Source organism: Desulfovibrio sp. (assembly GCF_034006445.1).
GTDB lineage: Bacteria > Desulfobacterota > Desulfovibrionia > Desulfovibrionales > Desulfovibrionaceae > Desulfovibrio.
The window spans coordinates 1-57,671 of record NZ_JAVESS010000009.1 but is presented as its reverse complement, the minus strand read 5'-3'; the positions used below and the strand labels follow the sequence as shown (position 1 = coordinate 57,671).

45 protein-coding genes and 1 tRNA gene (1 of these 46 running past the window's edge) are annotated in these 57,671 nt (G+C 58.0%); 25 read left to right on the top strand and 21 right to left on the bottom strand.

Annotated features, from left to right (window positions below):
• The 6 genes from rpsJ to queF form a co-directional block, all read right to left on the bottom strand.
• On the bottom strand, positions 1-97 hold the 5' end (the start) of the coding sequence (rpsJ, locus tag RBR41_RS09205; RefSeq protein WP_022658146.1) for a 30S ribosomal protein S10. The gene continues 221 nt to the left of window position 1, outside the view; 97 of the gene's 318 nt are visible here — the first part of the coding sequence; its start codon is at positions 95-97; its stop codon lies beyond the left edge, outside the window.
• A gap of 316 nt (positions 98-413) precedes the next feature.
• On the bottom strand, positions 414-626 hold the full coding sequence (locus tag RBR41_RS09200) for a hypothetical protein (protein WP_320352281.1): 213 nt from the start codon (positions 624-626) through the stop codon (positions 414-416).
• Positions 627-942: 316 nt separating this feature from the next.
• The gene (ftsY, locus tag RBR41_RS09195) at positions 943-2,424 is read right to left on the bottom strand and encodes a signal recognition particle-docking protein FtsY (RefSeq protein WP_320352280.1); all 1,482 of its coding nucleotides are present in this window, start codon (positions 2,422-2,424) and stop codon (positions 943-945) included.
• A gap of 151 nt (positions 2,425-2,575) precedes the next feature.
• A complete protein-coding gene (locus tag RBR41_RS09190) occupies positions 2,576-3,688 on the bottom strand; it encodes a hypothetical protein (RefSeq protein WP_320352279.1) in 1,113 nt (370 codons plus the stop codon).
• Between the two features lie 33 nt (positions 3,689-3,721).
• Positions 3,722-5,605: a lipid II flippase MurJ gene (locus RBR41_RS09185; protein ID WP_320352278.1), complete on the bottom strand. Its 1,884-nt coding sequence runs from the start codon at positions 5,603-5,605 to the stop codon at positions 3,722-3,724.
• Positions 5,606-6,069: 464 nt separating this feature from the next.
• A complete protein-coding gene (gene queF, locus RBR41_RS09180) occupies positions 6,070-6,570 on the bottom strand; it encodes a preQ(1) synthase (RefSeq protein WP_320352277.1) in 501 nt (166 codons plus the stop codon).
• A 152-nt stretch (positions 6,571-6,722) separates the two neighbouring features.
• On the opposite strand from queF, the gene RBR41_RS09175 reads away from it, so the two are divergent.
• The 10 genes from RBR41_RS09175 (at position 6,723) to RBR41_RS09130 (ending at position 16,322) form a co-directional block, all read left to right on the top strand.
• Positions 6,723-7,553, top strand: a complete 831-nt coding sequence (locus RBR41_RS09175) for a MogA/MoaB family molybdenum cofactor biosynthesis protein (protein WP_320352276.1) — start codon at positions 6,723-6,725, stop codon at positions 7,551-7,553.
• 285 nt (positions 7,554-7,838) lie between these two features.
• A complete protein-coding gene (locus tag RBR41_RS09170) occupies positions 7,839-8,750 on the top strand; it encodes a UbiA-like polyprenyltransferase (RefSeq protein WP_320352275.1) in 912 nt (303 codons plus the stop codon).
• 8 nt (positions 8,751-8,758) lie between these two features.
• Positions 8,759-9,394, top strand: coding sequence for a ribosome biogenesis factor YjgA (yjgA, locus tag RBR41_RS09165; protein ID WP_320352273.1), 636 nt, complete (start codon positions 8,759-8,761; stop codon positions 9,392-9,394).
• Positions 9,395-9,464: 70 nt separating this feature from the next.
• A tRNA-Thr gene (locus RBR41_RS09160) sits at positions 9,465-9,540 on the top strand.
• Between the two features lie 408 nt (positions 9,541-9,948).
• The gene (locus RBR41_RS09155; RefSeq protein ID WP_320352272.1) at positions 9,949-10,146 is read left to right on the top strand and encodes a hypothetical protein; all 198 of its coding nucleotides are present in this window, start codon (positions 9,949-9,951) and stop codon (positions 10,144-10,146) included.
• Positions 10,147-10,523: 377 nt separating this feature from the next.
• Entirely contained in the window at positions 10,524-12,722 is a 2,199-nt protein-coding gene (locus tag RBR41_RS09150) for a TonB-dependent receptor (protein WP_320352271.1), read from the top strand.
• Positions 12,710-13,468 (top strand): class I SAM-dependent methyltransferase, encoded by a 759-nt coding sequence (locus RBR41_RS09145; RefSeq protein ID WP_320352270.1) that lies wholly within the window; start codon positions 12,710-12,712, stop codon positions 13,466-13,468. Before RBR41_RS09150 ends, RBR41_RS09145 begins: the two co-directional genes overlap by 13 nt.
• On the top strand, positions 13,453-14,538 hold the full coding sequence (locus RBR41_RS09140; protein WP_320352269.1) for an ABC transporter substrate-binding protein: 1,086 nt from the start codon (positions 13,453-13,455) through the stop codon (positions 14,536-14,538). The genes RBR41_RS09145 and RBR41_RS09140 overlap by 16 nt, the downstream gene beginning before the upstream one ends.
• Complete coding sequence (locus RBR41_RS09135) at positions 14,525-15,580, top strand: iron ABC transporter permease (protein ID WP_320352268.1); 1,056 nt, start codon at positions 14,525-14,527, stop codon at positions 15,578-15,580. Before RBR41_RS09140 ends, RBR41_RS09135 begins: the two co-directional genes overlap by 14 nt.
• The gene (locus tag RBR41_RS09130) at positions 15,573-16,322 is read left to right on the top strand and encodes an ABC transporter ATP-binding protein (RefSeq protein ID WP_320352267.1); all 750 of its coding nucleotides are present in this window, start codon (positions 15,573-15,575) and stop codon (positions 16,320-16,322) included. Before RBR41_RS09135 ends, RBR41_RS09130 begins: the two co-directional genes overlap by 8 nt.
• 211 nt (positions 16,323-16,533) lie before the next feature.
• On the opposite strand, the gene RBR41_RS09125 is transcribed toward RBR41_RS09130, so the two are convergent.
• Positions 16,534-17,448: a LysR substrate-binding domain-containing protein gene (locus RBR41_RS09125; RefSeq protein WP_320352266.1), complete on the bottom strand. Its 915-nt coding sequence runs from the start codon at positions 17,446-17,448 to the stop codon at positions 16,534-16,536.
• A gap of 130 nt (positions 17,449-17,578) precedes the next feature.
• Between RBR41_RS09125 and RBR41_RS09120 the strand changes: the two genes are divergently transcribed.
• The 3 genes from RBR41_RS09120 to RBR41_RS09110 all read left to right on the top strand — a co-directional run bounded on the left by RBR41_RS09120 (position 17,579) and on the right by RBR41_RS09110 (position 22,051).
• Positions 17,579-18,919, top strand: coding sequence for a D-serine ammonia-lyase (locus RBR41_RS09120; protein ID WP_320352265.1), 1,341 nt, complete (start codon positions 17,579-17,581; stop codon positions 18,917-18,919).
• 164 nt (positions 18,920-19,083) lie between these two features.
• Positions 19,084-20,670: a D-aminoacylase gene (locus RBR41_RS09115; protein ID WP_320352264.1), complete on the top strand. Its 1,587-nt coding sequence runs from the start codon at positions 19,084-19,086 to the stop codon at positions 20,668-20,670.
• Positions 20,671-20,812: 142 nt separating this feature from the next.
• Positions 20,813-22,051 (top strand): MFS transporter, encoded by a 1,239-nt coding sequence (locus RBR41_RS09110; RefSeq protein ID WP_320352263.1) that lies wholly within the window; start codon positions 20,813-20,815, stop codon positions 22,049-22,051.
• 346 nt (positions 22,052-22,397) lie between these two features.
• Here RBR41_RS09110 and RBR41_RS09105 read toward each other — a convergent pair whose 3' ends face one another.
• Positions 22,398-23,096 (bottom strand): glutamine amidotransferase, encoded by a 699-nt coding sequence (locus tag RBR41_RS09105; RefSeq protein WP_320352262.1) that lies wholly within the window; start codon positions 23,094-23,096, stop codon positions 22,398-22,400.
• Positions 23,097-23,128: 32 nt separating this feature from the next.
• The gene (locus tag RBR41_RS09100) at positions 23,129-23,830 is read right to left on the bottom strand and encodes a Fe-only nitrogenase accessory AnfO family protein (protein WP_320352261.1); all 702 of its coding nucleotides are present in this window, start codon (positions 23,828-23,830) and stop codon (positions 23,129-23,131) included.
• A 605-nt stretch (positions 23,831-24,435) separates the two neighbouring features.
• Between RBR41_RS09100 and nifH the strand changes: the two genes are divergently transcribed.
• From nifH to RBR41_RS09055, 9 genes are all read left to right on the top strand, one after another.
• A complete protein-coding gene (nifH, locus tag RBR41_RS09095; RefSeq protein ID WP_179979775.1) occupies positions 24,436-25,263 on the top strand; it encodes a nitrogenase iron protein in 828 nt (275 codons plus the stop codon).
• Positions 25,264-25,405: 142 nt separating this feature from the next.
• Positions 25,406-25,723: a P-II family nitrogen regulator gene (locus tag RBR41_RS09090; RefSeq protein WP_320352260.1), complete on the top strand. Its 318-nt coding sequence runs from the start codon at positions 25,406-25,408 to the stop codon at positions 25,721-25,723.
• Between the two features lie 8 nt (positions 25,724-25,731).
• Positions 25,732-26,103, top strand: coding sequence for a P-II family nitrogen regulator (locus RBR41_RS09085; protein WP_179979777.1), 372 nt, complete (start codon positions 25,732-25,734; stop codon positions 26,101-26,103).
• Between the two features lie 21 nt (positions 26,104-26,124).
• The gene (anfD, locus tag RBR41_RS09080; RefSeq protein WP_320352259.1) at positions 26,125-27,675 is read left to right on the top strand and encodes a nitrogenase iron-iron protein, alpha chain; all 1,551 of its coding nucleotides are present in this window, start codon (positions 26,125-26,127) and stop codon (positions 27,673-27,675) included.
• Between the two features lie 15 nt (positions 27,676-27,690).
• The gene (anfG, locus tag RBR41_RS09075; RefSeq protein ID WP_320352258.1) at positions 27,691-28,044 is read left to right on the top strand and encodes a Fe-only nitrogenase subunit delta; all 354 of its coding nucleotides are present in this window, start codon (positions 27,691-27,693) and stop codon (positions 28,042-28,044) included.
• 28 nt (positions 28,045-28,072) lie between these two features.
• The gene (gene anfK, locus RBR41_RS09070) at positions 28,073-29,461 is read left to right on the top strand and encodes a Fe-only nitrogenase subunit beta (RefSeq protein ID WP_320352257.1); all 1,389 of its coding nucleotides are present in this window, start codon (positions 28,073-28,075) and stop codon (positions 29,459-29,461) included.
• Between the two features lie 54 nt (positions 29,462-29,515).
• Complete coding sequence (locus RBR41_RS09065; RefSeq protein WP_320352256.1) at positions 29,516-30,094, top strand: gamma-glutamylcyclotransferase family protein; 579 nt, start codon at positions 29,516-29,518, stop codon at positions 30,092-30,094.
• Positions 30,095-30,181: 87 nt separating this feature from the next.
• A complete protein-coding gene (locus tag RBR41_RS09060; protein WP_320352255.1) occupies positions 30,182-30,649 on the top strand; it encodes a pyridoxamine 5'-phosphate oxidase family protein in 468 nt (155 codons plus the stop codon).
• Positions 30,650-30,932: 283 nt separating this feature from the next.
• Positions 30,933-32,507: a sigma 54-interacting transcriptional regulator gene (locus tag RBR41_RS09055; RefSeq protein ID WP_320352254.1), complete on the top strand. Its 1,575-nt coding sequence runs from the start codon at positions 30,933-30,935 to the stop codon at positions 32,505-32,507.
• A gap of 82 nt (positions 32,508-32,589) precedes the next feature.
• Here the strand turns inward: RBR41_RS09055 and RBR41_RS09050 are convergent, their stop codons facing one another.
• Both RBR41_RS09050 and RBR41_RS09045 read right to left on the bottom strand, forming a co-directional pair.
• Complete coding sequence (locus RBR41_RS09050) at positions 32,590-33,489, bottom strand: DMT family transporter (RefSeq protein ID WP_320352253.1); 900 nt, start codon at positions 33,487-33,489, stop codon at positions 32,590-32,592.
• Between the two features lie 334 nt (positions 33,490-33,823).
• Positions 33,824-35,203: an amino acid permease gene (locus RBR41_RS09045; RefSeq protein ID WP_320352252.1), complete on the bottom strand. Its 1,380-nt coding sequence runs from the start codon at positions 35,201-35,203 to the stop codon at positions 33,824-33,826.
• Positions 35,204-35,500: 297 nt separating this feature from the next.
• Here RBR41_RS09045 and RBR41_RS09040 point away from each other — a divergent pair, with 297 nt between their 5' ends.
• The gene (locus tag RBR41_RS09040) at positions 35,501-36,613 is read left to right on the top strand and encodes an alanine--glyoxylate aminotransferase family protein (RefSeq protein WP_320352251.1); all 1,113 of its coding nucleotides are present in this window, start codon (positions 35,501-35,503) and stop codon (positions 36,611-36,613) included.
• Between the two features lie 451 nt (positions 36,614-37,064).
• Here the strand turns inward: RBR41_RS09040 and RBR41_RS09035 are convergent, their stop codons facing one another.
• Positions 37,065-37,382 (bottom strand): helix-turn-helix transcriptional regulator, encoded by a 318-nt coding sequence (locus RBR41_RS09035; RefSeq protein WP_320352250.1) that lies wholly within the window; start codon positions 37,380-37,382, stop codon positions 37,065-37,067.
• A 907-nt stretch (positions 37,383-38,289) separates the two neighbouring features.
• Between RBR41_RS09035 and RBR41_RS09030 the strand changes: the two genes are divergently transcribed.
• Positions 38,290-41,175 (top strand): EAL domain-containing protein, encoded by a 2,886-nt coding sequence (locus RBR41_RS09030; RefSeq protein WP_320352249.1) that lies wholly within the window; start codon positions 38,290-38,292, stop codon positions 41,173-41,175.
• 463 nt (positions 41,176-41,638) lie between these two features.
• On the opposite strand, the gene RBR41_RS09025 is transcribed toward RBR41_RS09030, so the two are convergent.
• The 7 genes from RBR41_RS09025 to RBR41_RS08995 all read right to left on the bottom strand — a co-directional run bounded on the left by RBR41_RS09025 (position 41,639) and on the right by RBR41_RS08995 (position 54,374).
• Positions 41,639-42,823 carry a glycosyltransferase gene (locus RBR41_RS09025; protein ID WP_320352248.1) on the bottom strand — a complete coding sequence of 395 codons (1,185 nt, stop codon included), beginning with the start codon at positions 42,821-42,823 and terminating at the stop codon, positions 41,639-41,641.
• 89 nt (positions 42,824-42,912) lie between these two features.
• Positions 42,913-45,090, bottom strand: coding sequence for an HD domain-containing phosphohydrolase (locus tag RBR41_RS09020; protein WP_320352247.1), 2,178 nt, complete (start codon positions 45,088-45,090; stop codon positions 42,913-42,915).
• Positions 45,091-45,112: 22 nt separating this feature from the next.
• A complete protein-coding gene (locus RBR41_RS09015; RefSeq protein WP_320352246.1) occupies positions 45,113-47,173 on the bottom strand; it encodes an HlyD family type I secretion periplasmic adaptor subunit in 2,061 nt (686 codons plus the stop codon).
• 1 nt (position 47,174) lies between these two features.
• Positions 47,175-49,394: a type I secretion system permease/ATPase gene (locus RBR41_RS09010; RefSeq protein ID WP_413785147.1), complete on the bottom strand. Its 2,220-nt coding sequence runs from the start codon at positions 49,392-49,394 to the stop codon at positions 47,175-47,177.
• A gap of 1,105 nt (positions 49,395-50,499) precedes the next feature.
• Positions 50,500-51,900 (bottom strand): TolC family outer membrane protein, encoded by a 1,401-nt coding sequence (locus tag RBR41_RS09005; protein ID WP_320352244.1) that lies wholly within the window; start codon positions 51,898-51,900, stop codon positions 50,500-50,502.
• 1,258 nt (positions 51,901-53,158) lie between these two features.
• On the bottom strand, positions 53,159-53,734 hold the full coding sequence (gene rbr / locus RBR41_RS09000; protein ID WP_320352243.1) for a rubrerythrin: 576 nt from the start codon (positions 53,732-53,734) through the stop codon (positions 53,159-53,161).
• A 124-nt stretch (positions 53,735-53,858) separates the two neighbouring features.
• A complete protein-coding gene (locus RBR41_RS08995; protein ID WP_320352242.1) occupies positions 53,859-54,374 on the bottom strand; it encodes a FlxA-like family protein in 516 nt (171 codons plus the stop codon).
• Between the two features lie 75 nt (positions 54,375-54,449).
• Here RBR41_RS08995 and RBR41_RS08990 point away from each other — a divergent pair, with 75 nt between their 5' ends.
• Positions 54,450-55,667: a M48 family metallopeptidase gene (locus RBR41_RS08990; protein ID WP_320352241.1), complete on the top strand. Its 1,218-nt coding sequence runs from the start codon at positions 54,450-54,452 to the stop codon at positions 55,665-55,667.
• Between the two features lie 274 nt (positions 55,668-55,941).
• Here the strand turns inward: RBR41_RS08990 and RBR41_RS08985 are convergent, their stop codons facing one another.
• Positions 55,942-56,613 carry a TrkA family potassium uptake protein gene (locus RBR41_RS08985; protein ID WP_320352240.1) on the bottom strand — a complete coding sequence of 224 codons (672 nt, stop codon included), beginning with the start codon at positions 56,611-56,613 and terminating at the stop codon, positions 55,942-55,944.
• Positions 56,603-57,571: an IS30 family transposase gene (locus tag RBR41_RS08980; RefSeq protein WP_320352239.1), complete on the bottom strand. Its 969-nt coding sequence runs from the start codon at positions 57,569-57,571 to the stop codon at positions 56,603-56,605. The genes RBR41_RS08985 and RBR41_RS08980 overlap by 11 nt, the downstream gene beginning before the upstream one ends.
• Between the last annotated feature and the right edge of the window lie 100 nt (positions 57,572-57,671).

Sequence of the window (57,671 nt, the reverse complement as noted above, 5' to 3'; positions counted from 1 at the left end):
GCGCCGTATCCACGATTTCCGCAACGGCTTTATCCAGAATGCGGTAATCGTAGGCTTTGAGCTTGATCCGAATGCGATCGCTGCTAACTGTCGTCATTGTTGCCTACTCCGTTTGCATAAACATCCCGCGCGCCGACCACCGGCGACGCAGGCTTCTTCACAGCATTCGCGGGCCATGAAGCATGGCCCGAAGGCCGACCTCACCCTGGAATGGGACGGAACGGAGCAACGTAAGGGGCTGCGCTAATGCGCGTATCATGCCTGAGATTCAGGATATTCGGAAGATTTTGGACGCCTGAACGCGCCAGCATCATCCGCATGATACTCCCCGGCGTCGCCCAGGCCAGGCCACCAAGAAAGGTGGCAAGGCGGTCCCGCAGGGTCACCAAATGAGGGGAATTCTCCCCCCTACCTTACAGCCCCGGGTCACGCGCGCCTCCGGGGCAGCGGTGGGATCCGTCGATGGGCTGGAACGGCTCGACATTGTCCGGCATCTGGTAACGCCTGCACATGTCAAAACCTGTGGGATTCGCTAGGAACCCTTCCAGGTACAGCAGGGCAGACTCAATCTGCCCTTCCCTGCCGTCCAGGGAATACCCATTGAAGACACCTGTCCCAATGGGCAAGGGATGTTTTAGCCAACCCTGGCCGCCGCGTCAAGGCTTTTTACAGTATTTTTTACAGTGCGCCGTAGAATGTCATTTGACGGCAAGTATATCAGCAGGTAGGGGCGCTCGTGCAAATTTCCCCTGTGACTTTTTTTCGGGCTCAACCATACACGCTCTATCGTCCCTGCTGAAGATCACAAAAAACCTTGCGCCACAGCAGCATACCGTAAGAGTTCCAGGGGTGAAGAGTTTTAGGGGGTGGGGGCGTGGGGGAGGAGACCCTTTTGCAAAAGGGTCCCTCCCCCACAAAGTTTTTCCAAAATTCGCCCCTGGATCAGGCCGCCCCGCCGTCTTTGTGTCCCAGCAGGGCACGCGCGTAATCCTCGCCATTGAAAGGCCGCAGGTCTTCGAGCTTTTCGCCCAATCCCACAAAGGTTATGGGCAGGTGGTGCTGCATGGCCACGGCTATGGCGACGCCGCCCTTGGCCGTGCCGTCCAGCTTTGTAATGATGAGTTCGTCCACACCCGCAGCTTCCTTGAACAGTTTGGTCTGCGACAGGGCGTTCTGGCCCGTGGTCGCGTCAATGACCAAGATGATGCGGTGGGGCGCGCCCGGATGTTTTTTGCCAAGCACCTGACGGATCTTGGTCAGTTCTTCCATAAGATTGACCTTGGTTTGCAGGCGGCCGGCCGTATCCACAAAAAGGACGTCCACGCCTTCTTTCACCGCCCTGTCCATGGCCTCGTAGGCCACGGAGGCCGGGTCCGAACCCGGAGCCTTGGCATGAAAGAGCGCGCCCACGCGCCCGGCCCAGACCTGCAACTGCTCGATGGCGGCGGCGCGGAAGGTGTCGGCAGCGGCAATCATGACCTTTTTGCCCTGCATGCGCGCGCGGTGCGCCAGTTTGGCGATGGTCGTGGTTTTGCCCACGCCGTTGACGCCGATCATGAGCACGACTTCAGGGGGATTGACGGCGGCAATGCGGCGCGGCGCACGAAAAATCTCTTCCACCTCGGCCATGAGCAGGGCGCGCATGCCCGATGCCTGGGTGACTTTTTCCTTGCGGGCACGTTCCTTGAGGCGCTCCACCAGTTCCAGCGACGGTTCATAGCCCAGATCGGCCATGATAAACAGTTCTTCAAGCTCTTCCCAGAAGGCGTCGTCAAGCTCGCCATGGCTTGAAAACAGCGAATCCAGACCGCGCGCCAGCTGATCGCGCGTACGGGCCAGGCCTTCGGTTATCTTGATGAACAGGCGGTTGCGCTCGTCTTCCTCATCTTCCAGGTCAAGGGCCAGAGCCAGGCGGTACTGCAGTTCCGAGCGGAATTCCTCAACCTGGCGATACTCCATGCGCTGCGTCCAGGCGCGAAAATCGTCAACAAAGGCCTGCGCCTCCTGCGGCGGCGCATCCAGCGCGCCAAGCAGAAAAGCAAGGCGCTGCCACAAAAGATCGCCGGTTTCATCGACGCCTTCCAGAACAATGCCAAGCCAGACAGAAAGGCGCGGCTCCGCCTCGCGCAGGCGCAGGGTCAGCGCTTCTTCGGCAGGGCTTGCGGGGGCAGTGAGAGGAGCGGAGACTGAAGGTGCCGCGTCCATCCCTGCTTGGGAAACGGATTCGGCAGCGGCTGCCTCCCCCTGCTGGGGCGCGGCTTCAGGACTTTCAGTTTCAGACGCTTTTTGCGGCGGGGTTTCCGGCTGGCCCGGAGCCTGAACACCCTTCAGGGCAGCGGCGTCCCCCTGCTCCTGCATCGGTGTTTTCTGTTCTTCGGCGGTTTCAGACCCGAACATTTTTTTAATGGCTGAAAAAAATCCCATTCCTTCTCCTTATTGCTCATGCACGCACAAGGCCTTTGCGCAAAACTGCATCCAGATCATGTTGCCTGTGAAAATACGCATCTCAAAATCTCAAGCTCGGCCTTTTGCGCCAGACAGCAACAGAAAAAATCCGTCCGGGCAATTCCAGCCTTCAGCGCAGGGTATCCAGCACGGCATCCAGAGCCAGAACACACTCCTCAACCGCCAGCGTCGCGCGTTCCCTGTCGGGACAGTGCAAGGCCGTCTGCATATCCCTGGCCGCTGCGCCCAGACGCTCGGCTCCAAGGCAGGGGGCGGCCCGTTCCAGCAAATCCCCGAGACGGCACAGCGCAGCGACGTCGCCAGCCGCGTACAGGCGACCCATAAGCTCCGGCCCATGGGCGAAGCTGTGCCGGAACAGTCCGGCAGTGACCTGCCAGGCGTGGTCATGCCGACGCATAAAGGCCAGCCCCAGCGCAGGACTCACAACCTCACCCGCCTCCAGAGGGGCGCTCTGAGGTTCGCTGGACTCCGCGCCGGGCGCATCCACTCCGTCCCCATGGCATGGGCTGACCCGCTCGGCATGAACCTGTCCACAGGGCGCGGCCGTCTCAGACAAAGCCTCTGCCCCGGCGGCAGCCACAGCAGGGGCGTCCACGGGGGAAACGTCTGCGAGGGGGACGTCCTTCGGCTCGTGCCACGGAGTACGCTGCGCACCGCCCTCGCCAGTTGCGTCACCAGTCGCGTCGCGTTGCAAACGCGTCCGCCACAAAAAGGCCAGGGCCGCCGTCCAGCACAAAAAACTCAGCACAAAGCGCCATGTTTCGCGCCGGGCCGTGAGGGCAGCGCCCTCCTGGCTTACTCGCGGCGAAACATAAACCTCCACAGTGCCCACGGGCCGACCTTCCACACGCAGGGGGCTCACGCCCGACACGGCCTCTTCATCAATCTCGTCGTCCCAGGGCACAGGCTCCCACTGGTAGTTGCGGCGCTGGCCTTCCAGCATGCCCTGCGGCGTTTGCACCTTGACGGCGTAAATGCTTTCATCTTCCATGGCGGCCATGACAATGGTGCGCGCCGCCAGTTCGTCCACATCCCATGCGGGGACGGCCAGCAGGGCCGAAAGCTGCACGGCCGTGTTGCGCGCCTCAACGGCAAGACGTTCCCTGGCGGCTTCACGCTCCGCGCGTACCGTCCACAGGGCAGGCAACAACAGAGCCAGCAGACCGGCGCACCACATGGCCAGCACTATGCGGCCAGACGCAATTTTTGCACGCTGTGACATACTTTTTCCACAAAAGGCGGATTGCGCGCCCTCTCAGGCGTTGCCATCAACTATAGGGACGCGCGCCTTCTTGCGCAAGCGGCCTGCCAGAAGGGCCATATCAGGATCGCGCAAAATCCCCAGGCACAGCATCCAGGCCAGTACGCCGCCCGAAATGCCCAGACAGAGCGACGCCCACAGCCCCAGAGGTTCCGCAAAACGCACAAGCGCCCCGGCCGCAAGGCCGGTAAGCCCCCCGGCCAGCACGTGCCGCCACATATCCTTCCAGCCGGGCAGCCAGGGCGGCATGCAAAAACGCTTGGATTCTGCAGGCGGCATCTGGTCGCCGCCATTCGCGTCTGGCCCTTTTGGCCCGTCATTCTCATCTGGCCCGCCTGGCCCACCTGACCCACCTGACCAACCTGGCCCACCTGGCCCACCTGGCCCTTTTGGCCCGCCTGGCCCGTTTGGCCCGTCCGGCAATGCCCTTTGCAGAAGGCGCAGCAGCAGGCCGCACTGCAGCCAGAGGCCAAGGCTCACGGCCAGCGCCGGAGCCATACCGCTGTGCTGTGGCCCAAGAACGCGGGCCAGGACAAGCCCGGCGGCCAGCGTGCCGCCCACAGCCCACAAGGCGCTCATGGCCGTACGGCGCACTAGCCCCAGAGCGTTGCAGGCCGCCAGCAGCGAACGGTTGCAGGCAAAGGCGGGCAGGCCGGGCACATAGGCCAGCAGGGCAAGGCCCGTGTCCCTGGCGGCCTGGCTGTCAAAAGCGCCGTGCCCCAGCAGGCCCGTGACCAGTTGCGGCCCCACTGCCCACAATCCGGCGGCAGCGGGCAAGCTGAGCATGACGGTCAGACGCAGGGCCGTGGAAAGCTGCGACGAAAATTGGGTAAAATCCTTTGCCGCCGCCAGTCGGCTCAGGGTCGGCAAACTGGCCATGCCAAGACAGACGCCCACGAGCCCCAGAGGCAGTTCAAGCAGCCGTTCGGCATAATACAGGGCAGCCACCTGTCCCTGACCCAGTCCCGAAGCCAGCATCATGGCGGCCAGCATGGCAAGCTGCGGCGCGGCTGCTCCAAGAACCCCGCCGGGCAGCAGGGCCAGGCAGCGCCACGCGCCAGCCGTGATTTCACGCTCCGCACGGGCATCCACCGCACTCGTGCCTGGCTGCGCGCCTGTGCGGCCCTCACAGGCAGCCGCAGCATGCGCACGGGGCGCATTTTGTGGCAAAAGGCGGCGCACCGCCAGCCATTGCGCCAGCCACTGGGCCAAGCCGCCGCAAAGCATGCCCACCGCCAGCGCCTCGGCGGGCGGACAAAGCCCCAATGCCGCCGCCACGGCGGCAAGCAGCATGACAAGATTGAACAAAGCCGGAGACAAAGCGGGCAGCCAGAATACGCCCATGCTGTGCAGAAGGGCCATGCCCAGCGCAGCCATGCCCGCCGCCAGCACATAGGGCAGGCAGATGCGCAGCAGCACCACGGTGCGCTCCAGTTCCGGGCCGCTGAAACCGGGCGCCAGCATTCGCGCCAGCCAGGGCGCAGCCGCCAGGCCCAGCAGGGTCAGCAACAAAAGTATAAGGCCAAGGCGCAGCGACATGGCGCGGGCCAAAAGCCGCAGAGCCTCGGTGCCGGATGTTTCCGCCGCGCCATCGGCATCAAGGCACAGGCCGTTGGGGAATCCGTAGCCCTGACGCAAACGCACCAGACTGGCCGTAAGCGTCATGGACAGGGAACCTTCGCCGAGCAGACGTCGCAGCACGTGGGGCAGGCGCATGGCCGCCACCAGGGCGTCGGCAGCAGCGCCCCCGCCCAGAAGCCAGGCCATGCTCATGTCGCGCGCAAGCCCCAGCAAACGGGAAAAAAGCGCAAAACCGCCCAGAAGGGCCGCAGTGCGGGCCAGGCCGGAGTTGGGCGTATTTTCTTGCTGACTGTGCATGGACATGGCCTGCAAACCGGGTTTGGAACCGTCATTTCAAGTGCCGCCGTGGCTACAGCGCGCCTGATATTCCCGCCATCCACTTCCACCACGAATTTTCGCCACGAATTTTCGCCACGAATTTTCGCCAGACATTCCTGCCAGACATTCCCGCCAGAAACGCCCGCCAGGAGCACCGAACAGACACATACGCCAGACACATACGCCAGGCACATCCGCCAGCACGTCCGCCAGGCACATCCGCCAGCACGTCCGCCAGGCACATCCGCCAGCACGTCCAGCAGGCACGTCCGCCAGGGACGTTACCCGGCGGGGGCCGGACGCGGGCCGTCAGACGGTCACCCGATCTGACAGCCCCTGCAGCGCCCTGGCGTGACGACGGTACGCGCACTATATCCCGCGTACCGCGCCAGAACGGACATGACGAACCCTTTGCGACAATATATTCTCAAAGGTAACCGGCTCTAGGGCCGATGCGGGTCCGGCTCGGATTTCCAGGAACGCACGACCTCGCGCACAAGGGCGTTCTGCTCTTCGGGCATATCCTTGAAGGATTCGGCGAACACGTGGATGCGCGTTCCCCCGCGTGGCGCGAACAGGCCCTTGACGCGGCACCAGCAGGGATGCAGCAGTGTGCGCAAATCATCCAGCACATTGTTGGTGATGGTTTCCATAAAGGACTGATGGTTGCGAAAGGCGAACATGTAGAGCTTGAAGCTTTTGGACTCAACGCAAAGCTCGTCGGGGATGTATTCAACGGTGATGGTGCCGCAGTCGGGCTGGCCCGTCACCGGACAGAGCGAGGTGAATTCGGGAAAGCTGATGCTGATGACATAGGGACGCTGTGGAAAACAATTGGGAAAGGCCTCCAGCTGGGCCACGCTCGGGCCCCCTTCCGGGGCGTTCAGACGGCCTGTGCCAAGAACCTTCAGGTCCTGGGTCTGATCCTGGCTACGAGTGGTCATGACTTTGAACTCCTTGAAAAAGATGCCCCGCGCCATCCCAAACCGAGACGGTGCGGGCGCGTATGGGACTTGTAACCCATCGCGCTTGCGGCTACAATATTCTATTATACACTTGAATCCGATACCAGCCATGCGGATTTTCCGGAGCATGCATGAATATTCTAATGCACCTACACGCCTGCCAGAGCGGGCAAGTCCTGCCGCTTCTGCCCGCGGGCGTGCCCCTTGACGGGCACATGGCGGGCCATGGCCTCATGGCCCCGGAGCAGTGGGCCCTGCCCACGCTCACGGTAGGAACCACCCTTTGCGGCGCATGCGGCACAGCCCTGCTCAAAGTGACCAGCAGGGCCTGGCTGGCCATGCCGGTCTGTCAGGGCGGCGCGGCCCAGGTCTGCGTCACTGACTCCATGCACCCTGCCGCACACTGTCTGCTGCTGACGGCGCTTACCGATCTGCCCGAAGGGCCGCTGGAACTGACCCCCCGCAAGGACGGGCACAGCCTGGCCTGGGTAACCCTTTCGGACAAGGGTTCGCGCGGCATGCGCCAGGACTTGAGCGGCCCCGCCATTGCCGAGGCCGTGGCCGCCGCCATGCCCTTGTGCCACAGCCAGGGTTTCGTGCTGCCCGATGAGCCTGTGCAACTGCGCGCCCTGCTCACGGAGCTGGCCCTGAGCCACGGCTATGACATCATCTGCACCACCGGGGGCACGGGCCTGTCGCCGCGCGACATCACGCCCCAGGTCACGGAAGCCCTGCTTGACGCCAGTCTGCCCGGCTTCAGCCAGGCCATGATTGCGGCGAGCATGGCCAAAACGCCGCACGCCATCATATCGCGCGCCGCAGCGGGAATACTTGGGCAAAGCATCATCATCAACCTGCCGGGCAGCCGCAAGGCGGTTGTTGAAAATCTGGCAGCCGTACTGCCCGCCCTGCCCCACGCCCTGAGCAAGCTTCAGGGCGACATGAACGACTGCGGCGGCTAGAGCAGTTTACGAATGAAATGAGTTAAATGCTCTGCAAGGATTTTTCTGAAAATCCTTGCCACGAAATGCGAGTAGGCGGGCTTTTGCCTGCCGTACGCGAGCATTTCAAGTGTTAAATGCTCTAGACGGCCCGACACAGCATATCCATATTTTCCGGGTTGCCGGCCAACCCAGGGACAGTTTTTATCCTGCGGCCGCGCCGCACACAGGCATATGCCAGCAGTCGGGCGGGAACGGACATCAGGAATGCGCGTCCTGCATACGAAATCGCCTCAAGGAGAAACCATGCGCTTCAAAAATCCCCTTGGCGGGGTGTCCCTGTCTGTGGACGCCCTGTCAGCGCCCTTCGGCAAGTTTACCGACATCTGCCGCATGATCAAGATCGAGCATTCCGTCTTTGCCCTGCCCTACGCCTGGGCCGGAGCCGTGCTGGCTGCCCGTGGGCTGCCGCCGCTGTGGAGCCTCTTTTTTCTGACCATCGCCATGGTGGCGGCACGGTCATTCGCCATGGCCTTCAACCGCCTGGTCGACCTGCCCTTTGACCGCGACAACCCGCGCACGCAAAACCGCCCCCTGGTCACCGGAGCCATCACCACCAGACAGACCTGGGGCTTTTGCGCCTTCATGGCCATCATCTTTGTGGTGGCCTGCGGCTGCATCAATCAGGTCTGCCTGTGGCTGTCTGTTCCCGCGCTCATTTTTTCCGCCATCTACAGCATACTCAAACGCTTTTCGCCCATGTGCCATTTCTGGCTGGGCGCGACCCTGGGCCTGGCCCCGCTGGCGGGCTGGCTCTCGGTAAGCCCGAGCAGCCTGACCCTGCCCCCCCTGCTGCTGTTTCTGGCCGTCACCTTCTGGGTGGCCGCCTTTGACATCTACTACGCGTTTCAGGACATGGACTTTGACATGGCCTTTGACCTGCATTCCATCCCCGCCACCTGCGGCGCAGAAACGGCGCTGGCACTGGCGGCCTTTTCCCACGCCATGACGTCCATCTTCCTGCTGCTCGCCGGTTTTGCCGCCGGTCTGCACTGGCCCTGGTATGTCGTCTGGCTTGGCATCACCATCATGCTCTTTGTGGAGCACAGGCTTATGAAGCCGCAGGACCTGCGGCATGTGAACACGGCCTTTTTCACGCTGAACGGCATCATCTCGCCCGTGGTGCTGATCGGCGTTGTCTTGGGCATTTACCTGTAGGACATTTCATGCCACGTAAAAAACAGTACCAATGGCACGCCAAGGACGAAAACGGCGATGCGGATTTTTCACAGCCCAGCCGCTCTGCAAAAAAACGGGAAAGTCTCGCCCTGCAAGCCCTGGGCGAGGAACTGGCCAATCTTGCCCCGCAGGAAGTGCAGGCCCTGAATCTGCCGCCAGACCTTGCCGAGGCCCTGACCTTGTATGCCCGACTTCGCGACCATGAAGGACGCCGCCGCCAGATGCAGTATATCGGCCGCCTCATGCGCGAGGCCGATGCGGAACCCATCCGGGCCGCCCTTGACCAGCGCAAGGAAACCTCGGCGGCAGCCACCGCAGCCCTGCACAGGGCCGAGCAGTGGCGTGAGCGCCTGCTTGCCGTACCCGAAGCCGAGCTGGACGACCTGCTGCAAAGCCTGCCCCGCCCCGCTGTGCCCGAATCCGACCCGGATGGGGACGAAGGGCACGCCCCACGGCCCAAGGGCAAGCAGCCCCTCGGCGTGACCGAATTGCGCAAGCTTGTGCTTCAGGCCCGCAAGGAAATTGACGACAAGGCCGCGCCCCATGCCCGCAGGGCGCTCTTTCGGGCGCTGCACTGCCTGCTGACCGCGCAGGCCGCCGACGTGCGCCCGGAACAGGGATAATTTTGCATCATTCCGGCAAAAATGCTTGACGCTTGCGAAGTCATACGCTAAAAGCTTTCTTCGTTACAACGCCCTTGTAGCTCAGTCGGTAGAGTGCATCCTTGGTAAGGATGAGGTCAGCAGTTCAATCCTGCTCAAGGGCTCCACGAAAGTTACGGGTTACTGCCTTGGCAGTGACCCGTTTTCTTTTGTGCGCATCTTCGCTCTCGGGCAAGCGCCCCACAGCCAAGAGCTTTTCCAAGATATGACATGACTGGATATGACAGGCCGTGTTTTTCCTTTAGAACATGTATCATTTGAAATACGAACAGGCAGGCAAAAGCCTGCCTGTTCGTATTTCGTGGCAAGATTTTCAATAACATCCTTTCCAACAAAAGTTTTCATTACCCCTCATTGCGTGTCCTGTTGCTGTGCTGCGCCCTTTTTTGAATCTTAGTAAAATAGTAGACTTAATCCATTTCAAAACTTGCGTTGACACTAAAGAACAGACTGATTATGAATATCAATAATTTGAATTTCAAATTCATATTCAAATGAACCACATGAACCCAATAATGGCAGAAGGGCTTGCTCTGGCTTTGCCCACGGCGGAAATTTTAGGACTTCTGCCAACCGAAGGCCTTCATGTTCCTTACCATAAACCCGATGCAGCAGTATTCGTGGTCATGAAAAAGCCAGCTTGGGGGGTCTGCCCGCCGGATTCAAGCTTCGGCAAGGTCGTGCCCACAAGTGTTTTTTATGTATACACATAAAATATCTTTATAATTTATTATGGAGACATTTTTTTCTATTAAACAAACGTAGAATAGAAAAAAATTGATGCAAATATTCTGAAAATCCATTCATGACAATTCTAATTCACTATTCACAGACAGGTATTTGCAGAAAAAAATATTGTCTCTTTAATGAAAAAGAATTTCATTTTTATTGACACTCCCCATCCTCTATGCCAAGGTGCCGAAAACACGGCAGTTGCAAAATGTGAAGTGTGAAAACTTGTTTGGTTTCCACTCCTCCTTCTTATTGCATGCAATGATGCGGCTTTCGAGTAACACCTTTTTAATATGTTTGCGACGGTGCTCCCCGGGTCGGCCGCCCGCTGAAAATCACCGCAAGCCAGAGGTAATCAATGAAAAAGACCCTGTGCCTTTCATTCCTTGCCTTTCTCCTTGTGCCTTTGCCCGCCGGGGCGGCCAGCAAGGACAACCTTATGCAGGACGTGTTCGTGCTCGACACCATAACCGTCACTGATGAAAACAAGCGGGAAGAGTTGCATGGATCCTCCGCCGTGGTAGTTGAAAACAACCGCAGCAACACCATTGCCGACTTTCTCGTGCGCGATCCAGAAGTATCCTTCAAGCGCAGATCCGCCTTTGGCGACAGCAACGACATCATTTCCATTCGCGGCATGGACTCCAAACGCATCATGCTCAATCTGGACGGACGCAACATCGGTTCCACCGGCTCCGTGGGCGGCAGCTACATGGACTTCGGGACCATCCCTCTGGACAATATTGAACGCATAGAGATCCTCAAGGGCGGCAGTTCCGTAGAATATGGCAACGCGGCCCTCGGCGGCGTCATCAATGCCTTCAGCCGCCGCCCCAAAGAAGACCCCTATCTGAGTTTTTACGCCACCATGGGCGGCTGGGGCGATGTCTATGATTTCCATAACGTGCGCGGCACATACTCCCAGAAATTCAATGCGGTAGGGGTGAGTCTGGGCCTCAGCCAGCAGCATGCCGATCCCTTCCTGCGCAACAACTACTACAATGCTTTCCACTTCAACCCCAAGGTATACCTTGATCTTCCCTGGCGTGGCGAGCTCATTTTCGGCTACAACTACAGCCAGACCGAGCGCGGCCTCATCCGATCCAACCGGGCCGATGGTGTGCCCAATAACGATGCCAACCCCAACCTGCCCGGCTACAACACCAAGATTGACAGCGATTATCCCCTCGCCAGCGGCGAAACTTTTTCCGGCGGCACGCCCACCCCGGCCATGACGGTCATCGGTGATGACGCGCACTGGACCAAGTACCGTCATATGATGGACATTACCTACCGACAGGAATTTTTGGACACGGGATTCTTTGAAGCCATGGTGTTCAAAAACTATGAAAGCCGCCGCGAAAAGAACTATGCGGACAATGCCGCCCGTGCGCTGCTTCCGGGCGGCCCCAATGGAATGAAATACAACTCGTCCCTCACCCCTGAAGGCTCCCTGGTGCTCGACAGAAACCTCGTCATGGATCAGTCCTACGGCTACAAATTCAAGACCGGCATTGAAGTGCTGGGCAATGCCCTTTTGACCGGCATCGAATACAAGCAGGTCAAACCCGGCGCCATTTCCGTGGAGTACGTGGACCGCAATTACAACAAGGCCGGGCCCAACCAATGGACAGGCAACATGGCCAGCAGCGAGGCCACATCCCCGGCCGACGTTTTTGGCATCTTTTTCGCCGACAAATTCACGGCCTTTGACGTCCTGACCTTTGACTTCGGCCTGCGTTACGACAGCTACTCCCACAGCTCGGATGAAATGGGCAAGCGCTTTTTTGAAGACAAGGTTTCGCCCAAGTTCATGCTGACCTATGACTTTACGGAAAACCAGTCGGCTTCGGTCGCCGTGTACCAGAACTTTCGCACGCCCACAGGCCCGGAACTGCTGCACGCGGCACAAGCTGCCAGCAGCGTTGTGCCCTACCTCAAGGACAAATACATCAAGCCCGAAACCGCACGCGGCATCGACCTGGCCTACAAATACGCCTTTTCCAATTCGGGCTTTGTGAAGCTGACTGGGTTCTACTATAATATTGAAGACTATATCATGCAGAAAAGCGTTCCCATACCCAACAGCACTTCGAGTATTCAGGGCGTTTACAATATGGATGCAGAAATTTATGGCGCTACCCTGAGCGCAGGCTATGCCCCCATCGACTGCCTCATGCTGCGCGCTGCCGTCACCCGGCAGGACAGCAAAAAACACAATGACCCGGCAGACCCCAACAACATTCTGGAAAAACTGGATTACATCCCCGACTGGAAGGCTGTTGCCAGCGCGGAATGGAAGATCAACGACCAGTGGACGCTGGACACCAGCCTTACCTATGTGGGCGAACGCAATTATTACGTCAGCACGGTCACCCCGCAAAAGGACACGCTTCACCCCTACACCACTCTTGGGGCCAGCCTGCGGTATCGGGTTGACGAACATCTGACGCTTGAAGCCTACGCAGACAACATAACCAACACCCAATATGAAGAAAGCTGGGGCTACCCGGCACTGGGATTCAACGCAGGAGTAAGCTTGAAATGGGAGCTGTAAAAAAAGGGGGACGCGAGTACTGGAACAGCCGCGCCCAGGATTACCCCCGCTACAAGGAAGGGGAAGGCGGGCTTGAGGCATGGGTACTGCGTCTGGCGCACGAACACGGCGTGGACTTTAAAGGCAAAAGCGTGCTTGACGTGGGCTGCGGCAGCGGCAAGTTCACCATCCGCATCGCCAGGGAGGCGGCCTCGGTACTGGGCACGGACATTTCCGACGAGATGCTCCGCATCCTCAAGGAAGACGCGGAGGCCCAGGGCCTTGCCAATATTGAATGCGTGTGCGCCGGATGGGACGCATTTGCCTCTGAGCAGAAGTTCGACAGTGTTTTCGCCTCAATGACGCCTGCGGTCGCAAGCGACGAAAACCGCCAGAAACTCATGGACTACGCCCTGGATGAAGTGGTGTATGTGGGTTTTGACGAACACATGTTCACTGACGTGCTCCGCGGGCTTTTTGACCACTACAAGGTGCAGACCAAACGCCACAATGACGTGACCAATATGCGCGCATGGCTGGACGCCCAGGGTTTGTCATACACGACCGTGCCCGTCAGGGGCACGCGCACGGCCCTTACATCCCGCGCGGATATGCAGGCGGCCTGCATCGCCAGCTTGCAGGATCATGGCGTCACGCCAGACGCGGCTTTTCTGGAAACCTATCTGGAGGCTTTTCGCCAGCCTTCAGGTCAGTATGCTGAAAGCACCGATTACAATCTCGAGATACTCATATGGAAAAAAAGCTGAGCATTCTTGCTCTGCTGCTTCTCCTGTGCCTTCCGGCAGCTCCCGCCGGCGCGTCCACCGTTACCGATGCCCTCGGGCGTCGGGTGGACGTGCCGGAACCGGAGCACATCAGCCGGATACTGGCCCTGGGATGCAGTATGGGCTTCATCACGTCGCTGGGGGCACAGGACATGGTGCTCGCTGTGGAAGATATCGACAAGGCCCCCCTGGCCAAGCCCTACATCATTGCCAACAGGGATCGCTTCCGGGATCTGCCCGTGGTGGGCAAGGCCGGTGCGGCGCGAAGATATGATTTTGAGCGCATCATAGGCCTCAAGCCCGACGTGATCTTCATCATCACGAGCGACCCCAGCGAGCCGGAGCTCATGCAGCGTAAACTGCGCGTGCCAGTCCTGGCTCTGAGCCAGGGCCAGCCCCTGTACAATGAGGATGTGTACCTTGAATCCCTCGCCCTTGTGGGCAGGGTTTTGGGCCGGGAGGAACAGGCGGCGCAACTCACGGCGGGCGTACGTAACCTGACGGGCCGCCTGCGCAACCACCCTGTGCCGCAGCAACAGGCCCTGGCCTACGTGGGCGGGCTTTCCTACAAGGGCAATCAGGACATCAAGAGCACCGCCGGGGACTTTCTGCCCCTGAAGCTGGCGGGCATCGCCAATATTGCGGATACGGCTGGGCGCAAGGGCAATTGTTTCATCAACAAGGAATTCCTGCTCACGGCCAACCCGCCCCTCATCTTTATTGATGCCAACGGCCTGCCCCTCATCCAGGAGAACATCAAGGCCGAACCGCACTACTATCAGCGGCTCAAGGCCATGACCTCGGGCAACACATGGCTGCTGCTGCCGCACACGACCATCTTCAATACACCGGAAATTATGTATATCAATGCTTTTTTCATGGCAAAGGCAGCCTATCCTGAAGCCTATGCCGGGCTGGATCTCAAGGCTCTGGCCGATGAAGTATTTGTCCTTTTCAACGGTGTGCCCCTGTACGAGGAGATGGTGCGCATCACCGGGCCTGTGGGCCGCCTGCACCTTACCGACAAAGGACTTGCCCATGCAGCCCCTTGACCAGGCGTCCCCGCCCGCCTCCTGTAGATACATATACGTCGCGCGCTCCCTTTTTCTGTTGGCCCTGGTGGCGGGCATTGCCGTGCTGGGCCTTGTGGGCATGAAGCTTGGGGCGGTATCACGCAGCTGGACGGACATTCTGGCCGCGCTCTTTTCCAGTAGCGGCGATGAAACGCTGCGCTATTTTGTCCTGCATCTGAGGCTGCCCAAAATCATGGCGGCCCTGGCCGTGGGCGCGGCTCTGGCCGTGAGTGGGGCCATCCTGCAAAATGTGCTCAACAATCCCCTGGCCTCGCCCTTCACCCTTGGCCTTTCCCAGGGCGCTGCCTTCGGTGCCAGCTTTGCCATGATAACCCTGGCCTCCACAGCGGGTTTCGGGGGGGTGAGTCTTGTGGCCCTGGGCGCTTTTGCGGGCTCGTTCTTCGCGGCCCTGCTCATCCTGGCCTTTTCCCTGGTGCGGGGCATGACACCACAGGGGCTTATTCTCACCGGGGTGGCGCTCTCCACCTTTTTCGGCGCAGCCACCATGGCCTTGCAGTATTTCGCTTCGGACAGTCAGGTAGCCGCCACCGTGTACTGGACATTCGGCGATCTCAGCAAGGGCAGCTGGCGCGAAGCCATCATGGTGGGCTGCGCAATGCTGGCAGGCCTTTTGTACGCCCTGCGCCGCAGCCTTGATTACGACACGCTGCGCTGGGGCGACACACAGGCCCAGGCCCTTGGCGTTTCCGTGTTGCAACTGCGCTTTGCCTCCCTGCTCATGGCCTCGGTCATGGCGGCCTTTGCCACAGCCTTTTATGGCGTCATCGGCTTTGTGGGCCTGGTGGCCCCGCATATGATACGCCTGGTTTTTCCCCATGCCGGACATTTTTTTCTGCTGGGGGCGGCGGCGCTTTTTGGCGCACTTTTTCTGCTGGGAGCGGATCTTGTGGCCCAAAGCCTGCTCTATCCTACCCTGCTGCCCATAGGCATCATCTGCGCTTTTACCGGCGTACCCGTCTTTCTCTTTCTTCTCTTCAGGGGGGCTGCGAGCAATGCTTGACGCGCATGGCATCACGGTAACGGCCCGCAATGGGCGCACTATTCTCGATCAGGTGTCCCTGCAACTGAACAAGGGAGAAATGCTGGCAGTCATCGGGCCCAACGGCGCGGGCAAGAGTACGCTGGTCAAGTCCATCACCGGGCTTGTGCCCTCGCGATGCCAGGCCCTCACCTTTAACGGGGCTTCCCTGACAAACATGAGCCGAACCCTGCGCGCCCGGCACATAGCGTACATGCCGCAGGCCACCCATCCTGTGCCGTGCAGTGTTTTTGACGCCGTGTTGCTGGGACGCAAACCCCACATGAACTGGCTGCCTTCAAAAGATGACCAGGAAAAGACCCGCAGCGTACTGGCGGAACTCAACCTGGATGGCATGCGCCACACCTGCGTAACCCGCCTGAGCGGCGGTGAACTGCAAAAGGTGCTCATAGCGCGGGCCCTGGTGCAGGAAGCTCCTGTTCTCATTCTGGACGAGCCTGTAAACCATCTTGACATACGCAACCAGGTGGAGATTCTCGACTGCATCATGAGCGTAACCCAAAAGCGTCGCATGTGTACGCTCATCGTACTGCATCACCTGAATTACGCCATGCGCTATGCGGAAAAGGTTCTGCTGCTGGACAAGGGCCGCACAATTTTTTCCGGGCCTTCTTCGGCGCTTTCCGCAAGCTCCCTCTCGAAAGTTTACGGCATTGCCATCACCCTGCGCCATATTGATGGCGTGCCGTATGCCCTGTTCTGACAGTTCGCAAGGGCTCCACAAGAACCAGACGGGCCACTGCGAAAGCAGTGGCCCGTCTGGTTCTTGTGCGCGGGAATCTGTGCGCGGGAATCTGTGCGCGGGAATCTGTGCGCATGGAACTGTGTACATGAATCTGTGTACAGCTCAAGTTTCAGGCAACCACGGCCCGACCATGCGGCAGCGAAAATGGCGCCAGCGAATGAACGTGGCACTACGCGCCGGTCATGCTTTGCAGCCAGTTTACAAAACCGACAATGCGCGGACGGTGTACGTCTTCATGGCGCAAGGCCAATTGATAGCTTTGCGTGGCCAGCAGTTCTTCCCCGAACGGGGCTATCAGCCTGCCCGCCGCCAGTGCCGCGCTGACAAGCTGCTTGCGCCCAAGGGCGACGCCCAGGCCGTTTTCCGCAGCCATGGCCGCCAGTTCCGACCTGTCAAAGCTGTAGCCGCTCTGAACGTTCAGCCCCGTAACGCCGCACTTCTCGGCCCAGCGCTGCCATTCGTCATAATACTGGCTGTTGGGCCAGGGGGTGTTGTCGTGCAGCAGCAGGCACTCCTTGAGGCCGTCCTTGCCTTTATCGGGCAACTGCATGGCCCTGGCATATTCCGGCGAGCACACGGGCAGCACAAATTCCTGCATCAAGGGAATGACATGCAGACGCGAATCAGGCACCTCGCCATAAAAAATGGCGATATCCACCGAATCCGTCTCAAAGTCCACCAGATCATTACGGCAGCGTAAATGCACTTCCACACCAGGGTGCTGCGCCCTGAAGTCGTAAAGCCTCGGCACAAGCCATGTTCCGGCCAGAGACGGAGGGCAGTGCACCATAAGCGTGCCCGTAAGGCCCAGATGGCGTATCCGCCGGATTTCATTCTCAAGATCCCACACAGGCCTCTGCAAAATATCGTACAGGCGCTCGCCCTCGCCGGTCAGCGCGAGCCTGCGCGGGAAACGGTGGAAGAGCGGAAAGCCAAGCGCTTCTTCAAGCTGGCGGATGCGGTGGCTCACAGCGCCCTGGGTGACGCACAGATCCGCCGCGGCCCTGGTAAAGCTCAGATGCCGCGCCGCCGACAGAAAAAAGGGCACGGCTGGCATGACGTCCAGCAGTACGGACATGTCCATGGATTAGTTTTCCTAATGCGTACGTGAAAGATTTTCGTTTGTCGTCATCACAGAAATACACCAAGGTGCATAAACAGGTAGAATCATACCAGCATGTATCACATGCAAAACCTTTTTGGAGCATCCCCCCATGAGCTCATATAACACATTAGAAAATTTGATACAAGAACACCCCCTGCTGCGCCTGATGGCTGCAGGCGAACCGGTGTGCTGGACAAACCCCGGGCTGCGTCCCTTTGTCGAAGCCGCGACCAATAATCCCTTCGGGCTTGAAGACGCGCTGGACGCCATGACCAGGCTTGAGCGCTTTGCGCCCTACATTGCCCAGGTTTTTCCTGAAACTGCCGAACGTGGCGGCATCATTGAATCTCCCGTGCGTGAAGTGCCCGCCATGCGGGCGCGGCTGGAAGACCTGTGGAGCCTCCCCTTGCAGGGCAGGCTTTTTCTCAAGCTGGACAGCCAGTTGCCGGTATCCGGATCCATCAAGGCACGCGGCGGGTTTTACGAAGTGATGGCCCTGGCGGAACGCCTTGCCCTCAAAAACGGCATCCTCAAGCCCGGCGACTGTTACAGCAAGCTTGCCACCCCCGAGGCCAGGGAGGCCTTTGGCAAATATTCGCTGGCTGTGGGTTCCACGGGCAACCTTGGCCTTTCGGTGGGCCTTATGGGCGCGGCTCTGGGCTTTAAAACCACCGTGCACATGTCGGGCGACGCCCGCCAGTGGAAAAAGGACCTTTTGCGCCAACGCGGCGTCACCGTGGTGGAATATCCCGAAGACTACAGCAAGGCTGTGGCGGCCGGGCGCGCCCTGGCGGCCACCGATCCCTTCTGCCACTTTGTGGATGATGAAAGCTCGCGCGATCTCTTTCTTGGTTATGCGGTGGCCGGGCTTCGCCTCAAGCAGCAGCTCAAGGACGCAGGCATCCGCCCCGATGCGGAGCATCCCCTGTGCGTCTATCTGCCCTGCGGCGTGGGCGGTGGCCCCGGCGGCGTGACCTTTGGCCTCAAACTGGCCTTCGGGGATGCGGTTTCCTGCTATTTTGCGGAGCCGACCCAAGCCCCTGCCGTGATTCTGGGCCTCATTACCGGGCGCGACGACGCCATTTCCGGTCAGGACCTGGGCCTGCCGGGAAAAACCGCTGCCGACGGCCTTGCGGTTTCGCGCCCTTCTGCCCTGGTGTGCCGCGCCATGCGCTCCCTTGTGAGCGGGCTGTACACCATGCGTGACGAAACCCTGTATCTGCTTTTGCACCATCTGTTCCAGACCGAGGGAATCTTTCTCGAGCCTTCGGCCCTGGCCGGTTTTCCCGGTGTGCGCCACGTGGCGCACGGCGGCTTTGGCCCGCATCCCCATGCGGCGCAAGGCACACATCTTGTCTGGTGCACGGGCGGCAGCCTTGTGCCCGCTCAGGAACGGCAAACATATCTGGCCATGGGAGAAAAATGCGCTGCCGAGGCGACGCCGTACTGAATCTCACCATGCTTTTCTGACACTGGAGCAGAGTACCAATGAAATGAGTCAACTGCTCTGCAAGGATTTCCTTGAAAATCCTTGTCACGAAATGCGAGCAGGCAGGCTTTTGCCTGCCGTAAGCGAGTATTTCAAGTGTTAATTGCTCTAACGTGGAGGTGCGTATGCTGGATATCCTGATAAAAAACGCCCGCATTCTTGATGGAACGGGCAACCCCTGGCAACCGGGCGATGTGGCCGTACAGGACGGGCGCATCGTGGCCATGGGCCGTGTGGAGGGCGAGGCGGCACAAACCATTGACGCCGCCGGGCTGTTCTGCACGCCGGGCTTCATTGATCCTCACGGACATGACGAAGGCTATGCCCTTACCGATGAAGAAACCCACGCCAAACTGTCGCAGGGTGTAACTACCGACGTTTCCGGCAACTGCGGTCTGAGCCTGGCCCCGGTTTCGCCCAACTATGCAACTGAACTGGCCGCCGCCATGGCGCTGCTCACCCCGCCAAAAAATCTCAAAGATTTTTTGACCTTTGATGATTTTCTGCGCGCCATGGAAGCCCGGCCCCACGCCATCAACCTGGCCTATCAGGTAGGACACGGGGCCTTGCGCATTGCCGTTACGGGCATGGAAAACCGCCCCGCCACGGCAAAAGAGCTGGACTCCATGTGCGGCATGCTGTGCGAGGCATTGCAAAGCGGGGCCGTGGGCATGTCTGTGGGCATGCTCTACCCTCCGGGAAACATCGCCTCGCAGGACGAGCTTGTGACACTGTGCCGCGTTTTGCGCGACTACGACCGCATCATGACCATCCACATCCGCGACGAAGCGGACGGGGTTGTGGAATCGGTGAAAGAAGCCATTGACCTGGCGCGGCTTTCGGGCTGTTTTGTCAACATTTCGCACCACAAGGCGCTGGGTCTTTCCAACTGGGGCAAGGTCAATACCACCCTTGGTCTTATTGAAGAAGCCAATGCGCAAGGCGTGGCCGTGGGCTTTGACCAGTACCCCTACAACGCCAACTGCACCGGCCTCAACACCATTCTGCCGCCAAGCTATCTGCTGAGCGACCAGTCCGAGCTTGTCAACAATCTGCGCACGCCTGAATTTCGCGATCAGGTGCGCCACACCATCATGAATCCCACGGAAATCTGGGACAACTACGCCCGCAACGTGGGCATGGACAGAACTCTTGTCATCAAGGCCGACGCGACCCCCGAGGCCGTGGGCATCCGCGTGTCGGAATACGCCGCCGCGCGTGGCCTTGAACCTATGGACGCCGCCTTCCAGTTGCTGGCGGACAATAATCTGGATGTGGTGGCCGTGTACTTCAGCATATCTGATGAGGATATCGCCACGGTCATGCGCAATATCAACGGCATGTTCGGCTCTGACGGCATCTACGTGCCCGGCGGCAAAAAGACGCACCCGCGCATCATGGGCACCATGCCCAGAGTGCTGGGACATTACGTGCGCGAAAAGGGCGTGCTGCGCCTGGACGAAGCCGTGCGCAAGATGACCTCCCTGCCCGCCCGGCGCATGCGTCTGGCCCGCAAAGGCCTGCTGCTGGAAGGCTATGACGCGGACATCGTGCTCTTTGACGCGGCGACGGTCACGGACACGGCCGACTTCATCAAGGACAGCTACGCCCCCAACCAGGGCATACGGCACGTCATCGTCAACGGCCGCATAGCCATGACGGACAATATATATACCGGCGCGGCGTCCGGCAGGGTTTACCGGGCGCGCTGACGGGGGGAGGCGGCGGAGAACGCTTCGCCGCCCTGCCCGCAAATAGCTTTCCGGCTTTTCCGGGGGCGGAAGAGCCGGAAGGCGCGGGGACTGGATAGAGGATGTGAAGGCAACGTCAACAGATACCTATGAGGAGTGCTCCATGCCCAAGAGATGGAAATACCGGTATACCGTACTGGTCATCATGTTCATGACCTATTTGCTCTGCTACATGGACCGTATGGTCATGGCCACGGCCATCCCCTTCATCGCGGATGAATTCGGCCTGACCACCCTTGAAATGGGCGGCGTCATGAGCGCCTTTTTCTTCAGTTACGCCATCCTGCAAATTCCCGGCGGCATTCTGGCCGACCGCTTCGGCTCGCGCCCGGTCATGGCCTTTGGCATTGCCTGGTGGTCCGTCTTCACGGCGCTGACGGCCGTTGCCAAAAGCCTGAACCCGCTGATTCTCATCCGCGTGGCCTTTGGCCTTGGCGAAGGCGTTTTTCCGCCTGCGGCGTTTAAAACCATCGCGGCGTGGTTTCCCAAAAAAGAAGTCGGTCGGGCCAATGGCTTCATGCTCACCACCAACTCGCTTGGACCCGCCCTGGCCCCGCTGTTCGTGGCTGGCGTGGTTGCGGCCTGGGGCTGGCGCAGCGTGTTTTTGAGCCTGCTTGTTCCCGGCATTATCATTGCCTTGCTGGTGTGGGTTTTTGTGTCCAACACGCCGCAGCAAAGCAAGCACATGAGCAAGGAAGAACTGGCTGATTACGCCGAGGACGAAGCCGCCACACCCGCCGTCACGCACAAGCGCGGCATCGGCGATGTGGTCAGGATGCCCATCGTGTGGTGGTGCTTCTTCACACTGTTCTTCTACAACATCGCCTTCTGGGGCATTGCAAGCTGGCTGCCCACATATCTGCTCAAATCGCGCGGATTCAGCCTTTCGCAAATGGGTGTGGGGGCTTCGCTGCCCTTCTTTATGGGAACCATCGGCTTTTACCTCAGCGGCCACATTTCGGACAAGTTCTTCCGTAATGCCAGGCAAATGCCCGTTGTGATCGGGGCCGTCATCGGGGCTGTTTTCGTTTACCTCACGGCCATCGCGCCTTCGGGCAATCTTGCCATTGCCGCGCAAATGGTGGGCTTCTTTTTCATCACCATAGGCCTTTCAGCCATCTTCACCCTGCCTGTGGCCGTCATGCCCAAGGAAATGGTTGGTTCCGCAGCTGGCGTAGTCAATACGGCCGGGCAGATCGCGGGCTTCCTGTCGCCCCTGCTGGTGGGCTACATACTTTCCATAACTGACAACAACTATACCATCGTCTTCAACCTCTTTGTGGGCTGCCTCGTCATAGCCGCGCTGCTCTCAACGCGCATCAGGAAGGCGGCTGATCATTAGAGCATTTTACCTTTGAGAATATGCATCCTCAAAGTTTACGGCGAGTTCGCTTCGGCTCTTAACAGCGCAAGTATTTTGGCAAATCCATCCGCTGAAATCCGGCTGCCTGCTACTGCTCCCATGATGCAGACCAGACCGGAAAAACCAGCACCACTCCTTCGGGAATGGTGCTGGTTTTATTTCGTGCCCATGCGCAAGGCGACAACTTCATTTACCAAGCTGCGAGCGCTGTGAACGAGGCCGGGAACACGCACAAACAGGACACGTATTCCCTGTGACAAACGCCTGCTTCCGCTGCCGCCAGCGCCACGACAACGCAAAAAACCTATCTCCAGGGGTCGCGCCCTCAGGCAACTTCTTCAGCCAGCCAGCGCCGTATGAAGTTCAGCCCCGCCGTGCGGGCGGCCTGTCCCAGCCGCAGCGCGTCCGCCCGTATGGTGCGGGGGTCGTTGCCGGTCTGGGCCAGTTCGCAGCAATGGCCGATAAGCCAGGTATCCATAAGCCTTGCATCCATTTCTGCATGAAATTGCAGGGCAAGCTGGCCGCGACCGCAGGAAAATGCCTGATGCGGCGTCAAAGGTGTTGCGGCCAGCAGTTCGTATCCTGCCGGGACATCGAACGTATCACCGTGCCAGTGGAGCACAGGGGCACTGGCAAGCTCCGCCAGAGGGCCGCGCAGCCCCGCTGCGGTCACGTCCACCGTGCCCCAGCCTATTTCTTTTTTCGGCCCGGCATAGACCTTTGCGCCAAGGGCGGCGGCCATGATCTGCGCGCCAAGGCAAATGCCCAGCAAGGGCTTGCCCGAGGCCAGCCGCTCCGCCACCATGGCCCGCTCGTCAAGCAGGAAGGGATAGATGTCTTCTTCGCCAACGCCAATGGGGCCGCCCAGAACCACGGCCAGATCCGCATCCTTCCACAAATCGCTGGTCATGGGGCTCACCCCGGCCTGCACGTAGGTCACGTCATAGCCGGCCTCTTTCAAAGGCTGCTCAAAAACGCCCAAATGCTCAAAAGCCACATGCTGTACGGCAACACAACGTTTCATATTTCCCTCACAGGCAGTACGTTACAGCCCCGTTATCCACAAGAACAGCCCCCCGCGTCAAACCATTTCTGCCCTGTGAGCGTGGCGTGATCGCGCCCTGTCGGATGGTTTATGGTAAGCAGGGTAAGGCCGGACTCCAGTGTCTCCCTGCTGGTTTCAAGCCCGGTCAGCAGTGCAAAGCTGTCCAGCCAGCGCGGCGGATGATCACAGCGAACCTGCAACTGGATAAAGGGTTTTTTCTCAAAGAAGACCAGAATGGCTTCCCGCGAGGTGAACAGGGGGTCAACCTCCTTGGCCTCCACCATATCGAGAAAAAACCGTCCTGGCGCTATCTCGCGCGGCGTGCTGGCAGCAGGACGCGACGACGGTGCGACGGGGTTGCGCAGGGCATGTAGCACGCTGCCGCGCACGGCCTCCAGGGCAAGAGCGTCAAACCTGTCCATGACGCAGATGTTGAAGCCAAGGGCATCCAGCATGCCGTACAGGGCTCCATTGTCGTCCGTGCCCACCAGTATGCGGCAAGCGCCCAGAGTCTGCACCAGATGATCCAGCTTTTCGCGCAGGCCGCCGATGCTCTCCTGACCAGTCAGGGCGAAACCTATTTCGCTCTCCGGCTGCCATCCGTCTTCACCCCTGGCGTACACTGACACAACACTGGCAGTGGGAGGAGCCGCAAGCTCTCCGGCCCCATCCATAAAGACTGCAATTCTGCCTCCATCGAGCAACGTGGTCATAAAGCCTCCCGCTTTTTGCCTGTCTATGTATGCCTGCGGCCGGGCACTTCTGCACCTTGGCGCTAGTGCCCCGGCCATACGACAATGTCTGGCAGACTGATTTGCAAAAACCGTGCGCTTTCAGACAAGCTTTGCCAAAAACCGCCCCTGGCCTGACTCTCGTGCCATAAAACAGTTTTTTTCACCTCCCGCCTGCCCCCGCCTGCCCCGCCTGTGGGCCGCACACAGAAAATGTGTACCCAGGCGCACAAACAGCCCTGTCCACGTTTGGCCCATGCTGAACCTCCGTTAAAAAATATATTTATATTTTAGCATGTTATAGAATCACCCTGGCGTGGAGATACCGTTTTCATAAAAAAGAGTGAACCCATAACATACCATAATATATTATTTTTTATGAAAAATGTACCACAATGTACGAATTTACGTGATGTGTACCCATCAGTACACACCAATACGAACATTTTTATGAAAAACACATTTAATCAAGCATGTTATACACAACAAACGCAACTGGCACACCCGATGCAATTACGGCTGCAAACAACGACAGGGCCAAGCCTGGCCCCTGCCTCAAACAGCCGGAACCCGGCGGGAGTACGCTTATGCCTCGCAAAATCGCTATCTACGGCAAGGGCGGCATCGGCAAGTCCACCACCACTCAGAACACTGCGGCCGCCATGGCCCATTTTCACAACAAGAAGATCTTCATCCACGGCTGCGACCCCAAGGCCGACTCCACCCGCCTCATTCTCGGCGGCAAGCCGCAGGAAACGCTTATGGACACCCTGCGTGCCCTGGGCGCTGAAAAGGTCACTCTGGACAAGGTCGTGAAGAAGGGCTTCAAGGACATCCTCTGCGTGGAATCCGGCGGCCCCGAACCCGGCGTTGGCTGTGCGGGACGCGGCGTCATCACGGCCATTGACCTTATGGAAAATCAGGGCGCGTACACGGACGATCTGGATTTTGTGTTCTTTGACGTTCTGGGCGACGTGGTGTGCGGCGGCTTCGCCATGCCCATACGCGACGGCAAGGCCCAGGAAGTCTACATCGTGGCTTCTGGTGAAATGATGGCCATTTACGCCGCAAACAACATCTGCAAGGGGCTTCTCAAGTATGCCAAGCAGAGCGGCGTGCGCCTCGGCGGCATCATCTGCAACAGCAGAAACGTGGACAAGGAAAAAGAATTTCTTGAAGAGTTCACCGCATCCATCGGCACGCAGATGATCCACTTCGTCCCGCGCGACAACATTGTGCAGAAGGCGGAATTCAACAAAAAAACCGTCACGGAATTCGACGATTCCGTCAATCAGGCCCAGGAATACAGCATGCTGGGTGAAAAAATCATCAACAACAAGAACTTTGTCATCCCGCAGCCCCTGACCATGGACCAGCTTGAAGCCATGGTCGTGAAGTACGGCATCAGCGACTAACGCCAGAGCAATTTACGAATGAAGTGAGTCAATTGTTCTGCGAGGATTTGCGCACAAATCCTCGCCACGAAAGAGGCGCAGGCGCGCGTTGCTCGCCGTAAAGCGACTGTTTCAAGTGCAAAATTCTATAAAGGAGCGCCACATGAAAATGGTACGAGCTGTCATACGACCAGAGAGCACGGAACTTGTGGTGGATGCCCTCGCCGCTTCGGGCTTTGTGGCCCTGACCAGGATCCAGGCATTCGGCCGCGGCAAGCAGAAAGGCATAGACAGCGGCAATGTACACTATGACGAGTTGCCCAAGAACCTGCTTATGCTCGTGGTAGAGGACGAACACGTTCCCCAGGTGCTGGAGGTGGTGCAGAAACAGGCCAAGACAGGCAATTTTGGCGACGGCAAGGTTTTCGTCTCCCCTGTGGATACCGTCTTCACCATCCGCACCGGCCAGGAAGGCGTCTAGGAGGCCACATGAAGGAAATAATCGCCATCATACGGCCCAACAAGGTCACAGCCACAAAACGGGCACTGGACCGCCTGGGCTTCCCGAGCATGAGCGTCGTGGCCGTTTTCGGGCGCGGCAAGCAAAAGGGGATCGCCAACGAGGTCGCGGTGGAAATCAGCCCCATAGTGCGGGGGCTGGGCAGCTTCAAGGGCATGCCCTATGTGCCCAAACGGCTGCTTTCCATCGTGGTTCCCGCCGAAATGCTCAACAAGGTGCTGAACACCATCATCAAGGTAAACCAGACCGGGGACATCGGCGACGGCAAGGTCATCGTCTGCCCTGTGGAAGACGCTCTGCGGGTTCGCACGGGCGAAACGGGCCAGGCCGCCATCCTGTAAGCTCACAGCAAGGAACATCCCATGCCATACCATCTTTTCAAGTGCAGTGAATGCATACCCGATCGCAAGATGCACGCCGTGGTCAAGGGCGAGAACGAAGATTTGTCCTCCTGCCTGCCGCTGGGCTATCTGAACACCATACCCGGCACCATTTCCGAACGCGGGTGCGCCTTCTGCGGGGCCAAGCACGTTATCGGCACGCCCATGAAGGACGTTATCCATCTCTGCCACGGCCCCGTGGGATGCACCTACGATACATGGCAGACCAAACGGTACATCAGCGACGATGGCAACTTCCAGCTCAAGTACACCTTTGCTTCGGACATGAAGGAAAAGCACGTGGTCTTCGGCGCAGAAGACCAGTTGCGCAACAGCATTGTAGAGGCTTTCAAGGCCTTCCCGCATATCAAGCGCATGACCATCTACCAGACCTGCGCCTCGGCCCTTATCGGCGACGACATCAACGCCCTGGCCCAGGAAATTATGGAAGAAATGCCCGATGTGGACATTTTTGTGTGCAACTCGCCCGGCTTCGCCGGCCCCAGCCAGTCCGGCGGGCACCACAAGATCAACATCGCCTGGATCAACCAGAAAGTCGGCACCTGTGAGCCGGAAATCACCAGCCGCTACGTGATCAACTATGTGGGCGACTACAACATCCAGGGCGATGTGGAAGTCATGTGCGACTACTTCCGCCGCATGGGCATTCAGGTGCTTTCGGTCTTCACGGGCAACGGCCGCTACGACGACCTGCGCGGCATGCACAAAGCCCAGCTCAACGTGCTGGAGTGCGCCCGCTCGGCCGAGTACATCTGCAACGAACTGCGCACCCGCTACGGCATCCCCCGGTTGGATATCGACGGCTTCGGCCATGAAATGGTCAGCGAATCCCTGCTCAAAATCGGACTTTTCTTCGGGCTGGAAAAAGAAGCCCAGGCCATCATTGACGAGGAGACCGCCCGCTGGAAGCCCGAACTGGACTGGTACGCCAAGCGGCTCAAGGGCATCAAGGTCTGCCTGTGGCCCGGCGGCTCCAAGCTGTGGCACTGGGCCCACATCATAGAAAAGGAAATGGGCCTGAACGTGGTTTCCATCTACTCCAAGTTCGGCCACCAGGGCGACTTTGAAAAGGGCATAGCCCGCGTCAAGCCGGGAACCCTCGCCATCGACGATCCCAACGAGCTTGAAGGCCTGGAGGCAATGGAACAGTGGAAGCCGGACATCATCTTCACCGGCGTGCGCCCCGGCGAGGTCGCCAAAAAAATCCGCGTGCCCTATCTGAACGCCCACGCCTACCACAACGGCCCGTGGAAAGGATTTGAAGGCTGGGTGCGTTTTGCCCGTGACATTTACAATGCCGTGTATTCGCCCATCCACCAGTTGTCCGGCATTGATATCAGCAAGGACGACTTCCCGCTGGATCGCGGGTTCATGACCCAGAGGCTGATATCCGGCCCGGATATCAAGGACGAGAATGGCGAACGCCAGTATACGGGCAAGTACGACTGCGTGACCCCGTTGCGCAGCAAGGAATACCCGCCCTACCCCGAACCTCTTTCACAGGCCGTGTAGAGCAGGAGCAGAGACATGGGAGCCCAAACAAACGATCACTATGTGGAAAAAGTCATCGACTACATCATGCGCAAATGCCTGTGGCAGTTCCACTCACGGGCCTGGGACAGGGAGCGGCAGAACACGGGCATCATGACCCAGACCACGCAGATACTCTGCGGCGAGCAGCCCGACGTTCAAACCCCCGAAAACCGCTGCTACTGGGTTGATGCTGTCATGATGGCCCGGGGCCTGATCGGAGAAAACCCCGAACTGGCGGACATGAACAGCGACGACATCCGCCTGTTCATGACTGATGCCAAAAAGCGGCTGGATTTTCTGACTATTCACGGTTCGCTGAACCAGGAACTGACAGATCCCAAGTACTGAGTACCAGTCCAAGCAGAAGAGGTGAGCCATGTCTTGCGAAATAATGGAAAAAGAACGGTCAGGGGTCATCAACCCCATTTTCACCTGTCAGCCCTGCGGCGCGCAGTATGTCAGCATCGGCGTCAAGGACTGCATCGGCATTGTCCACGGCGGTCAGGGCTGCGTCATGTTCGTGCGCCTGCTGTTTGCCCAGCACTTCAAGGACAACTTCGAAGTGGCGTCCTCCTCCGTGCATGAAGACGGCGCGGTCTTCGGGGCCACCAACCGGGTGGAAGAAGCCGTGGACGTGCTGCTCATGCGCTATCCTGACGTGAAGGTGGTGCCCATCATCTCCACCTGTTCCACAGAAATCATCGGCGATGACATCGATGGCGTGGTGACCAAGCTTAACAACGGCCTGCTCAAGGAAAAATATGCAGACCGTGAAGTGCACCTCATCGCGATACATACGCCAAGCTTCGTGGGCAGCATGATCAGCGGCTACGACATCGCGCTGCGTGATTTTGTGACGCACTTCGCCGAAAAGGGCGAACCCAACGGCAAGCTCAACCTCCTTACCGGATGGGTGAACCCCGGTGACGTCAAGGAGCTCAAGCACCTGCTCAGCCTGATGGATGTGGACGCCACCGTACTTCTGGAAACCGAAAGTTTCGACTCTCCCCTGTTGCCCGACGGCACGGGCAAGTCCCACGGCAGCACCACCATTGCGGATCTCAAGGGAACCGCCAACGCCGTGGGCACCATTGCCCTGGCCCGGTACGAAACAGGCAGGGCGGCAAAATACCTTGAAAAAGAGTTCGACCTGCCCACAATTATAGGCCCTACGCCCATAGGCATCCGCAATACGGACGTTTTTTTGAAAAACGTGCAGAAGCTCACGGGCAAGCCCATCACGCAGGCCCTTGTACACGAACGCGGCATAGCCATGGATGCCCTTGCTGACCTCACCCATATGTTCCTGGCGGACAAAAAGGTGGCCATCTACGGCAATCCCGATCTGGTCATCGGCCTTGCCCAGTTCTGCCTTGATCTGGAAATGAAGCCCGTGCTGATCCTGCTTGGCGACGACAACCCGCATTATGCCGAAGATCCACGTCTCAAGGAAATGAAGGACAATGTGGACTTTGACATGCAGATCGTTACCAACGCCGACCTCTGGGATCTGGACGGTCGCCTCAAGCGGGGCGAAGTGGAGCTGGATCTCATACTCGGCCACTCCAAGGGGCGCTGGGCCGCCATAGACAACAACGTGCCCATGCTGCGCGTGGGCTTTCCCACCTATGACCGTGCCGGTCTCTACCGCTATCCCGTCATGGGGTACGCCGGAGCCACATGGCTTGCGGAAAATATGGCCAACACCCTGTTTACCGATATGGAATACAAAAAGAACAAGGAATGGATACTGAACGTCTGGTAGTTGTTCGCAGTGTGCCTGCCTTCAGACAATCACCCTCAACACGGACATGCAGTCATGGATATCACCGCCAGCTTTGAAAGATACGGGCGCAAGGACAGGCAGTACTATTTCGCCTATGGCTCCAATATGCATCCCGCCCAGATCAGCACGCGTTGCGCCGCGCCCCGCGCGGTCTGCACCGCCTGCCTGGCAGATCACAAGCTGGCTTTTCATGGGCGCAACAGGGTTTGGGACGGCGGCATGGCAACCGTCGTTCCGGCCCCTGAGCGCGAGGTTTGGGGAGTTTTGTACGAACTGGGCTTCGGCGACAGCCTCAGCCTTGACCTGTGGTGCAGTGCGCGGCTGGACGGCGGCGGGGCCTATTTTCATTATCCTGTGCTTGTGCGCGATGGCGCTGGCGAAGAGCACGCGGCAGTGCTGTACAAAAAGGACGTGCTCGGCAAGCCTGTGCCCCCCAGCAGCGAGCACATGGCATTCATTCTGGAGGCGGCCCGCATGCGCAGTCTGCCTCCCCGGTATCTGCAAATTCTGGAAACTATGGAAAGCACGCCCGCGCGCTATGACGTCCCACGGGAGGCAAAACAGCTGCACGGCGTGCTCGTGGAAGCTACCTGCCATGAGTGCGCCGGGTAAGACCAGGCGGTCTGGCCCTCTGCCCGGCGCGCCCCTTCAGGCAAAGCCAAAGCAATGACAACCGTTCAGCACTTCAAAGGAGAGCGCATGCAGGCGCGCATGAAGGAACACCAGCTCACGGCGGATCAGATAGTGGCCCTTCTGGACAAGGCCCCTGTGGGGCATCTTGGCACTGTGGATGAAAAGGGCTTTCCCTATGTAACGCCCGTCCACTTTGTCCATCTTGACGACAGCATATATTTTCATGGCCTTGCCAGGGGGCGCAAGCTCTCCAACCTTGCCGCCTGCCCCAAGGTCTGTTTTGAGGTTGCGGGCGAACACAGCTACATCCAGGCAGAGACCCCGTGCGACACCAATACGGCCTATCAGAGCGTCATCATCACGGGCAGGGCCGCAACGGTGGACGCTCCTGACCTGAAAACCCGCGCGCTTGACGCCATTGTCGCCAAGTATACGCCGCAGCACAGCGGCGCGAGCTTTCCCGTAAACATGCTGCAAATGACGGCCGTGGTAGAAATCACCATTATTGAAATTACCGGGAAGTACTATGCCTAGTTTCAGGGCAGGGATACACGGATATAAAGGGAAACGCTGATTTATTCCGTTTGGCGGCGTTGCTTCACTTTTTTTGAAACAGTCGAGGACGGAAGAGTTCACTCCTGCTTCAAAAAAAGATCGCGCCTTGTCAAACGAAAGAACTGCGCGTTTCCAGGAGGCTCTTTGCTTCCAAAGAAGTTCCCCACGGAACCGGCTTGCGGACGGCGCGGGTGTGAACAAGGCCATGTGAGGCCAGAACCGCGCCACCGTTCATGTACCCTGAAAGATGGTTCGGTTTTTCATGTGTGTCGAACTCCATGACGCAGAGCTTCAGTGCGAGGCCGACGAATGCAGGGGCAAAATCATCTCCCTGCTTCTAGGGGTCGGCAAACTGCTTTCCGAGCAGAACGACATCGTGGCGGCTCTGGACAGCCTGTTGTCCTATATGCGGCGGCATATGGGCATGCAGCGCGCCGCCATAAACCTGCTGCACAGGGAATCAGGGCATGTTTTTGCCTACCGCTGCATGGGCATGACCCCCTCGGAACAGGACAGGGGCGTGTACAACGTTGGCGAGGGCATCACCGGCAAGGTTGTGGAAAACGCGACGCCCATCGTGCTGCGGCGCATCGGCAGCGAACCGGATTTTCTCAACCGCACCGGAACCATCATGCTGGCCAGCGACAAGGACATGTCCTTCATCTGCGTGCCCATCCACCTGGGCCCCAAGGTTTTGGGAGCCATCAGCGCCAGCCGTTTGTACCGGAGCGATGCAGCGCTGCGCAAGCATGTGAACGTCCTGAGCGTCATGGCGCAGATGCTGGCTCATGCCGTTGAGCTGTATCTTGTGGAAAACATTGACCGTGTGGAATGGGAAAAGCGCACCCGTCTGCTGCTCAGCCAGTTGAAGGAACGTTTTCACCCCGACAACATGATCGGCATTTCCCGCCCCATGCAGGAGGTGTATGAACTCATCCACAAGGCTTCACCCACCAAGGTGACGGTACTTCTGCTGGGCGAAAGCGGCGTGGGCAAAGAAATGGTGGCCAACGCCCTGCACTATGGCGGGCTGCGGCCCGGCGGCCCCTTTATCAAATGCAACTGCGCCGCCCTGCCCGAAAGCATCGTGGAAAGCGAGCTTTTCGGGCATGAAAAAGGCTCCTTCACCGGGGCCAGCTTTCGCAAGGGACGCTTTGAAGATGCTGACGGGGGCACCATTTTTCTGGACGAAGTGGGCGAACTGTCGCTGGCCGTGCAGGCCAAGCTGCTGCGATTGCTGCAAGAGCGCCAGTTCGAGCGTGTGGGCGGCAACCGCAGCATTGCCGTTGACATCCGCATCATCGCCGCCACCAACCGCGACCTTGCCGAAATGGTGGCGCAGGGCACGTTCCGCGAAGACTTGTACTACCGTCTGAATGTCTTTCCCGTAATTATTCCTCCGCTGCGTCAGCGCGGAGACGATGTGGTGGCCCTGGCGGAGCACTTCATGAGCTATTATGCCAAGGAGGCGGAAAAAAACATCACGGGCATTTCCACATCAGCCATGAATCTGCTGGTGCGTCACAACTGGCCCGGCAACGTACGCGAACTTGAGAACGTCATTCACCGCGCCGTGATCCTGGCTGAAGGCGAGATCCTTCACGCTCACGACCTGCCCCTGGCATTGCACCCGCAAACGTCCTCCGGCAAGGGGCAGCCCCCCAATCTGGAAAACAGGCTGGCGTCCATTGAATATGACATGCTGGTGGAAACCCTGCGCAGATGCCAGGGCAATATGAGCAAGGCCGCCGAAGCCCTGGGGCTTACGCGGCGTACCATGGGCCTGCGCATGAAGCGCTTCAACCTGAACTACAAGCAGTTCCGCCAGGGCGGGTAAGGCTTCAGACTATGTTGCCGGGCGAAACTCCTGTGCGTGCCGCCCCTTTGGCCACATACAGTTTTTCAGCTGAGCACGCCTGTCAAAACTCCGAACCCGCTTTTTCCTTCTTTCCCCGGCCCGGCCGCGCACTGCTGATGAGCACGCCAGCCACCACAAGCGCCCCGCCCACGAGGCTCAGGAAGGGCAACCGCTCACCGGCCATGCGTCCGAAAATCGCCGCCCACACGGGTTCCCCGGCATAAATGAGGGTGGCGCGGGTGGGCGAAATGGTTTTTTGCGCCCAGTTCATGACCAGTTGAATGAGGGCAGTGGCAACCCCAAGCCCGCAGGCGCTGCACACGAGCAACCATGAAAAGTCAGGAACGGATTCGCCCACAATGGGCATGAGGCTGAAACTCAGTATGGAGGTAACCGTCACCTGCACAACCGTGACCCTGCGCACGTTCACCGACCCCGCAAAGTAGCTGATGAACAAAATCTCAAGAGCGCAGGCCACGGCCCCCAGAAGCGTGAGCATCTCGCCAGCGCCGAAGCCAAGCGAAACGCCGTCTGGCCCGGCCAGCAAAATCAGCCCCACCAGGGCGCAGCCCACGCCAAGCCACGCCATGTTGCTTGGCCGATGCCGCATGAACAGCCATTGTAGAACAGGCACGGCAGGCACATAAAAAGCCGTTATAAACGCCGACTTGCTGGCAGAGATGGTCACAAGCCCATACGACTGCAAGGCATAGCCGCCCAGCAGCGAAAGCCCTATGAGGGAACCGGCAAAAAGCTCGTGCACGGTGAGTCCACGCAGAATGGGCAAGGAAATGACCAGGAGCGCCAGAGCCGCCGATCCAAAACGCAGACCCACAAAAAACAGGGGGCCGGTAACATCCAGAGCGTTGCGTATGATAAGAAACGTCGTGCCCCAGATCATGGTCACGCCAACCAGCGCCCATTCGCCCTGGCTGAGCTGAAAAAATCTTTTATCCCGCATGATGGCAAATACCTGATCCCTCGTGAGCAGGCTGGGGCAAAACATTTTTGCCGCAGCAGATGTAAAACAACGCGATTTGCAATTGTCTGCCGATCCCAATACCAGGCGCTCGGCGTAACTGCCATTACAAGTAACATGCTCCAAAGCACAAAAAAATCGCCGGACGATTGCGGCAAGCGCATTGAGGCCGCATTGCAGCCCCCGACTCCGGCCTGGGCACTGTAGCTTGTGACAGCGCAAAAGGGAACCGGCAAAACCGGTTCCCTTTCTGCGGCCAGAACATGGCCGGGGTCATACCTTTCGTGACGCCACTGGCCTCACGAAAGCGAAAACATCACAAATTGTATTTTTTCTTCGCCTTGTACCCAAGCCACACAAGAACCAGCCATACCGGCACCGCCTGCACAGAGCCAGCCATGCCGATCTGCGTCAGCACCACAAGCACCACTGCCATGAAAAGCAGGCAGAGATAGTTTGACAGCGGATACCAGAAGGCTTTGAACACGATCTTTTCACCGGCTTTAACCTTGGCCGCCCGGAACTTTATGTGCGTAAGGCTGATCATGGCCCAGTTGATGACAAGGGCCGCCACCACCAGAGCCATAAGCATGCCAAGAGCCTGGGCGGGCATAAAGTAGTTCAGCAGCACGCACAACAGCGTTGCGCCCGAGGATATCATAAGGGCGGGAACCGGCACGCCCCTGGCGCTGACTCTGGCCAGAGCCTTGGGCGCATTGCCCTGAAGCGCCAGCCCGTAAAGCATGCGGCTGTTGCAGTACACGCAGCTGTTGTACACGGACAGCGCCGCAGTCAGCACCACAAAGTTGAGCACATGCGCCGCCGAGGGCACGCCGATAAGATCAAAAATCTGCACAAAGGGGCTGGCCACCATGGCTTCAGCCCAGCGGCTCTTGTCCACTGAAGCGCCAAGCTGGTTCCAGGGGTGCAGGGTCAGCAGCACGGTGAGCGCGCCGATGTAGAAGATGAGAATGCGGTAGATAAGCTGGTTGACGGCCTTGGGGATGGTTTTTTGCGGATTGGCCGTTTCTGCGGCGGCAATGCCCACAAGTTCAAGCCCGCCAAAAGAAAAGCTCACCACGGCCAGAGAAGTGAAAACGCCGCCCCAGCCTCTGGCAAAAAAGCCGCCGTATTCCCACAGATTGCTGACGCTGGCATCAGGCCCGGCGTTGCCGGACACCAGCAAAAAGGTGCCAAGGCCAATCATGGCCACAATGGCCGCAACCTTGATGGAGGCGAACCAGAATTCCATTTCGCCAAAAACGCCCACCTGGGCAAGGTTAATGCCATTGATGAGAAGAAAGAAAAAGGCCGTGGTCTGCCACGGCTCAATACCAGGGAACCAGTATTGCACATACACGGCCACGGCAGTGAGTTCCGACATGCCCACCAGCACGTAGAGTATCCAGTAGTTCCAGCCAGAGAGCAGACCGGGAAATTCGCCCCAGTACTTGTAGGCAAGATTGCTGAAAGACCCGGCCACAGGCTCCTGCGCCATCATTTCGCCAAGCTGGCGCATGATGAGAAACGCGATAAACCCGCCGATGGCATAGCTGAGAATAACGGCAGGGCCAGCCATTTGAATCGTGCCCGCAGACCCGAGAAAAAGGCCTGTGCCTATGGCTCCGCCAAGGGCAATCAGCTGGATGTGCCTGTTTTTTAAGGCACGATGTAGTTCTTGTGTGTCTTTTTTCATACCTGGCCCTTAGGTTATAATGATTCGGGAAGCCATAGCAGCATTCCGAACTTTTGAAAAGACGGCAGGCCCCGGTGCAAGGTCTTCAATATCTCCGAAGCGGCTTTGGCCCTACGGATTTTTTTTACGAGCATGTAAAAAGTCCCTCGGCATACTGGACAGATGCGCGTCAGTATCGTAAAATTTTTTTGAATAATAAATTTTTTAATAAAAATAGCAGTACTGCGGCCAATACCGCTGAAAATGGACGCAGAGTACGCCAAAACGGACATCTTTCGTCAACTACAGGAGATCGCCATGAGTACAGTTTTGGGAACGCTTGACCATGTTCTGCTGATGGCCCCCGGCCCCAGCCCCGTTGCCGCCAACGTCCTTCAGGCCATGAGCCTGCCCACCCTTGGCCACCTTGACCCCGACTGCATCAAGGTTATGGACGCCATTCAGGGGCAGTTGCGGGCCGTGTGCAAAACCGGCAACGACGTGACCTTTCCCATTTCTGGCACAGGCTCGGCCGGTATGGAAACGTGCTTCGTCAACCTGATTGAGCCCGGCGACGCCGTGCTTGTGATCAATAACGGCGTGTTCAGTTCCCGCATGGTGGAAGTGGCCTCGCGGCTTGGCGCAAACGTGGACGTGGTGGAAAGCCCCTGGGGCACGCCCGTCAAGGTGCAGGACGTCAAGAACCAACTGGCGAAAAAGCATTACAAGATTCTGGCCGTGGTGCATGCCGAGACATCCACGGGCGTCAACAACCCTGTTGCCGAATTGGGCGAACTCGTCAAGGGCAGCGACACCCTGTACCTCGTGGACAGCGTGGCCGGACTTGGCGGCGTGGACGTGCAGGTGGACAACTGGGGCGTCGATGCCTTTTACAGCGGTTCGCAAAAATGCCTTTCCGTCCCCCCCGGCCTGGCGCCCGCGTCTTTCTCCGAGGCCGCCATGGACGCCATGGCCAAACGCAAGACCAAGGTGCCCAACTGGTATCTGGACGTATCGCTTATCCGCAAGTACTGGGAAGGCTCCCCGCGTGTATACCACCATACCGCGCCCATAAACATGTACTACGGCCTGCACCAGGCCCTGGATAATCTGCTGACCGAAGGGCTGGACGCGGCTTTCGCGCGCCACAAGGCCATGCACCAGCGCCTGGTGGACGGCCTCGCTGCCCTGGGCTTCAGCCTCTATGTGAAGGAAGGCGCGGCTCCGCAGGTGAACCTCTTTGTGCCGCCCGCTGGCGTGGACCCCAACGCGCTGAAGGGCTGCCTGCGCGAAAAGCATAAAATCGAAGTGGCTGGCGGGCTGGGCGCCCTGGCTGGCAAGGTGCTTCGTGTGGGCGTTATGGGCGAAGGCGCGCGGCCTGAAGCCATTGACAAGCTGCTCGCGGCCATTCGTGCCTGCATGGGCAAATAAGTCCCCGAACCATCCCGGCGGGCGGCGGTCAAGGCTGCCGCCCGCATTCAGAATACGTTCAAAAAAATTCTGTCAGTGGCGGAAGGGCATGGCGTCAATGCGCCAACCCCTGTTTTTCCGCGCGCTACACGCCAGATGCCCCACAGACATTGAGTGTAACTGCCCGAAATTGCGAGCACCGCCGCAGGTCATGACGCATGCCCTGCCAATGGCGACAGCTTCTGCGTGGAGCAGGCCGTGGGCACAGATGTAGGCACACCAGCTGCCTTTATTTGGGGTTTGAGCGGCGCACAGGTTGAGGCCTTCGCCGCGCTGGCTACCTGCCCGGCGAGAGCATTCGGTCAACGGTTGATGCAAAACTTTGCGGGCAAGAGAAAATGTGATTGCGTCTTCAGTTGAGCGTCAGCACATGCGACCGCATGAATGTCTCAAGGCGTCACAGCGCCAGCGCTCAAACCTTTTCTTCGTTACTCTCTGCCTTAACCGCCATGGCCTTGCTGATGGAGGCGGCGCGGCGTTCACTGTTTTTCTTATTTTCAATCTCTTCTGATACGCGCCTGAAAAAATCCTCCGACTGAACACGCAAAGCTTCGCAAATGGAATAGATTGCATTGACTGTCGGCTTTTTCAACTCCCGTTCAATGTCTCGCAAATAGCGTCTCTCAAGGCAGGCAAAGTCAGCCAGAGATGACTTTGTCATGCCGCGCTCTGCCCGCAAAACCTCAATCACCCTGGCAATGGCGCTCGAAAGGTACGGATATACTTTCATGAGTATTAATTACACCAATTTCTGCCGATGAACATGTGCTATAGTACTCATAAATTGAGTACTATAGTTCACTTTCCTTTTTTCTGGTTTATTTCTTGAACAACAATTGCCGCACAATTCTTTTTTACACATATTCATACCCCCTATATTTCAGTCATTCTGCTTTAAAAAACATTTTCATGCCCCACCTTTAATAGGTTTATAAATAAATAGATATCCACTGCACATATGATGCAACACAAATATACATTACACACTATTAATATTATTACACACATATAGTTATTCAATAACGCAGTTATAAGTTACACAAGATTATTAAACGATTTGTAGTTATGTTTATCAGAAGTAAAAATTAAACATTAATTATTATCATAAACGTTACTGCGTCACAGGGCCAGTAAAATTGGTAATCACATATTGGCATATTAAATTATTGTTAAACATTTTTCTTTATTTTCAAGAGCTTTTGACATCCAAAAAAGAGAGCAGCCATTATTATCAGTTATCAAGTTAACAACACATCTAAAAATAATTTATTATTTTATATCACAGCGTTATGGATACGTTTCTTGCCAAGGGGCGCAATACCTGAACAAATTGCCCGCACCAGCCAATTGATACTTGCTTCAGCGATCCAATAAAGGTAGAGTAATCCATCATTTGTCACCAATCCATTACTGCGAGCCAAGTTTCCGTCTCTTTTTCTCCACGCAGCGAATGTTGGGCCAGGGTGACGTGATTTACGTATTTGTTGCCCTGATCGCTGGCGCCTCCATAAAACATAGACTATGCTATATACAGGGTAGTTCCCCCGGCTTGCTCAAAACCCACTGCGCGGGTGGTATGCTTCTGTAGCATCGGACAAACGCTTCCCTATGATCTGCGAAACCTGAGGAAAGCGCGCATGAAGATGTTTCAGTTCAGAACCCTTTTGCTGGTTCTTTCAATTCTGCTCTACTCGAGCCTCTGCCCGCGCGCCCACGCGCAGGAAGAGGCTGTGCGCGTGGGTTTTTTTGAATTCGGCGACTACATGTTTCGTGCCCGTAGCGGCCAGTACCAGGGGCTCATCTTTGAGTTTCTGCAAGAAATTTCCCGAACCACTGGCATGCGTTACAAAGTTGTGGACTGCGGCAACTGGACCCGTAGTCTGGAAATGCTTGAAAACGACCAGATAGACCTTTTACCCTTCACCTTTTTTACGCCCGAACGGGCCGAAAAGATGCTCTTTCCCAACCTGCCCCTTGCCAATTCCTTCATGACCATCACCGTCAGAGAAGATGACGCACGCTACACCTTCGAAGACTATGCCGCATTGGACGGCATGCGCGTGGGCGTTCTGGCCAACACCAAGAACGTCCCTGCCCTTGAAGCCTTTATGCGTGATCACAACCTGAACTTGACGCTGGTGCCCTACATTGACATGCAAAGCCTGCTGCAAGCCCTGCGTGACAAGGAACTGGACGGCGTGGGCATCAGCAACCTTGGCAAAAACAATCCCTTTCGCATTATCGCACAATTTTCGCCAGAACCTTTTTACATTGCCGTCAACAAGCGCAAGCCCGAAATCCTCGCCATGATGAATGCGGGTCTGGACAAAATCATCTTGCGCAATCCTTCCTACGGACAAGATCTTTACGGCAAATACCTGTCAACCAATATAGCAAAGCTACAAGTTTTTACATCCGAGGAGCAGGCATTCCTTCGTGAGGCCCACGAGATCACGGTGGCCTACGACCCAACCTGGGTGCCACTTACATATAGCCACCCAGAAACACATGAATTTTATGGTATCGTTGCGGATGTTTTTAAAAAAATACAGCAAATGACCGGCCTTAAATTTAAATTCATTCCCATGCCCCAGGATCGAGCCCTGAGTATGCTCACTGGAGGCGAAATCGATGCCATATGCGCCCTGACGGGCGGCTTTATCTGGGACAAAAAACTGCAAATCCGCACCACACGCCCCTACCTTCGAACAGCCGCCGCGCAAATCCGCCGACGTGACGATGCGGCCCCCCCCCAGCACATAACACTGCAACGTGGCTACCTGCTCTCGGCCCACGTGGCCGAAAACAATTCCGACAAAAAAATCAGCTTTCACGGCACTCTGGCCGAGTGTCTCGACGCCCTTATCAACAATAAAGCGGACGTGGCCTATTCCAACATTTACACCGCCAACTATCTTATCAAGAATCCCCGTTATGCAGGCCTGGTCATAAGCCCTGTAGATACCTACGAAAACGATCTCAGAGTCGGCATTTCGCGGCAAGCCGACAGCCGCCTGTTTGCCGTGGTGGATAAAAGTCTGCAATTTTTGCCCATAGAGCAAATTGACGACCTTGTGCTCAAGCACAGCGTACCCAACCGCGAGACCACCCTCAAAGAGTTCATTGCCCAGTATCCCCTCGGAGCGTTCAGTACCCTCATGGCGGTCTCCCTCATCATCACCCTGCTCCTGGGCATCAACCTGGCCATCAAATCAAGCAGCAACAAGCGCATACAGATGCTGCTCCACCGCGACACGCTTACCGGCCTTTCCAATCTCTATAAATTCAGGCAGGACTGTACCCAGCTTCTCAAAAGCGCCGGCGCCAACGGGCATGTCCTGCTGTTCGGGGATATCTGCCAGTTCAAGACGATCAACAACCAGTACGGTTTTTCCACCGGCGACCAGCTGCTGTGCGCCTACGCGGAAATCCTGCGCGACAATGTGGCCGAAAATGAACTGTGCGCGCGTATTTCTGCCGATATGTACGTTCTGCTCCTGTGCTATGACGGATGGGAAAACCTGAAGGCCCGCCTGCGCCGCATGGATGATGAACTGGATCGCTGGCGTCAGCAGCTGGAAATGCCCTACAGGATCAACACGGTCTATGGCGCGTATACCGTCAACCGCACAGAAGGCCGCGACGTGCAGCTCATGCTGGATCTTGCCAACTACGCACGGCGCGAAGCCAAACGAAACAGCACCTTCAACGTGCTGCTGTATGACGAACACATGCGTCAGGAAGCCCTGCTGCACCAGGAACTCAACGGCAGGCTTGAAACCGCACTCAAAGAAGGGGAACTGGTGCCCTGGTTCCAGGCCAAGGTAGATATGCGCACGGGAGCCATTATCGGCAGCGAGGCTTTGGTGCGCTGGAACCACCCTGTCCACGGCCTGCTCATGCCTGGCAGCTTTATCCCGCTGTTCGAGCGCAACGGCCTTGTGGTGGACATAGACATGCACATTTTCGAGCAGGTCTGCATGACCATGCAGAGTTGGCGCTTGCGTAACCTGCCCCTGCGCACCGTTTCATGCAATTTTTCACGCCTGCACTTTGACCGCCCCGAATTCCCGCGCCAACTGGTTGAAATCGCCGGGCGCTACGCCATTCCGCACGACTTGCTGGAAGTGGAGATCACGGAAAGCGCGATTATGAAGAACCCCGAAGCTGCCTGGCTGCGCCTGATCCAGCTCAAACAGTTCGGCTTCAAGACGGCCATTGACGATTTCGGCTCAGGCTACTCCTCGTTGGGTCTGGTGCAGATGCTCAATGCGGACGTTATCAAGATCGACCGCAGCTTCGTGCAGCGCGACCTGCCTGGGCAGAGGGCGCAGATAGTGCTTGGCAGCATCATCAGGCTCGCCCTGGAACTGGAAATGGCCGTCATTTGCGAAGGTGTGGAAACGGCTGAACAGGCTGCCATTCTCATGCGGCTTGGCTGCTTCAAGGCCCAGGGTTTCTACTACGCCACGCCTGAGCCCGAAAACGAATTTGAAGCCCGCCTGGCCATGCAGATCTCCTGACGCATACGCCTCAAAAAAAAGCGCTGGCATTTTTGTCTGCCAGCAGGCTTTTTTGAAGGGGCATTTTTGCGTACAGGCCGCTGCCACCCCAAAATACTATTCACAGATGTTAAGCCGCCCGCTCCGTCCATGACAACGCAGACAATCTACGCTTGCGCCGTAACGGCGATTCCCTGTTCGCCAGCCGACAGAACAGCCTGGCCCCTCAATGGCTCCGGCGCAGTTACATCTTGAGGTGGCTGCAGCCTGAAGGACATTGCCTCTGCATCCCCGCCTCAGCCCCAAAAACACGCTGCACCCTGCTGGAGCAGATTAACTTTGAGAATATACATTCTCAAAGTTTAAGGCACGCTTACTTCGGCGTTTAACCGCGCAGTTTATCTGCGCAGATAAACTGCGCTTACGCCTCCGTAGCGGACGTCTGCTCACCCAGCCGTCAGAGCAATGTAAACGTTAAATTGCTCTAGAAGTCAGACCCGCCCTTTTCATCGGGATCGGGTCGCCTGTCTGTTTTTTCCTGATCCATGCTGTGCAAAATGAGGCTCATGAGCCGCCGTGTCTGCACTTCTCCGTCAAACTCCCGCAGGATTGTCTGCTGGGCATTGGAGCGCACCTGGTCAAGGGAAGGGGATTTTTCCAGGACATCCGCAATAGTGACCGCCATGGCCTCGGCATCCCAAAAGTCGCATAAATAGCCGTTGACCCCGTCACGGATGATTTCCCGCACTGGCGGTGTGTCGGAGCCCACAATCAACGCTCCGCAGGCCATGCCTTCCAGCAGGCCCGTGGTCAGCGCGTGGGGGGCTGCCAGATACACGTGCACCGTGGAGGCCCGCAAAAGCTCACGGTATTCCTTCAGCGGTCGCGGGCCCAGCACGTGTACGCGCACGCGCTGATCCGGCGTCAGGTTCAGGCTGTCCACACTGCGCGCGGCCTCTTCTTCCAACTTGCGCGCAGGTTTGTCGTCCGCGCATTCCGGGCGTGCCCCGACCTGCGCATTTTCCAGCCATGAAAGCAGTACAAGACAATTGGGTCTTTGCTCAAGCAAACGGGGCAGGCAGGCGATGAACTGCTGAAAACCGCGCGCGCTCTCGTGCGGGGGGCCAAAGAAACTGACAAGCTCACCGCTGCGTTCTTCCTGATTTTCTGAAGGCGAAAAAAAGCGGGTATTGATGCCGCTGTGCACCACATGCAGCCTGCTGGCCAGAAAGTCGGGATACTGCGCGCGCTGCCACAGGGATGAAGTCACGGCCAGATCGCACTCGCCTAGGGCGTTGTATTCCCAGAGGTTGGCCACCCGCGCCAGAGCAAAGTCAGCAGCCGGGCGAGGTTTGCCACGGGTAAAAAAACAGTGACTCTCGCCCTGGGTATAAAACCAGTCCGCCTGGCCCACATAAAAGGCTTTTGGGAAAATGTCGCGCACGTAGAAGCTGCCGCCCATGCTGGCCGACGCGCAGAGGATGTCTGGCAAAAAGCCTTCCTTGCGCAGCGCCAGCAGGGCATTGCCCGCCCGTGCGCCACGCCGCAGTCGCGTGACGATTTCTCTTTCAGCCGGATCATCACTGTCGCAGGAAGAAGGGGGGGCCAGCCGCAGGCGGCGTACTCCGGGAATGGTAGTTTTCTGGCCGGATTCAGCCAGAAAAAGCACTGTATTTTCCCGCTGGGTTCCAAATGCCTGGGCCAGGGAACGAAACCGGCCAGGGAACACGGAATTCAAAAATAATAACCTCATAAGGCCTATCCACTCATATCGGGTTCGCTGTCGCGATCATTTTCCAGCAAGTCGAGGAAAGCCCTGCCCTGCTCGGTTGGTAAAAACTGCCTGAGCGCCTCCATAACCCGCATATCATATTTGGGCGGCTGCTCCTCAAGGATTTCCAGGGCCTGCTCCACGCTATGGGCCTGACGGTAAGAACGCGTGCGTACCAGTGCGCAAAATGTATTGGCCACGGCCAGAATCCGGGCATTTTCACAAATGGCGTCACCGCTGAGCCCTTCGGGATACCCTGAGCCATCCATTCTTTCATACATTTGCACAATGGCTTCCATGACAGGCAGGCCAAAATCAATGCCCTCAAGGGCGTGCTTGGCGTACTCCACATGATTTTGCAAAAGCGCCCTTTCTTCGGGCGTGAGCATCCCCGACTTGGTGAACAGTTCCTTGGGCAGCTGTATCATGCCTATTTGCGAAAGGTTGGCTGCGGTGCGCAGGGTTGCCAGCGTCACAGGATCCGTCTTGCCAAGGCAGTACGCCAGGGTAACCGCCAGTTGGGCAGTGAGGGCGGAATGGCCGCGCAAATAGCTGTCTACGGTTTCGATGGCGCGCACAAAGGCATTGACGGTCTGGTTGACCATGCGCTGCGCTTTTTGCTGCGCCATGGCAAGGTCGGTCACGTCGCTGTACACAGACACAACGCCCGTCATACGCCCTGCCTCGTCCCTGAAGGGCGTGCAGGAAGTGAAGAAATAGCGCTGGTAGCCATCGACCATCAGGGTTTCGGTAAAGCTGGAAAGATGCCCGGACTGATGTACGGCCAGCGTGTGGGTAACAAGGCTGCGGGCCATATCCGGCCCAAGGTCGGTGTGGGGGTGCCCGCGCAGGGCATTTATATCCTTGCCCGCCATGCGGGCAAAACTCTGGTTGGCGTAAAAAATAACGCCGTTGAGGTCATTGAGCACAATGCCCGACGACAGGGCTGAATTCACCCCGTCCATAATCTGCTTTTGCTGGTTGACCACAGTATACAGCCGCCGCAACTGATCGGACACGGCGCGCTCCCTGCGGCCCACAAGCCACCACCACGAAGCGGCCATCATGATGCCGACCAGCGCGATGATCAGGCCCGCGCCCATGATGACGTTCCTGCGCAGCGAGCGGTAATCCGCATCAATACGGGCAGCCTCGACGCCCTGCTCCACCAGCCAGGGCAGGCGCGGCACGGGCAGCGCCTGGGTGTAGTTGACTTCATTTTCAGTGCCGCCGGGGCCGGGCTCGTTACGCATTTCCAGAGGCAGGCGGCCAGCTTCCAGCTTCCAGCCGGGCAGATCTACAAAGCCCTCGCGCACCGTGGGATCAATGCGCTGCAGCTGTTCGCCAAAATTCTGCAAAATGGCGGCGCTGTATTCCTTGCCGCCGCTATGCCGCGTGACGGCCTTGACCACAGGCAGCACGTTGTATGAGGCCAGCAGAACGGAAACGACCTTGTCGCCCGATGAATCCACATAGAGTGGAGCCTTGATGGGAAAGGCCATGTCCATGACCAGTTCGCCGTTCTGACGCCGCACAGGCATGAAGACGGGCTGCCCGGTCTTGAAGGCTTTTTCCAAAAAAGCGCGCTGCGCCTCGGTCAATACCGGCGGCGTGCCCGGGGACATATAGATTTCCAGGTCGGCATTGACCAGATACGCAGCCCAGAATGAATTTTTATCAATAAAATCTTTAAGCTGCCGAACCATCATGGGCAGGCGCGGGGCAAGACCGCTCAGGGGATCGCTTGTTGAGATCGCTTCTGCTGCCCTTACCGCGTCTTCTTGTGCTTCCGCACTTTCCGCATCGGCAAAAGGATCAGACATTGACAGCCCCTTGCCCTCTTTCTGCGCTTCACGCAGCAAGACCTCGGCAGGCAGGCGGGAACTGTCGACCTCTGCGGTAAAAAGGCGCAGAAGATCCAGCTCCACAAATACTTCCACCTGCTCGATGAGAGCTCCTGACCACACCGTCAGCAAGGCCACCTTGTTGTTGGTCTGCACATGCAGATTCTGCCCCACCTCCCGCAGCATGCGGGCACGGGAATTCTGCAGGTACCAGTTGGCCCCTATCACGACAACTACCGCCATGACCGCGAAGAACGCCAGCATGATGACTGCCGCTGTACGGTTGCGCGATTTTTTGTTTGAGGAATCCTGTTGTGCCATATGTCGTTCCTTTCGCGGCGGATCAACGTTCACGCATAGCGTTCTGTTTGGCCTTGAGAATGGGCTTGAGCAAGTAATCCAGAACGGTCTTTTTTCCTATAAGGATGTCCGTTGTCACGACCATGCCGGGGATGATTGGCAGAAGTTCCTTGTGATAGGTAATGGCATTCTTCTGGGTGCGTACCTTGACCAGATAAAAATGCTCGCTCTTCTTGTCTTCAATGGTGTCGGCGCTTATGGATTCAAGCTTGCCCTCAAGGCCGCCGTAAATGGAAAAATCATAGGCAGAAACCTTGACCATGACGTCCTGACCGGGACGCAGAAAGGCCACGTCCTGCGGCTTGACCTTGGCTTCCACCAGCAGGGTGTCGTCCAGGGGCACAATGTCCATGATGGGTTCGCCGGGCTTTACCACGCCGCCCACAGTGGAAATGTAAATCTGCTTCACCGTGCCGCGCACGGGCGTGCGAAGCTCTGTCCGGGTGACGCGGTCGCGCCCGGCCGAAAGGCTTTCACGCAGGGAGTTCAACTCCTGCCTTCTCTTGTTGATTTCGTCCGTAATGGCCGAGGCCTGTTCCGCGCGGCGTGAGGTGATGCGCTGCCGCGATTCTTCCGCCGCGGACTGCGCCTTGGGGATGGTGGCCGCCAGGCCGTCGATCTGCCCCTGAATCTCCACAACTCTTTGTTGCATGCCAAGATATTCGAGCTTGGAAAAGTTGTTGCGCTGCACAAGGGCATAGGCCGTGTCGCGCTGCTCGATGGACAGGGCAAGGCTGCGGTCAAGCTGCACCTTGCGCGCGGTCTGTTCTTCTACATCGTGCATGCGCTGCGTGTACTGAGACTCCAGCACTTCGATTTCGGCATTGAGCTGCACACGCCGGGCCTGATAGGCGTTTTCCTGATCATGAATGATCTGGCGCGCGCGGATCAGGGTATTTTCATCCACCTTGCGGCCAATAAGTTTGCTGGCCCAGGCTTCAAGGTGCTCGGGAAATACCGGAGGCTCGCCCTTGATTTCGGCCTCAAGACGCAGGATGGCGAGGCTGTTTTCCATAGCCTTGGTCACGGCGTCCCTGTAGGCGCTCTCGGCCATTTCATTGTCCAGTTGGGCAAGAATGGCCCCTTTGTCCACAATCTGACCTTCATGAACCAGGACGGCGCGCAGGATGCCGCCCTCAAGGTTCTGGATGGTCTGGGTGCGCTGTGATCCCACAACCGTGCCTTCGGCGTGGGTGACTTCATCCACGCTGGCAAAAGCCGCCCAGATAATCAGACACAAAAACATGGCGGCAACACTTATGGAAAGCGCCCGCACCCCGAAGCGCGGACGACGCGCCAGAGCCGCATCCACCTCGCTGGCAAACTGGATGTCGTCAGGCGTCAGGCCATTGAGCGGTGCGTCCATGGCCGCAAAAAGACCGGGATTGGACTGGGGCTGGCCGGGCTGCTTTGGTGCGCCGCCGCCGCGCAGGCGCTCAATGGTTTCCGCCACGGACTGACGAAACCCCTTGTCGGGCTTCTGGGCGTGATCACCGCCCAGCAACAGTTCACGCAAAAAGGCCTTGGGGCCGCTTTCCTCTACCGCGCCTTGCCGCTGCTCTTCGGGGCCAAGCGGCTGCATGCCGGTTTCAGCGAGGCCGTCAGCGGACGACATGGGGGCAAAATCCCCCTTGGGCATCTCCCCCTCTTCACCCCAGGCGTCGCCGATGACCGCTGGCGCGAACCCGCCCATGGAGGCGTCGCCCTCGGACTCCACTCCCGGCATGGCCGGAATGGCGCCTTCCTGTGTGAACGCCGCCGGCGTGACAAAAGGCGCGCCCTGCCCAGGCAGGGGCGACAGAAATTCACAGCTTGTTTCCTGTCCAAAAAATGCGCTGAAGTCCGGCTGCAACGCGCCAGGAACAGGGGCTGCGGCGGGGGTTGCGCCAGGAACAGGGGCTGCGGCGGGGGCAGGGCCTGCGGCGGGAGGGGCCTGGGCCGGTGCTTTTGCCTGAGCGTCGCCGGGTACGGAACCACCCGCTTGCGGCTGCCCCACAGGAGCGGACATGTTTTCCGCAGTGGTGTTTTGTGGTCTCTGATGCATATTACGCATTCCCCGCTGCTGGCCGCGCCTCAGCGCCGTGTTCATGCCGTGCCGCCGCGACGTTTTGCTTTGAACGGTCGCGCAGGCTCTGCAACACGGCGTCACGCGGCCCATCCATCTTGATCTGGCCGTTCTCCATCACTATCAGGCGTTCCACAATCCGGAGCATGGACAGGCGGTGCGTCACAAGCACCACAGTGCGGTCCTGCATTACCGAGAACAGACGCTTTTGCAGCATGAGTTCAGAATCCGTATCCATATTGCTGGTCGGTTCATCCAGAAGCAGCACTTCAGGGTCACGCACCAGAGCACGGGCCAGAGCCACGGCCTGACGCTGTCCGCCGGAAAGGGCCCTGCCCTGCTCGCCCACCTGCGCGGCAAAACCCGCAGGATTGTTGCGCAAAAAGTCCGTCACGCCCGCCAGGGCCGCTGCCCGCAAAATCAGGTGATCGTTGATGGTGGGATCCCCCAGAGCGATATTGTCGCGAATACTGCCGTAAAACAGCACCACGTCCTGCGGCAGAACCCCTATGCGGCCCCGCAGGTCGGTGCTGGGGATCTGACGAATGTCCACATCCCCGAACTTCACGGCCCCTTCCTTGGGCTGGTAAAGACCGATGAGCAGTTTTGACAGCGTGCTTTTTCCCGACCCCATGGGGCCAATGATGCCCACGCGCTCACCCGGCTCAATACGCAGGGACACGCGCTCAAGTGCCAGCCTTTCCTGGTGCGGATAGGCAAAAGACACGCTTTCCATTGTGAAGGAAGGCCGCAGCATGCCAAAATCCATGCAGGTTTTTTCAACCTGGTTTTCAGAAGGCAGCAGCATGAGCATGTCCAGGGCCTTGAGCGTCACGTGCGAATTTTGCAGCCGCGTGAGCAGTGAGGCCATCTGCAACAGAGGGGCCATGGTGCGGCCCACCAGAATATTGCAGCCAATGAGCGCACCCATGGTCATGAGTCCTTCAGATATGCGGTAAACGCCCCACACGATCATGGCCACTGTCACCAGTTGGGTGATGAGCATGGATACCGTGACCGCCAGGTTGTTATACTTGCGCGCTTCACTGTTGGACTGGGCTGAAAGGCCCACCACGGATTCCCAGAGTTTCTGCATACGGCTTTCGGCCATGCAGGACTTGAGGGTTTCAAGCCCCCCCACAATTTCCACCAGCAGGGCATTTTTCTGCATGTTCTGCTTGTAGCTTGCCTCTGCGCTGCGCCGCGACCGCTGTTGCAGCAGCAGGCCCAGCCCCAGCATGAGCGGCATGGCCGCAATTGGCAAAAAGACTAACGGGCCGCCGATAAAGCCGGTAAGCAGCAGAAAGATCACCAGAAAGGGCAAGTCAATGCAGGCCAGCAAACTCGACGAACTGAAAAATTCTCGCAACTGCTCGAATTCACGAAGATTGTTAACCAAGGCCCCGGTGGATTCCGGCTTGGCGTCCATACGCATTGAAAGCACTTTTTCCACCAGCGAACTGGAAAGCACAATATCCGCATTGCGTCCGGCCACATCGACAAAGTGCGTGCGCAATGAGGAAAGCAGAAAGTTGAACATGTAGATGATGATAATGCCGATGGCCAGAACCCACAGGGTTTCTATGGCATTATTGGGCACCACGCGGTCATACACGTTCATGACAAACAGCGGACTGCCCACGGCAATCAGGTTGATGACCACGCTGGCCAGGGCAACATGGCGGTAAATGGGGGCATAATAGCGCAGCACGTCCCAGAACCAGCGCTTGCCGTGCGCAATGCTCAGCCGCTCTGCCCGGTCGTCGGGCGCGGCCTCCACTGCGGCGAAAAGGGTATAGCCCGAATACTCCTGCTTGAGGTCTTCAAGCTGGACGGTCTGCGCGGCCTCGCTGGTTTCGGGAAAAATAACTTCTGCCTTGCCGTCACGGATGGAGGTCATCACGCAGGAGCGGTCGTGCGTCAAAAGCAGGATGCAGGGCAAAACAAGGCTGGGAATTTCATCCAGTTCGGGGCGAAAAACGATGCGCCCAGAGAGCCCCGCCTTGCGCGCCGCCCTCAGGCATGCCTGGGGCGTCACCTTGTTGCCCGTGAGCCCTGCCATGAGAAACTGCGGGCTCACAACCTTGCCGCGCAACCGCAGCAAAACCGCAAGGCTGCGCAACAGGCCCGGCATAAAATCCACGTCCGAGGGGCGCAGGGGCCCCATGGTGCGCTCCTTTTCTCCCTGCCCGCCGCCCATGGCGGCTTCCTGACGCGCAGCATGGGCTATGGCGTCCAGGGCGGCCTTGCCGACCTGACTGGAGGCCCCGGGGGTACCGTCTGTTCCCTGTTGACCGGCCGCACCAGCGGCGGGGCCGCCCTCCCTGGCAGCGGTTTCGGCGGCAGCGGCTTCGGCCCCTGACACGGGAGCGTGTTCGCTGTCAGCGCCTGCTGCAGAAGACAGGACGTCATGAGGCTGCGGGGCCTGCGGTGGTTGCGACTGTTGCGGCGACTGTGACTGTTGTGGAATATGGGGCTGCGGGGGCACGGCGGCGGACGGCTGCGAAGGCTGTGGCGTCTGCGCCTGTTGTGCCTGAGGCGGTTGCAGCGGCGGCATTACGCCCGACGGCTGCGCCTGTGGCGGGGGCACGGCGGCAGACTGCGGTTGCCCCTTACTGGCAGCGCCTTTGCGTCCTGCACCGGGTGATGCCTTTTGCCTGTCATTGCCAAGCACTATTCGGCCTCCGGCCTTCAAAGGCATGGCGCCGTGCAGGGCAGTGCTTTTGGCTGCGCCGTCTGCTCCTGGCGCACGCTGCTGGTTCGTCGCAGGCGCGGCACCCTGCGCCACGGCAGCTTGTGACACGGCAGCTTGATCACGAGGCTGCAACACTGCGGCCCGGCTGACGGCCTGATTGCCGCGGGGCGCAGCTGCGCCAGCAGAAACAAGGGATTCGGGTTCCGGCTGCGCGGACGTGTCGTCGTGTACATGTACAGAGGAAGCTTTTACAGACGTGGCTTCGCCATCTGCGGCCATGCCTTTATCGGCAGATGCCGCCTCACCACGGATATTTTCTGAACGGTCTGTTATATTGGAATTTTCCATGGCATTTCCATTGCTGTAGCGCCGGGGCAGAAACCCCTTGCAGATAGGCGGGAGCGTACGACGGCAAAGGCTCGTTTGCCGGGCATATGGCCGTATCGCATGATATAAGGCGATCTTCCGCCATATGAAAAATACTATAATGGTGCTGGATTGCCAAGCATTTTGGCTACCCGAATTGGCGGAGGTAACGTGTGGGAAAACGCCTGCGTTGAGCGGATATTGTTATGCCCCGGCGCATTTCTGCGTCGGGGCATAACACCTCTTACTCAAACCAGCCGGGAGCGAATTCTTCGCGGGGGTCCGCTGCGTCCCTGGGAGGGGTCTGTCCAAGGGGTGCGGTATTGATGGACATCTGCGGCAGCAGATTGCCAGAAAGGGCACTCAAGCGATACGCGCCAACCAGGATGTTGCCGCGAGCGGTTTCAGCCTGGGTGGAAGAGTTGAAGAGCTCATTTTCCGTATCAAGTACGTCCAGAATACTGCGCTTGCCGATCTGGAACTGCTCAATATACGCCGAGCGTGTATACTTACTGTACTCCACAGCCTTGGTATAGTGCGAGAACTGCTCCTGCGCGGCCTGATAGTTGGTCCAGGTGCTTTCGATATCCAGCTTGAGTTCGTCGATGAAGTCATACATCACCTGACGGCTCTGACGGATACGCGCCGAGGCGGCACGGCGTTCAGCCAGGTCGGCCCCGCTGTTGAAAATATTCCAGCGCACAACGCCCATGACGTCAAAGCTGTATATCCAGCGGTCACTTGCGCCGCCCCGATCCGTATAGTTGGGACCGGCTTCAAGATTCAGCGTGGGATAAAATGCCGAATCCGCCAGTTCACGCTGGCCGCGTGCTGCACGGATATCCTGCATGTAAGCGGCAACTTTGGGGTTGCTCTGTTCGGCCTGCGAAAACACGGCGTCAGGCCCCTGATACAGTTCAGGAGGCATGGTCACGGGAGCCAGCTTGCCGGTTGCAGGCAGGCCGGTAAGGCGTGTGTAGCGCTCTTCGGCCACAAGCAAGGCGGCCTTGGACTCGGAAAGGCTCGACAGCGCACGCTGGAGGCGTGAACGGGCCTGCGTCACGTCCGCAGCGGTATCAGCGCCAAGGTTGGCCCTTTCCTGCGCCTGACTGACCAGCGCCTTATGCTGCGTGACATTCGATTCTGCCAGCGCCAGGATCTTTCTGCGGCGCAGCACATCAATATGAGAAATGATGCCTTCAAGCGACATGGAAGTGGCGGTGTCAAACACCCTGAACTTCACAGACTCAAGAGTCGATTTTGCGGTACGCACGCGGGATCTGGTGGCAAAACCATCCCAGATGGGCTGCACAAGCTGAGCGCTGACGCCAGCCAGGCCCCACATCTGCGTGTCCAGATCTCTGCTGCGGGTTGATGAGTCGCTCATGACGCTGCCGCCAGCCCGGCCGGTAACGTCGACTCGCGGACCAAAGCCAGCCTTGGCTCGGTCAGTCTCATGTTCAAGCACGCTACGATTTTCCTGCATGCCACGCAGGGCACGGTTGGATCGCAACACTCCGTAAACGGAGTCTTCCACAGTAATGACCTGCCCCGCTGGCGGCGGCGGATACGCAGATTCTGCGGCCGAAGCCACAGCGGGCAACAGCAGGCCAAAGGACAACAGGTATGCAATAAAATACTTCACGATTCACTCCCTGAACTGGAAAGACGCACCGTCAAGCGTTTTTCCGCTCTGTCAGCACGCCGGCCAGAATAGCCCACATTATGAAATTCACAGCCCTTGAGGCTTGCCTTCATAACGGCATGCTTTGAGATGATTTTATTTACGCAGAGCAACGAGGCTCTGCCGACTCTTCACGTTCCGCCCGGAAAGACCAGCGCGCCATCTGCACATCTTCATCATGGCAACGCGCGACCGATCACGGCGACATCCAGCTCCATGCAATATTCGGCCCGAAGCACAAGGCCTGTACGCAGTAAGCAATAGCTGAAATATAAAAGCAATAGCTTCTGGGCTGTTAACGTGAAGGAGTCTTTGTTAACTTACTATAATCACTAATAATATTTTATAATAATTTTTTTTAATAAATTTATTAATACTACATAAATACAGGCTTGTTATGTACATCGCCACCGCGATCGTCGCCATGGCCACTGCATAAAAAACATCCCGGCGTTTTCAAAGCCTGAAAATCGCACAAAAAAAGATGTCATTGCAGCACATTACGCAATAGTACGCAACGCGTTGTAACGCTTCTCTTGGTGGAGCATGCGATCCACCGTCAAGATTCAGCAAGCCAAAAAGCAGAACCCAGAGGGGAACACGGTTGCCGGGGCACCATACCGATCGTAACGGTCTGGTATATTGTACAAAAACCCGGCCTGTGCGAACAGATGCAAGCGCGGCTGACAAGCAGTTTCAGGTGGCGTTCGCCTTGACGACCCTGCGGCCGTTCGCCTTAGCGGCATTGGCGATTTACCAAGCTCTGCTTACAGAACCCGCTTCATCTTCTGGCGGGTTCAAGTGCGGGGCAGACCGACGTTTTTGTCAAAAAGTCGGCACCACCATAGCTCACGCATAAACGACGTACAAGAATAAAAGTCTGAACGCAGGCATTTTCTGAGTCAATGCGTCTTGGAGCCGTCACCCTTGCGAGTATTCATCTGCAACACAGGGCGTCTACGGCTCGCTCACTGCGGCGCAGGGCAGCGCGGATAAACCGCGCTTGGCCCTTACGCCTGGCGGTCGACCCTGCAGATGCAGGGCAATTTCAACTTTACAGTACACCTGGGGAAGCACTGATTAGAGAGCCTCCTGGAAACGCGCTGGTATTTCCTTTGGCAAGGCGCGTTCTTTTTTTGAAGCGGGAGTGGACTCTTCCGTCCTCGACTGTTCAAAAAAAGTAAAGCAAGTCCGCCAAAGGGAACAAATCAGCGTTTCCTTAGAAGCAGTAGTTCAGTTCTTCAAAGTAAGCCTTGGGATGCGCACATGCGGGGCACATTTCGGGCGCATGGTCCCCTTCCACAAGACAGCCGCAGTTGAGGCAGCGCCACACTGTGGGCTTGGAACGCAGGAACATGCGTCCTTCCTTGATGTCGCTGGCCAGCTTCAAAAAACGCTTTTCATGATAGGCTTCGGCCACGGCGATGTGGCGCATGGCAAAGGCCACTTCAGCAAAACCTTCTTTTTCGGCAGTGGCGGCCATAGAAGGATACATCTCGGTATGCTCATAATTTTCGCCATGGGCGGAGGCCAGCAGGTTGGCTTCGCTGCCGGCGATGACGCCAGCGGGATAGGCTGCCTGAATTTCTACTTCGCCGCCCTCAAGAAACTTGAACAGACGTTTGGCGTGTTCCCTTTCCTGACAAGCGGTTTCAAGAAAGATTTCTTCCACAAGCACGAAGCCGTCTTTTTTGGCCACACCGGCAAAGAAGTCATAGCGGTTGCGCGCCTGGGATTCACCGGCAAAAGCTGTAAGGATGTTCTTTTCAGTCTGGCTGCCCTTCAATGATTTCATAATCCTCTCCTCGAGCATGCCAAGCATGCATTTAAGGTGTGGGAGCAGTATTCAAATAAAAGGGGACAGCCATTGCCATCCCCAAAAGTGACTATAAGAAATGAGATCAGTTACTGTCAAGTCTTTATGCAGCCCCTTGCGCCTCTGCAAGCTGGGCCTCCAGAGCCGCTATTTGTGCCTGGAGGGCATTAATTTTACTATTGATTCCCGCATCCATCACCCCGCCGGTCGCATGACTGGCAAGACTGGTCAATTGACTTTTAAGAGATTCAATCTGCTTTTTGATGCTCTCAACGGTATTGGTTCCGCCGGAACCGCCGCCAACTCCAGAGGCCCCGCCAGCGCCACCCGTACTCTGAGTGGATTCCTCAGCCGCGTCGCCGCTCAGACCTTCAACGGATACCCCGGAAGAATCGGTCGCTTTGGTTTTTTCGTCGGTATCAGAAGCCGAGGCCGTATACCGGCCCAGTTTTTCAGCAAAAAGAGCCTTGGCTGTATCGGAGATGCTTACCGTATCGCCGGAACTGCTCCCAGACGCGGTGCTGCTGGCGCTTTTGGCGCTGCTGCTTTTGGTGCTCCAGATTTCATCCACGTCAGAAAGGCCGCTGACGCCATATGCGCTTGTGCTTGTCACACTCATAAGTACTCCTTCAGTGCCGGACACTGGGAAAGAATTGCTCTTCACCCCACTCCTCCCTCCGAAGCAGCAAAAAATATGCCATTCTATACTGGTAAAAGTTGCCCGAAAGGCGCGGTGACGGCCATTGTTTACAGGCGCGCCAACCTGTGGCAGCCTTGTCGCATGGCTGAAAAAAAACCGGCTTCACGGCGCTTCCGGTCACCAGGCGCGCCCTTGCCCGCCTGCGTCCACATGCGCCTTGCCGACGGCACCAATCTTACAGCCAGGGTAAGGGTCTCTTCACGCGCCAGGCGCACGCGCCTCTCCCTCAGCCCTTACGGGCACCTGACCATCACCACTCCTGAAGGCATGCCCCTGTCGCTGCTGGAACAGACGCTCCCCCAGTTCCTGCCATGGCTTGAACGCGCTTGGAAAAAACGCAAGGCCACTGCCCCACGGCAGCAACTGCCTTTGAGCATTGAACTGCCCCTGGCCGGGCTGACGTTTGCGGTGCGGACTGAAGGCGACATGGCGGCGGGCAGGCTGGCGGCGGCGCGGCATCACGAAACCCATTTTTCCCTGCTGGCGCGGAAGGATGCGCAACGATTGCTGCTGGTGCAAAGCTCCGACTGTCTGCGCCTGTTCGGCGCGGTTGAAGACGCCAGCCTGTGCGTCAAGGCCCTGCGCCAGTGGTGCCGCCATATGGCGGAAGCCCTGCTTCCGGCGTATCTGACAGCTCTTGCCCAGCAGGCAGGTTTTGCTCTTGAAAAAATCAGCGTGCGGGATCAACGCTCGCGCTGGGGCAGCTGCGCGCGTACGCGCAAGGGTAAGGGTAAGGTCAACGGCACAGCCAGCGGCAAAAGCCAGCCGCAGAGAAACGGCAGGCAAGAGGCACAGGACGCTACAGCAAACAACGCTTCCCTCCCTGTGCAAGGCAGGGCCGGAAGACTGGCCGCAAAGCTTTTCGGCCTGTTCACTGCCAGAGCCGAAAACACTGGCGGCAGGCAGGTCGGCCTTCTGCCCGTTGATCGGGAATACAGCCTTGCGGGGCAGCAGGGGCAACCCATCGGGCGCATCAGTCTCAACTGGCGGGCGGCGCTTCTTCCCCTGCCCCTTCTGGAGCACCTTTGCTGGCACGAACTGTGCCACCTGCGCCATATGGACCATTCCCCGGCCTACAGGGCCGAGCTTGCCCGATACTCCCCCCACTGGCCGGAACAGGAAAAAGCCCTCAATGACGCATGGCGCGATTTGCCCTGGTGGGCGCTGCCCGGTGAGGGCGAGCCTGACCCGGCCGAAAGCGAAGAAGACTGACCCCACACGTGCGCATGCCAGAATGCCGCTGTGCAGCGGACAGGGACGTGGCCTCGATGCTCTTGCGCTTCGTGCTTTTCGGCTGGATGGCAGACTGAAAGGCAAGGCATTTCAGCGGCGATATGCCCGGAAAGTGCCGCCACGAGACGAACTTCCCCTCACATCACGGAGAACGAGCCTTTTATGCAGGGAGCATACTCTGACGGTACCCGGCCGGAATAAAAGGCGGAGCGCGACGCAGAAATACCAGGAAAAACGCTCGTGACAACAGTGGCTAGGGCTTCAGATCGCCCATGGAGTTGGCCCGTCCCGCCAGCACGATGGTATCGCCCTTTTGCAGCACCGTCATGGCCGGGGGCACAAAGTTGAAAGAATGTTCCCCCGCAGGGCGTATGCCCAGCACCATAATATTAAACCTCTGCATCAGGTTGAGGTCGATCAAGGTCTTGCCGTGCCACTCGTCCACCTTCAGTTCCTGAATGGCAATGCCGCCATACTTGGGGATAAGGTCCAGCATGCCGGGGTAGGTAAGCTGGTGGGCGGCCATGACGGCGGCCTCCATTTCGGGCACAAGGGCTCGGTTAACGCGCAGACGCTGCAATATCTTGCGGTGTTCCTCGTTGGATGCCTTGACCCATATCTTGGGGCCGCCCAGTTCCTGCACGTTCAGGGTGATGCTCAGTGACTGCTCCACGCTCTGGCCCACGCTGATGACCACCCAATCCAGGTCCTGCACATGCAGGGAACGCAGCACGGCTATGTTTGTGGCGTCAGCTTTGTACACGGAATTCAACGCATCCTCGGCCCGCTGCACCTGCGTGTCGGACATGTCGATGCCGACCACCGTATGCCCCAGAGAAACCAGGGTGGTGGCCATGCGCAGCCCGAACTTGCCCAGGCCGATAACGCCGATTTCAAGTTTCGCGGTTTCAAGTTCAAAGTGCAACACCCATTCCTTGGGTGTTGGCGTCCTCCAAAAAAATCTCATAGGGTGTCTTAAACCCAAGGCATTTTCTAGGCCGCCAGTTCAAGCGGCACATTGCCGCTATGATCTCATCTTGCGTGACCGATGCCAAGCTTACCCCCTTGGGGAAGTATTGGCGTAGAAGGCCATTGGAGTTCTCGTTCAAGCCACGCTCCCACGAATGGTAGGGGTGCGCAAAAAATCCCTGAGCCTCGAGTGTAGCTGACACATCGGCATGGTAGCTGAACTCCTTGCCGTTATCATAGGTAATAGTCTGAACAAAGTCCTTAATGGGTGTCAAGAGTCCTTCAATGACCCGCCTTACTTCGCTGGCGCTTTTGTTGGGAGCCTTGCCAAACAGGAAAAGACGACTTTTACGCTCTGCAAGTGTCACCAAAACGGGGCCTCCTTTACTGCCTTCAACGGTATCAGCCTCCCAATCACCAAGGCGTGAGCGCTCGGCAACAATGGACGGGCGTATGTCTATGCTGATACGCCCCTTGATTTGACCTCGTCTGTCGGGTTTGCCATATCGTCGTTTGCGTTTGCGCTGGCAGCGCAAATGGCTGTGCAGCGTTCCTCCTCGTTTTTTGTCCGCCAGAATGTACTGGTAAATCCATTCATGACTGAGGGCAAAACCTTTGCGTTTGAGAACTCCAGAGATTTGCTCCGGACTGAAGTCCTGGTGCAGACACTGTTCAACATACGTCCATACCTCAAGGCCAATGCGCTTCTTCCCTTTACTGGTCTGCCTTTTCTGACTGCGCTTGTGTGCCTGCCTGTAGCGGTAGCCACGCGCCCCGGTATTTCGCGCAAGTTCGCGGCTTACAGTTGAGACGCTACGGCCTATCGCTTTGGCTATGGCCCTCAGTGACGTTCCACTTTTCACTGCCTGGCAGATGTAGTACCGTTCTTCCCTGGCAAGGTGTGCATAGCCCATACGCCCCTCAATCTTTGGTTGGATGGAGAGGCTAAAGGGCTATACCACCTTGCCTTTTCATTCAACTTTGAGGGTGTTGCACTTGCAAGTTGAATCCGCC

What these genes read in the sequence shown, in the direction of transcription:
- RBR41_RS09175 (WP_320352276.1), top strand. Translation starts at nt 6,723, where the DNA reads ATGAATATTCTAATGCACCTACACGCCTGCCAGAGCGGGCAAGTCCTG.
- anfD (WP_320352259.1), top strand. Translation starts at nt 26,125, where the DNA reads ATGCCATACCATCTTTTCAAGTGCAGTGAATGCATACCCGATCGCAAG.
- RBR41_RS09170 (WP_320352275.1), top strand. Translation starts at nt 7,839, where the DNA reads ATGCGCTTCAAAAATCCCCTTGGCGGGGTGTCCCTGTCTGTGGACGCC.
- RBR41_RS09060 (WP_320352255.1), top strand. Translation starts at nt 30,182, where the DNA reads ATGCAGGCGCGCATGAAGGAACACCAGCTCACGGCGGATCAGATAGTG.
- RBR41_RS08980 (WP_320352239.1), bottom strand. Translation starts at nt 57,571, where the DNA reads ATGGGCTATGCACACCTTGCCAGGGAAGAACGGTACTACATCTGCCAG.
- RBR41_RS09140 (WP_320352269.1), top strand. Translation starts at nt 13,453, where the DNA reads ATGGAAAAAAAGCTGAGCATTCTTGCTCTGCTGCTTCTCCTGTGCCTT.
- rbr (WP_320352243.1), bottom strand. Translation starts at nt 53,734, where the DNA reads ATGAAATCATTGAAGGGCAGCCAGACTGAAAAGAACATCCTTACAGCT.
- RBR41_RS09150 (WP_320352271.1), top strand. Translation starts at nt 10,524, where the DNA reads ATGAAAAAGACCCTGTGCCTTTCATTCCTTGCCTTTCTCCTTGTGCCT.
- RBR41_RS09085 (WP_179979777.1), top strand. Translation starts at nt 25,732, where the DNA reads ATGAAGGAAATAATCGCCATCATACGGCCCAACAAGGTCACAGCCACA.
- RBR41_RS09020 (WP_320352247.1), bottom strand. Translation starts at nt 45,090, where the DNA reads ATGGCACAACAGGATTCCTCAAACAAAAAATCGCGCAACCGTACAGCG.
- anfK (WP_320352257.1), top strand. Translation starts at nt 28,073, where the DNA reads ATGTCTTGCGAAATAATGGAAAAAGAACGGTCAGGGGTCATCAACCCC.
- nifH (WP_179979775.1), top strand. Translation starts at nt 24,436, where the DNA reads ATGCCTCGCAAAATCGCTATCTACGGCAAGGGCGGCATCGGCAAGTCC.
- RBR41_RS09050 (WP_320352253.1), bottom strand. Translation starts at nt 33,489, where the DNA reads ATGCGGGATAAAAGATTTTTTCAGCTCAGCCAGGGCGAATGGGCGCTG.
- RBR41_RS09105 (WP_320352262.1), bottom strand. Translation starts at nt 23,096, where the DNA reads ATGAAACGTTGTGTTGCCGTACAGCATGTGGCTTTTGAGCATTTGGGC.
- RBR41_RS09120 (WP_320352265.1), top strand. Translation starts at nt 17,579, where the DNA reads ATGAGCTCATATAACACATTAGAAAATTTGATACAAGAACACCCCCTG.
- RBR41_RS09125 (WP_320352266.1), bottom strand. Translation starts at nt 17,448, where the DNA reads ATGGACATGTCCGTACTGCTGGACGTCATGCCAGCCGTGCCCTTTTTT.
- RBR41_RS09155 (WP_320352272.1), top strand. Translation starts at nt 9,949, where the DNA reads ATGGCAGAAGGGCTTGCTCTGGCTTTGCCCACGGCGGAAATTTTAGGA.
- RBR41_RS08990 (WP_320352241.1), top strand. Translation starts at nt 54,450, where the DNA reads ATGCCATTCTATACTGGTAAAAGTTGCCCGAAAGGCGCGGTGACGGCC.
- RBR41_RS09030 (WP_320352249.1), top strand. Translation starts at nt 38,290, where the DNA reads ATGAAGATGTTTCAGTTCAGAACCCTTTTGCTGGTTCTTTCAATTCTG.
- RBR41_RS09040 (WP_320352251.1), top strand. Translation starts at nt 35,501, where the DNA reads ATGAGTACAGTTTTGGGAACGCTTGACCATGTTCTGCTGATGGCCCCC.
- RBR41_RS09045 (WP_320352252.1), bottom strand. Translation starts at nt 35,203, where the DNA reads ATGAAAAAAGACACACAAGAACTACATCGTGCCTTAAAAAACAGGCAC.
- anfG (WP_320352258.1), top strand. Translation starts at nt 27,691, where the DNA reads ATGGGAGCCCAAACAAACGATCACTATGTGGAAAAAGTCATCGACTAC.
- RBR41_RS09090 (WP_320352260.1), top strand. Translation starts at nt 25,406, where the DNA reads ATGAAAATGGTACGAGCTGTCATACGACCAGAGAGCACGGAACTTGTG.
- RBR41_RS09110 (WP_320352263.1), top strand. Translation starts at nt 20,813, where the DNA reads ATGCCCAAGAGATGGAAATACCGGTATACCGTACTGGTCATCATGTTC.
- RBR41_RS09065 (WP_320352256.1), top strand. Translation starts at nt 29,516, where the DNA reads ATGGATATCACCGCCAGCTTTGAAAGATACGGGCGCAAGGACAGGCAG.
- RBR41_RS08995 (WP_320352242.1), bottom strand. Translation starts at nt 54,374, where the DNA reads ATGAGTGTGACAAGCACAAGCGCATATGGCGTCAGCGGCCTTTCTGAC.
- RBR41_RS09035 (WP_320352250.1), bottom strand. Translation starts at nt 37,382, where the DNA reads ATGAAAGTATATCCGTACCTTTCGAGCGCCATTGCCAGGGTGATTGAG.
- RBR41_RS09055 (WP_320352254.1), top strand. Translation starts at nt 30,933, where the DNA reads ATGTGTGTCGAACTCCATGACGCAGAGCTTCAGTGCGAGGCCGACGAA.
- RBR41_RS09145 (WP_320352270.1), top strand. Translation starts at nt 12,710, where the DNA reads ATGGGAGCTGTAAAAAAAGGGGGACGCGAGTACTGGAACAGCCGCGCC.
- RBR41_RS09190 (WP_320352279.1), bottom strand. Translation starts at nt 3,688, where the DNA reads ATGTCACAGCGTGCAAAAATTGCGTCTGGCCGCATAGTGCTGGCCATG.
- yjgA (WP_320352273.1), top strand. Translation starts at nt 8,759, where the DNA reads ATGCCACGTAAAAAACAGTACCAATGGCACGCCAAGGACGAAAACGGC.
- RBR41_RS09010 (WP_413785147.1), bottom strand. Translation starts at nt 49,394, where the DNA reads ATGGGCGGCGGGCAGGGAGAAAAGGAGCGCACCATGGGGCCCCTGCGC.
- RBR41_RS09185 (WP_320352278.1), bottom strand. Translation starts at nt 5,605, where the DNA reads ATGCACAGTCAGCAAGAAAATACGCCCAACTCCGGCCTGGCCCGCACT.
- queF (WP_320352277.1), bottom strand. Translation starts at nt 6,570, where the DNA reads ATGACCACTCGTAGCCAGGATCAGACCCAGGACCTGAAGGTTCTTGGC.
- RBR41_RS09015 (WP_320352246.1), bottom strand. Translation starts at nt 47,173, where the DNA reads ATGCATCAGAGACCACAAAACACCACTGCGGAAAACATGTCCGCTCCT.
- RBR41_RS09115 (WP_320352264.1), top strand. Translation starts at nt 19,084, where the DNA reads ATGCTGGATATCCTGATAAAAAACGCCCGCATTCTTGATGGAACGGGC.
- ftsY (WP_320352280.1), bottom strand. Translation starts at nt 2,424, where the DNA reads ATGGGATTTTTTTCAGCCATTAAAAAAATGTTCGGGTCTGAAACCGCC.
- RBR41_RS09135 (WP_320352268.1), top strand. Translation starts at nt 14,525, where the DNA reads ATGCAGCCCCTTGACCAGGCGTCCCCGCCCGCCTCCTGTAGATACATA.
- RBR41_RS09100 (WP_320352261.1), bottom strand. Translation starts at nt 23,830, where the DNA reads ATGACCACGTTGCTCGATGGAGGCAGAATTGCAGTCTTTATGGATGGG.
- RBR41_RS09130 (WP_320352267.1), top strand. Translation starts at nt 15,573, where the DNA reads ATGCTTGACGCGCATGGCATCACGGTAACGGCCCGCAATGGGCGCACT.